Origin of the sequence: Allorhodopirellula solitaria, assembly GCF_007859855.1 — a bacterium.
Lineage (GTDB): Bacteria > Planctomycetota > Planctomycetia > Pirellulales > Pirellulaceae > Rhodopirellula > Rhodopirellula solitaria.
This window is the reverse complement of sequence record NZ_SJPK01000012.1, coordinates 1-57671: the sequence shown is the minus strand read 5'-3', so window position 1 is coordinate 57671 and position 57671 is coordinate 1. Positions and strand designations below refer to the sequence as shown.

The 57671-nt window shown below is 56.8% G+C and carries 54 protein-coding genes, 2 tRNA genes and 1 pseudogene (1 of these 57 running past the window's edge); 25 read left to right on the top strand and 32 right to left on the bottom strand.

Annotated features, from left to right (window positions below; all coding sequences use genetic code 11):
* The 10 genes from CA85_RS18995 to CA85_RS18950 form a co-directional block, all read right to left on the bottom strand.
* A protein-coding gene (locus CA85_RS18995; RefSeq protein ID WP_146392942.1) for a hypothetical protein crosses the window boundary here: on the bottom strand, nucleotides 1–80 show its 5' end (the start). 199 nt of this gene lie to the left of the window's left edge; the window shows 80 of its 279 coding nt (coding positions 1–80); the start codon lies at nucleotides 78–80; its stop codon lies off the left edge, out of view.
* 1232 nt (nucleotides 81–1312) lie between these two features.
* Complete coding sequence (locus tag CA85_RS18990; protein WP_146392941.1) at nucleotides 1313–2362, bottom strand: primase-helicase zinc-binding domain-containing protein; 1050 nt, start codon at nucleotides 2360–2362, stop codon at nucleotides 1313–1315.
* 219 nt (nucleotides 2363–2581) lie between these two features.
* The gene (locus CA85_RS18985) at nucleotides 2582–3352 is read right to left on the bottom strand and encodes a hypothetical protein (RefSeq protein ID WP_146392940.1); all 771 of its coding nucleotides are present in this window, start codon (nucleotides 3350–3352) and stop codon (nucleotides 2582–2584) included.
* A gap of 36 nt (nucleotides 3353–3388) precedes the next feature.
* Nucleotides 3389–4252 carry a hypothetical protein gene (locus tag CA85_RS18980; protein ID WP_146392939.1) on the bottom strand — a complete coding sequence of 288 codons (864 nt, stop codon included), beginning with the start codon at nucleotides 4250–4252 and terminating at the stop codon, nucleotides 3389–3391.
* Nucleotides 4253–4379: 127 nt separating this feature from the next.
* Nucleotides 4380–5378, bottom strand: a complete 999-nt coding sequence (locus CA85_RS18975; protein ID WP_186775051.1) for a ParB N-terminal domain-containing protein — start codon at nucleotides 5376–5378, stop codon at nucleotides 4380–4382.
* 353 nt (nucleotides 5379–5731) lie between these two features.
* Nucleotides 5732–6391 carry a hypothetical protein gene (locus CA85_RS18970; protein ID WP_146392937.1) on the bottom strand — a complete coding sequence of 220 codons (660 nt, stop codon included), beginning with the start codon at nucleotides 6389–6391 and terminating at the stop codon, nucleotides 5732–5734.
* 79 nt (nucleotides 6392–6470) lie between these two features.
* Nucleotides 6471–7316 carry a hypothetical protein gene (locus CA85_RS18965; protein WP_186775050.1) on the bottom strand — a complete coding sequence of 282 codons (846 nt, stop codon included), beginning with the start codon at nucleotides 7314–7316 and terminating at the stop codon, nucleotides 6471–6473.
* 1643 nt (nucleotides 7317–8959) lie between these two features.
* Nucleotides 8960–9154, bottom strand: coding sequence for a DUF1580 domain-containing protein (locus tag CA85_RS18960; RefSeq protein ID WP_246112971.1), 195 nt, complete (start codon nucleotides 9152–9154; stop codon nucleotides 8960–8962).
* 257 nt (nucleotides 9155–9411) lie between these two features.
* Entirely contained in the window at nucleotides 9412–10602 is a 1191-nt protein-coding gene (locus tag CA85_RS18955; RefSeq protein WP_246112970.1) for a tyrosine-type recombinase/integrase, read from the bottom strand.
* A gap of 162 nt (nucleotides 10603–10764) precedes the next feature.
* Nucleotides 10765–10839 (bottom strand) — tRNA-Pro (locus tag CA85_RS18950).
* A gap of 147 nt (nucleotides 10840–10986) precedes the next feature.
* Between CA85_RS18950 and CA85_RS18945 the strand changes: the two genes are divergently transcribed.
* Both CA85_RS18945 and CA85_RS18940 read left to right on the top strand, forming a co-directional pair.
* Nucleotides 10987–12138 (top strand): M28 family peptidase, encoded by a 1152-nt coding sequence (locus CA85_RS18945; protein ID WP_146392933.1) that lies wholly within the window; start codon nucleotides 10987–10989, stop codon nucleotides 12136–12138.
* Nucleotides 12113–12529, top strand: coding sequence for a hypothetical protein (locus CA85_RS18940; RefSeq protein WP_315852720.1), 417 nt, complete (start codon nucleotides 12113–12115; stop codon nucleotides 12527–12529). The genes CA85_RS18945 and CA85_RS18940 overlap by 26 nt, the downstream gene beginning before the upstream one ends.
* Nucleotides 12530–12532: 3 nt before the next feature.
* Here CA85_RS18940 and CA85_RS18935 read toward each other — a convergent pair whose 3' ends face one another.
* Nucleotides 12533–13642, bottom strand: a complete 1110-nt coding sequence (locus CA85_RS18935) for a class I SAM-dependent methyltransferase (protein ID WP_246112969.1) — start codon at nucleotides 13640–13642, stop codon at nucleotides 12533–12535.
* Nucleotides 13643–13737: 95 nt separating this feature from the next.
* On the opposite strand from CA85_RS18935, the gene CA85_RS18930 reads away from it, so the two are divergent.
* From CA85_RS18930 to CA85_RS18865, 13 genes are all read left to right on the top strand, one after another.
* A tRNA-Val gene (locus CA85_RS18930) sits at nucleotides 13738–13811 on the top strand.
* A gap of 120 nt (nucleotides 13812–13931) precedes the next feature.
* A complete protein-coding gene (locus CA85_RS18925) occupies nucleotides 13932–15059 on the top strand; it encodes a tyrosine-type recombinase/integrase (RefSeq protein WP_186775049.1) in 1128 nt (375 codons plus the stop codon).
* Nucleotides 15060–15174: 115 nt separating this feature from the next.
* The gene (locus CA85_RS18920; protein WP_146392929.1) at nucleotides 15175–15849 is read left to right on the top strand and encodes a hypothetical protein; all 675 of its coding nucleotides are present in this window, start codon (nucleotides 15175–15177) and stop codon (nucleotides 15847–15849) included.
* A gap of 119 nt (nucleotides 15850–15968) precedes the next feature.
* Complete coding sequence (locus tag CA85_RS25800) at nucleotides 15969–16259, top strand: DUF1580 domain-containing protein (RefSeq protein WP_246112968.1); 291 nt, start codon at nucleotides 15969–15971, stop codon at nucleotides 16257–16259.
* Between the two features lie 102 nt (nucleotides 16260–16361).
* A complete protein-coding gene (locus CA85_RS18910; RefSeq protein ID WP_246112967.1) occupies nucleotides 16362–16691 on the top strand; it encodes a hypothetical protein in 330 nt (109 codons plus the stop codon).
* Between the two features lie 611 nt (nucleotides 16692–17302).
* Nucleotides 17303–17587: a hypothetical protein gene (locus tag CA85_RS25070; RefSeq protein WP_186775048.1), complete on the top strand. Its 285-nt coding sequence runs from the start codon at nucleotides 17303–17305 to the stop codon at nucleotides 17585–17587.
* Nucleotides 17584–18942: a replicative DNA helicase gene (locus CA85_RS18900; protein ID WP_146392927.1), complete on the top strand. Its 1359-nt coding sequence runs from the start codon at nucleotides 17584–17586 to the stop codon at nucleotides 18940–18942. The genes CA85_RS25070 and CA85_RS18900 overlap by 4 nt, the downstream gene beginning before the upstream one ends.
* Nucleotides 18943–19316: 374 nt before the next feature.
* A complete protein-coding gene (locus tag CA85_RS18895; RefSeq protein WP_146392926.1) occupies nucleotides 19317–19526 on the top strand; it encodes a hypothetical protein in 210 nt (69 codons plus the stop codon).
* 434 nt (nucleotides 19527–19960) lie between these two features.
* The gene (locus CA85_RS18890) at nucleotides 19961–20737 is read left to right on the top strand and encodes a hypothetical protein (protein WP_186775047.1); all 777 of its coding nucleotides are present in this window, start codon (nucleotides 19961–19963) and stop codon (nucleotides 20735–20737) included.
* 57 nt (nucleotides 20738–20794) lie between these two features.
* Nucleotides 20795–21403, top strand: a complete 609-nt coding sequence (locus CA85_RS18885; protein ID WP_146392924.1) for a hypothetical protein — start codon at nucleotides 20795–20797, stop codon at nucleotides 21401–21403.
* A gap of 203 nt (nucleotides 21404–21606) precedes the next feature.
* Nucleotides 21607–22074 carry a hypothetical protein gene (locus CA85_RS18880; RefSeq protein ID WP_146392923.1) on the top strand — a complete coding sequence of 156 codons (468 nt, stop codon included), beginning with the start codon at nucleotides 21607–21609 and terminating at the stop codon, nucleotides 22072–22074.
* A gap of 253 nt (nucleotides 22075–22327) precedes the next feature.
* Nucleotides 22328–22858, top strand: coding sequence for a hypothetical protein (locus tag CA85_RS18870; protein ID WP_146392921.1), 531 nt, complete (start codon nucleotides 22328–22330; stop codon nucleotides 22856–22858).
* An 11-nt stretch (nucleotides 22859–22869) separates the two neighbouring features.
* Nucleotides 22870–25431, top strand: a complete 2562-nt coding sequence (locus CA85_RS18865) for a phage tail tape measure protein (RefSeq protein WP_186775046.1) — start codon at nucleotides 22870–22872, stop codon at nucleotides 25429–25431.
* 4 nt (nucleotides 25432–25435) lie between these two features.
* Here the strand turns inward: CA85_RS18865 and CA85_RS18860 are convergent, their stop codons facing one another.
* Entirely contained in the window at nucleotides 25436–25756 is a 321-nt protein-coding gene (locus CA85_RS18860) for a hypothetical protein (RefSeq protein WP_186775045.1), read from the bottom strand.
* A gap of 860 nt (nucleotides 25757–26616) precedes the next feature.
* Here CA85_RS18860 and CA85_RS18855 point away from each other — a divergent pair.
* Both CA85_RS18855 and CA85_RS18850 read left to right on the top strand, forming a co-directional pair.
* The gene (locus CA85_RS18855) at nucleotides 26617–27096 is read left to right on the top strand and encodes a hypothetical protein (protein WP_146392918.1); all 480 of its coding nucleotides are present in this window, start codon (nucleotides 26617–26619) and stop codon (nucleotides 27094–27096) included.
* Nucleotides 27093–28208: a helix-turn-helix domain-containing protein gene (locus CA85_RS18850; RefSeq protein ID WP_146392917.1), complete on the top strand. Its 1116-nt coding sequence runs from the start codon at nucleotides 27093–27095 to the stop codon at nucleotides 28206–28208. Before CA85_RS18855 ends, CA85_RS18850 begins: the two co-directional genes overlap by 4 nt.
* A gap of 583 nt (nucleotides 28209–28791) precedes the next feature.
* Here the strand turns inward: CA85_RS18850 and CA85_RS18845 are convergent.
* The 9 genes from CA85_RS18845 to CA85_RS18805 form a co-directional block, all read right to left on the bottom strand.
* Nucleotides 28792–29394, bottom strand: a complete 603-nt coding sequence (locus CA85_RS18845) for a type 1 glutamine amidotransferase domain-containing protein (protein WP_391564905.1) — start codon at nucleotides 29392–29394, stop codon at nucleotides 28792–28794.
* 311 nt (nucleotides 29395–29705) lie between these two features.
* Nucleotides 29706–30092 (bottom strand): hypothetical protein, encoded by a 387-nt coding sequence (locus CA85_RS18840; RefSeq protein ID WP_146392915.1) that lies wholly within the window; start codon nucleotides 30090–30092, stop codon nucleotides 29706–29708.
* A 9-nt stretch (nucleotides 30093–30101) separates the two neighbouring features.
* On the bottom strand, nucleotides 30102–30950 hold the full coding sequence (locus tag CA85_RS18835) for a TIGR02587 family membrane protein (RefSeq protein ID WP_146392914.1): 849 nt from the start codon (nucleotides 30948–30950) through the stop codon (nucleotides 30102–30104).
* Nucleotides 30951–30952: 2 nt separating this feature from the next.
* Nucleotides 30953–32377, bottom strand: a complete 1425-nt coding sequence (locus CA85_RS18830) for an FAD-dependent oxidoreductase (protein ID WP_246112966.1) — start codon at nucleotides 32375–32377, stop codon at nucleotides 30953–30955.
* Between the two features lie 113 nt (nucleotides 32378–32490).
* Nucleotides 32491–33000: a YciE/YciF ferroxidase family protein gene (locus CA85_RS18825; protein WP_146392912.1), complete on the bottom strand. Its 510-nt coding sequence runs from the start codon at nucleotides 32998–33000 to the stop codon at nucleotides 32491–32493.
* A gap of 114 nt (nucleotides 33001–33114) precedes the next feature.
* The gene (locus tag CA85_RS18820; RefSeq protein WP_146392911.1) at nucleotides 33115–33420 is read right to left on the bottom strand and encodes a hypothetical protein; all 306 of its coding nucleotides are present in this window, start codon (nucleotides 33418–33420) and stop codon (nucleotides 33115–33117) included.
* A gap of 52 nt (nucleotides 33421–33472) precedes the next feature.
* Complete coding sequence (locus tag CA85_RS18815; protein WP_186775044.1) at nucleotides 33473–33796, bottom strand: MDR/zinc-dependent alcohol dehydrogenase-like family protein; 324 nt, start codon at nucleotides 33794–33796, stop codon at nucleotides 33473–33475.
* A gap of 13 nt (nucleotides 33797–33809) precedes the next feature.
* Nucleotides 33810–35882: a catalase gene (locus CA85_RS18810; protein WP_146392910.1), complete on the bottom strand. Its 2073-nt coding sequence runs from the start codon at nucleotides 35880–35882 to the stop codon at nucleotides 33810–33812.
* Between the two features lie 219 nt (nucleotides 35883–36101).
* On the bottom strand, nucleotides 36102–36704 hold the full coding sequence (locus tag CA85_RS18805; RefSeq protein WP_146392909.1) for a cysteine hydrolase family protein: 603 nt from the start codon (nucleotides 36702–36704) through the stop codon (nucleotides 36102–36104).
* Between the two features lie 392 nt (nucleotides 36705–37096).
* Here CA85_RS18805 and CA85_RS18800 point away from each other — a divergent pair, with 392 nt between their 5' ends.
* Entirely contained in the window at nucleotides 37097–37729 is a 633-nt protein-coding gene (locus tag CA85_RS18800; protein WP_146392908.1) for a Gfo/Idh/MocA family oxidoreductase, read from the top strand.
* Between the two features lie 627 nt (nucleotides 37730–38356).
* Here the strand turns inward: CA85_RS18800 and hisI are convergent.
* The 9 genes from hisI to CA85_RS18750 form a co-directional block, all read right to left on the bottom strand.
* Nucleotides 38357–38776, bottom strand: coding sequence for a phosphoribosyl-AMP cyclohydrolase (gene hisI, locus CA85_RS18790; protein WP_146392906.1), 420 nt, complete (start codon nucleotides 38774–38776; stop codon nucleotides 38357–38359).
* A complete protein-coding gene (locus tag CA85_RS18785; protein ID WP_146392905.1) occupies nucleotides 38773–39783 on the bottom strand; it encodes an NADPH:quinone reductase in 1011 nt (336 codons plus the stop codon). Before CA85_RS18785 ends, hisI begins: the two co-directional genes overlap by 4 nt.
* Nucleotides 39784–39965: 182 nt before the next feature.
* Nucleotides 39966–40379, bottom strand: coding sequence for a 50S ribosomal protein L7/L12 (gene rplL, locus CA85_RS18780; protein WP_146392904.1), 414 nt, complete (start codon nucleotides 40377–40379; stop codon nucleotides 39966–39968).
* Between the two features lie 77 nt (nucleotides 40380–40456).
* Nucleotides 40457–40984, bottom strand: coding sequence for a 50S ribosomal protein L10 (gene rplJ, locus CA85_RS18775; RefSeq protein ID WP_146392903.1), 528 nt, complete (start codon nucleotides 40982–40984; stop codon nucleotides 40457–40459).
* Between the two features lie 92 nt (nucleotides 40985–41076).
* Entirely contained in the window at nucleotides 41077–41754 is a 678-nt protein-coding gene (gene rplA / locus CA85_RS18770) for a 50S ribosomal protein L1 (RefSeq protein WP_146393034.1), read from the bottom strand.
* A 244-nt stretch (nucleotides 41755–41998) separates the two neighbouring features.
* Nucleotides 41999–43234 (bottom strand): cofactor-independent phosphoglycerate mutase, encoded by a 1236-nt coding sequence (locus tag CA85_RS18765; protein ID WP_146392902.1) that lies wholly within the window; start codon nucleotides 43232–43234, stop codon nucleotides 41999–42001.
* Nucleotides 43235–43318: 84 nt separating this feature from the next.
* On the bottom strand, nucleotides 43319–44347 hold the full coding sequence (locus CA85_RS18760) for a molybdopterin-binding domain-containing protein (RefSeq protein ID WP_146392901.1): 1029 nt from the start codon (nucleotides 44345–44347) through the stop codon (nucleotides 43319–43321).
* The gene (gene hemE, locus CA85_RS18755) at nucleotides 44344–46311 is read right to left on the bottom strand and encodes a uroporphyrinogen decarboxylase (RefSeq protein ID WP_146392900.1); all 1968 of its coding nucleotides are present in this window, start codon (nucleotides 46309–46311) and stop codon (nucleotides 44344–44346) included. The genes CA85_RS18760 and hemE overlap by 4 nt, the downstream gene beginning before the upstream one ends.
* Before the next feature lie 165 nt (nucleotides 46312–46476).
* Nucleotides 46477–46923 carry a hypothetical protein gene (locus tag CA85_RS18750; RefSeq protein ID WP_146392899.1) on the bottom strand — a complete coding sequence of 149 codons (447 nt, stop codon included), beginning with the start codon at nucleotides 46921–46923 and terminating at the stop codon, nucleotides 46477–46479.
* A 76-nt stretch (nucleotides 46924–46999) separates the two neighbouring features.
* Between CA85_RS18750 and CA85_RS18745 the strand changes: the two genes are divergently transcribed.
* From CA85_RS18745 to CA85_RS18710, 7 genes and pseudogenes are all read left to right on the top strand, one after another.
* The gene (locus tag CA85_RS18745; protein ID WP_246112965.1) at nucleotides 47000–47740 is read left to right on the top strand and encodes a family 16 glycoside hydrolase; all 741 of its coding nucleotides are present in this window, start codon (nucleotides 47000–47002) and stop codon (nucleotides 47738–47740) included.
* A gap of 19 nt (nucleotides 47741–47759) precedes the next feature.
* A complete protein-coding gene (locus CA85_RS18740) occupies nucleotides 47760–48140 on the top strand; it encodes a type I restriction endonuclease (protein WP_146392898.1) in 381 nt (126 codons plus the stop codon).
* Nucleotides 48141–48249: 109 nt separating this feature from the next.
* Nucleotides 48250–48771 (top strand): annotated as a pseudogene (locus CA85_RS26170) (DEAD/DEAH box helicase family protein); the annotation flags it as partial.
* Nucleotides 48772–48863: 92 nt separating this feature from the next.
* Nucleotides 48864–50633 (top strand): type I restriction-modification system endonuclease, encoded by a 1770-nt coding sequence (hsdR, locus tag CA85_RS18730; protein ID WP_186775043.1) that lies wholly within the window; start codon nucleotides 48864–48866, stop codon nucleotides 50631–50633.
* A 153-nt stretch (nucleotides 50634–50786) separates the two neighbouring features.
* The gene (locus CA85_RS18725; protein ID WP_246112964.1) at nucleotides 50787–52283 is read left to right on the top strand and encodes a class I SAM-dependent DNA methyltransferase; all 1497 of its coding nucleotides are present in this window, start codon (nucleotides 50787–50789) and stop codon (nucleotides 52281–52283) included.
* Between the two features lie 103 nt (nucleotides 52284–52386).
* Nucleotides 52387–53997 (top strand): restriction endonuclease subunit S, encoded by a 1611-nt coding sequence (locus CA85_RS18720; RefSeq protein ID WP_186775042.1) that lies wholly within the window; start codon nucleotides 52387–52389, stop codon nucleotides 53995–53997.
* Nucleotides 53998–55058: 1061 nt separating this feature from the next.
* Nucleotides 55059–56957 (top strand): hypothetical protein, encoded by a 1899-nt coding sequence (locus tag CA85_RS18710; protein ID WP_146392894.1) that lies wholly within the window; start codon nucleotides 55059–55061, stop codon nucleotides 56955–56957.
* Between the two features lie 125 nt (nucleotides 56958–57082).
* Here CA85_RS18710 and CA85_RS25435 read toward each other — a convergent pair whose 3' ends face one another.
* Both CA85_RS25435 and CA85_RS25430 read right to left on the bottom strand, forming a co-directional pair.
* A complete protein-coding gene (locus tag CA85_RS25435; RefSeq protein ID WP_222435482.1) occupies nucleotides 57083–57250 on the bottom strand; it encodes a hypothetical protein in 168 nt (55 codons plus the stop codon).
* Nucleotides 57251–57375: 125 nt separating this feature from the next.
* Nucleotides 57376–57671, bottom strand: a 296-nt coding sequence (locus CA85_RS25430; protein ID WP_222435481.1) for a hypothetical protein, incomplete at its 5' end; no start/stop codon positions are given.

The window sequence follows — 57671 nt, the reverse complement described above, 5'->3', positions numbered from 1 at the left end:
TTGATCGCCTGTTGTTGGCCGGTCCCGATTCTGCTGATCGTGGACTCACTGCACTGGCAGATCTCCGAGAGTTCATTCATGTCGGGAAACCACTGCGTCCCGCATCGAAATGCCTTCCCTCGTTTATTGCATCGCGACACGAACTCACGGAGCCGCTGATGGTTCGACATTGTGGCGTGGCGTAGGATCGGGCCTTGGGGTTCGGCGAGTTGGTCCATTATCAATACCTATGGAAACCGGGAGCACCTGCCGGCGATTGCGGACTCGATTGGCTTGCCCACCGCTTTATCGAGAACCTCGGCACCGATGGTGGGTGGCGTATTCGATTCAGAAGAAGGAACGGTGCAACCCGGGAGTGCGCCCTGGTATACGGACCATCTAAACCGGGCGTTGCCTCCGCTCGCAACATCCGCTGACCGAACTCGCATGTTCGGTACATGGACCTTTATTATACCCGTGGGTGGCTGTGCGCATTTTTCCCGCTTCCCAGCTTTTCAAAAACCCAGCCTTTTACGGGGTCAAACCGCCCTAACCACCCTCGAAAACACGTTTAAAAACTTTTCGCACCCAAAACCACCCTTTAGACAGCCCATCTTCACTCCCAACGGCTCCTCATCCTACCGCACCCTACACCTCCCACTTCTACATCAACGCCTACCACTCCCAGCCTTGGTAGCAACTCCATCTACTCCCGTCTCTCACCTCCGCTACCACACAAGCCTCCCGTACATCCCCATCCCCCTCCAATACCCGGGCCTGCTTCACGGCAACAAGCATCGCTAGCTCCATGTGTTGCTTTCCCCCGTACACGCTCTGGCCTTCCTTACGCCTTCTAGGGTTCTCGTCCCTACCACCCCATTCTCTTCTAGGGCGTAGTTGTCCGGGGCATGCTCCTCGCCATCAACCGCATGTTGACAGAACGTGAAAGACAATCCCATCACGCTACCTCCACCGCATTCGCCACCGCCTGGTTCTGTAACAGCCTAGGCGTCGTCCTGTTCGAAACCCGAAACCACTCGCGGCTAGATCCCACAGTGCTCGACCTATTGCTCGCACTCGCCCGTATCTCGGTCCTCCTCAACCAGAAACAGCCGGGGAGTGCGCCGCGGCTAATTCGTCCGTATGTCGAATCGATTTGCGAGTCGATCTCACAACTGGCAGGTCGAGTCACTGGAGGTGCCAGTCGATCTCCGTACCCGTCACTTGACTTCAATCTCAGCAGTTCGTTTCGGGTGCATGATCAATTGCTTGAGCATGCACTGAATATTGACAGCCAATAGACTCCGCGTTTAGTCTTGCCGCGGAGGCAGACTCATTTCTGCGACGGGCCCCACAGCCTGCGCGGCTGAGCCTGACAGACTGCCGCATCAACATCAGCTGCCGTTATGCCTGATCTCACCCACTCTCGCACGCTGCTGTAACCAGCGGGAAGAACCAGTACCCGCACCGTTCGGCAGTACTCTAAAAGTGCGTCGGCAAGATGATTGGCACGGTCGCGGCCAGCTTTACCTTGGGACGCGACAACCACACAATCAGACGCCATGAGGGCTCGCATTTGATCAATCTCATAGCATGTCTCGTCCCTCTCAAGCGGCCTGCCGATGACCGAGATCCCGAGGGACAGGAGCGCGGCTGTATCGATTCCTCCCTCCGCGATGTACAGTCGATGGACAGGCGCCCTCACTCCAGTGGGCATGATCATACCATCGAACTCGCCCACCAATGACGTCTCCTTCCCATTGCTTAGGTAAAGCAATCCGATCCCGACGACCCGGCCGTATTCGTCTGTCATCGGCCATGTGATCGCACCGTGTCGCTGTGACCACCCGACGCCTATCCGCTCAAGTGTTTCGATCGGTAGGTCGAGGAGCTTCGAGAACTCCCGCCATTTCCCCTCGGTCATCGCCGCCCGGAAGTCGACGGAAATACTGGCGAGCGATCGATCGTCGGGCAGTTCCTCGAGAATCTCATCGACGTGATCCCTGAGGTAGCGGGCCATTTTTCTCGGGGCGACTACTCCACTATCTGGGCGATAGAAACCCAGCCAATCCGCCAACCAACGACAGGCTGAATCTAAATCTGTCCGAATGATCCATTGCAGGGTCGTAATCCCGTCTACGAATGCATTCTCTCCGTCGTGCAAGAAGCATTGCCTGCAGCAGACGACACCCCGGTCCTCCACATTTGGCAGGGCAGAGAACCGATCCCAGCCTCCGCACAGTGGACAGGCGTACGCACCCCCATCGAGTAGAGACTTCGGGATACCGGCATCGTCTAGGATTTCGGCCCAGTGACCATGGGCGGTAGAGATGAGTTCGGCAATGGATGGTTGCGTTGGAGTTGGGTTAGTGTCTTGTTTCATCAGATGTCCTTGTTGGGGTTCGTCTACTAGCAATCACATTGATCTCCTACATGATTGCGGGTATCGACTGTCGTCCAAATATGAGTTCCTTGAGCAGGGACAAGAGAGTGCGTTCGCAAGAAGGCGAGGGCAGATCGCCGAGCAGGTACTTGAAGTGCGACGCGCCAGGACACGTCGTGATGAGAGCGGCCTCACTGGCCACTTGTTCTCTTTCCCTTTTCAGCGTCTCGTGACGCATCGTGTTTTGCGATGCTGCTGAAAAGCTGTGCTGATCTTCGTCCATCGCCGTTGGGATCGTCCTAATTCCGATCCCCAATACGATGACCTCGTCACGTCACCACCCGCTACGTAGGGCATAAGCGAACTTCGCATAACGTCAAGCCACGCCAGCGTGGTGAGCTCAGCGTACATGTCGCTGAGTGGATCGTCGGGCAAGTCGGCACATAGCTGGGCTGATTTTTCATCAATCTGTTTCTGCCACAGCATGGAGTTTTCGGGCGCCGCCGAACTGACAAATTGAACCAAGTATTCACGTGTGAGGCCCATCAGATCGGTTGCGACACTGAGTACCTCGGGCGTCTCTGCGATCCATATATCGAGCTGCCGCTGTGCGTCGGGATCGCCCTCTTGAGCGAGACTGCAAATCCGATTTATCCTATGCAGGCCGGGGAGCTCTCGCTCGGACGCTGTTGCTGACGTTGGCTTACTGCTCATCTCTAACTCGTTAATCTTACTGATGACTTTCCAGCCGGCTGACCACCGACACAGCCAATCGAGCGACTTGCTCGCTGCGATATCATTATCCTGTTCGAGGCTACACGCCTCGCGGTAAGCATGCTCGTTCGCTTTGGCTAGCCGCTCGTACTCCACGAATAGATGAACGACTGAGTCGCTCGCTTTTCCGATGTAGCGTTTTCGTAGCTTGCCATCGCGTCGGAACGTGGAGACGACATACGTATTTGTCGTGCCGGGTCGGTTTTCAATCTGCATCCACCTTGTGTAACAGACCCACAGATATCGCAAAAACTACGCGATGTGTGTTTGATGGTCTACCAATGAGTGCGTTCCGTTCGTAAACGGCAAAGTCTGTGCTCCGTTGTCATCTCGATTCAGTAACAGCCCAAGCTGCTGAGCGGCTCGTCGTCCGATTACATCGCTGGCATTCACAAAGCTCGGAGGCAGCTGCGACGACAGGTCACCAACCCTGATGGCGATCTCTCCTAGTCGATCCGGGGTCGTACGCATCAGGCGATCTTGAAGTAGGGTCAGATGCAGGCGTTTCATCTCGCGACCAGCGATGGTTGTCAAATCACATGGCTCATCGAGATGCGGCACTCGCTCCAGCCAATACTCGCAGACCGCAGGACCGCCCTGATACGATTCACGGCACACGGTTGTGTATAGGTTGTCGATGGCTTCGTCAGCAGGATCAAAGATGTGAATTGCCAGCCAGTCTGTGGCTCGGAGACTATCGAGCACGTCGAAAAAGATTTCGCAGTAGTCTCGCACAGTTTCAGCGTTCAGGCCGCAGCGGGCCGCAGCCTCCTCCGGTGACAGTCCGGCGACGAGCCTGGCGTCGACCTCAAGTCGCTTCACTGGATCGCGATAGATTGCCTCCGCACTCGATATATCGAGCTGGCCGTCGCCACAGAGCTTATCTCGCATATCGGCAGGCAGCCCATCGATATAGTCAACGCACCGCCAGAATACTGAACCTCGCTCGACGCGTCCTGATACTCGCCGACGAGCGGCTACACGCCCTGCCTTAATCCATCGCCACGAAGGGCCAAGTGTCGATCGCCAATACCGGCGAAACTCCTCGGCTGACATCCTTTTCTGGCGGATGTCGTCGAGCGTCAGCGGCTCCGTATCCTCGTAATCGTCCAGCATATCTCAGTCGGCGTTGCGTCGTAGTGGAAAAGTAAACCATTTTTCTAGTCCAGGCGACCGCGAGCAGGCGAGTCATGAGGGTGGACATCTCATCGGTGAAATACTCAGCGGCGCCGAATCTGAGCGATTAGGTGTGCTCGTCTGTAACCGACGACAGCTGCACTCTGATCCGCTTGATGGCTAGCTCCTCAGCACCCGACGATTTTCTGAAACGAACTACCTTCTTTGCACCGACGGTTCGGACACGCCAGCTATTCTTGTTGGCATAGACGAGCACCTGCTTGTCTGCATCCGGGTGGCGCATGATCGTGACGTCGCCACTGCGAACAATTCGTATCCCGTCTTGACGATCGCTGATCGAGGTCATCTCATCCGAGTATTTCAATGTCTTTCCAGAGTCATCTGATTGCTTCGCTGGGCGATTGTCAGAAGACGCTGTTTTTCCGTTTCTGCGTCTGGTGGGTGTCTTCTTGATACCGGCTTCCGAACGTGCCTTGTCGAGTGACACCTGGCCATTGGACACCTTTTCAGCCAAGTCAGGCCGCTCTTTTTTTACCTTCTCTGCATCTCGCAACTGCTGACGAGGCACACCGTGTTCTTTCGCGACCCTGTTGAGCGACGGCTCCCGTCGGCTCTCCTTTGCCTTGCTTGCAACCGCGTCGGTTGCATCCAAGTTCGACTTCGCCATTCGGCTTTGCCTCCCTTTCTGGCTACCCCGCAGTTTCCGGTCCGCAGCCGCAGTTCGTTCTGTCTCGAGGTCAGCAACGGCACGCATCGCCTTCTGGTCGGAGGTCAGGTGTCGGCGAGCGTAGTTCGCTTCCGCGATAGACTCGGCGGGGTGATCGGCCACGATGACTTGGCTGTCTTCCAGCGATTCACCAAGTACGTAAAGCGCGCTGAGGCGACATCGCCCATCAAGCAGCTGCTTCTTATCATTGATCCGGATCGAATCGATCATGCCGTCGGCCCGAATGGCGTCCACCAGCCGATCGAAGTCTTGAGCGTCAATCATGGGTACACTCATACAGGTGGGATGCACCTCACTGATAGACGCCTCATTTTTCGCCAACACAACGTCGAAATCGGGAATCGAATACTTGGAAGTGTACGCCTTGTCTTTAGACATTTTCTTGCTCCGAATGGACGATCGCCCAGTCCCGTGAGTTGCCACAGAGGCACGTCGGCAGATCGATCAGGTAGTTGAAGTGGGTCAGTTGTGGCGAAGACGAATATGTGCCATTTGTCGCTTGACTCCAAATAGTGTTTGCAACCATCGCGGATCGAATCAACTCAGCTAGCGGTCGAACCTGAGTTTTCATTCGCGTAGATGACCGGGGAGTGCTCCCCGGCAAACCTTGCCTGGAGAGATTATCAGGAGCAGAGCACGACCCGCACGGGTGCTACATCAATGCTTGCGTCTCGAGCCTATTGCCCTTACTTGGCCCAAGCCCAGATCACGGCGACGTCTGCGCCAAGCAATCACCAGTTCAGCGATACGTACCGGAGCTTAGGATGCTCCGAGGCTGTTGCTAGCGGAGCCGGGACATCGGGAGAGAATATGTAGGGATGTGACGGCGTTCCGTACCGCCGAGTGTAGTCCCGCATCAAATGCTCCTTTCTGGCGCGTAGCTGGCCGGGAGAGAGCTGATCGTTGGCTACAGCCGCGAAGAGATAGTAAACTCGTTTGCGATTGTCGTTCATCGCCTCGAGAAAGTCGTCCACGAAGAAGGTGAATTCATGTTGAAATGGATTGGTCGGCTTTGGTCCAACCGGGCATACCCGGAGGATACGATCGTGTGTGACCAGCTGATACGTTCCTGGGTATCGGGCGATGTCTGTGCGGCAGGCAGATGCGATCTCGACCCAGTATTGCCACTCGATTTCGAAGTTCTTGCTCCAGAGAGAGAGGATCGAGCCTAAGCCAAATCGCTCTGGTAGATCGTGGAGAGTAAACCCAATCGTTATTATGGCTTCAGCTGTGGTTCGATACTCCCTGACTCCTGCCGCCTTCAGCGTCCTCCCCAGGGCGTCCATTTTGCCGAGGTAGTCGATAATTACGGGCTCGAGGCTGTGCTTCTGATTCAACTCAGCATCGTTGCTGTTGCGGATGTGGCAGCAAATATCGATGGCTGCTGTCAATGCTTTCGCTTGGGAAGACACGGAGCATTCTTGACCAGCGGTTGCGATGACTTCGGAGTAGGGGCGAAGCCAATTGTCGTCATTGTCGTCTGGGGCCCTGGACACGTATCGGTGCAGTTCGTGGCGGGGTGGGCGTGGCATCCTGAGTTCCTTCGAGAAAGATGGTGAGGTTACGGGGTGTCCAGGTTTCAAGCCGGGTTCTGGCTTCTTTCTTCAACTGCTTGAGTTCCGTCCTCCATTGCTCGGCAGCGATCGGACGCGGAGGTTGCTCATCGAAATCGAATACCAAGACGTCTTCTTTGCCTAGTGCGACTGGATCAAATAGATGTGGTTGCGACCTCTTCTTCACGCAATCCGCCGGGTCGGCTAGTTGACCGCGTTTGACCCGCGAGTGGGTCAGAGTCGTAGTCAGGTTTGCATCCCAGAGGAGACGGTTGCGGAGAGCGATCGTCTCGGCGCTGTCACCTGGCTTGTGAAGGTTGAAACCATAGGTCAGCATTTTCTGGAGATCTACGAAAGTCACTGTTTTTCCTCGATGCTGACGCTGTCGCTCGACCTCTGAAAGAGACTTCTTAGCTAGCGTTCCCATCGACTTGAAGGGACACGCGGGCTGCTGGTCGAAATCCACTGCGTGCCAGAATGCCTCATTAAGGTATTTCGCCAGTCCATCAACACCATCAGTGTTCGGTCGGACGGATTGGCCGGTCACCATCGTCAGATGTAGATGTGACCAGGCTGATTCTGGCGTGTCGCAGGGGCGCATGTGCAGACCGAGACCATATTCCAGGACGCGATAGCTTGGCTTACCGATCCGCCTCGCATTCCAAACCGTTATCGCGTGGGCGATCGCCTTGAGTCCTTTTGCGATTCGAATGAGGAAGTCGAGAGATTGCTCGTAGCCATAGGGCTCTGGAGTTGTATACACGCTCGAAAACACTCGCTCGCGACCATGAGAAACGGTTTGACCCGCAATGTTCGCGGACCTAGCCGCATTGCAACAGTGCGCACATCGGCCGCAGACTCGGTTCCTCCGGCAATAGTTCAGTATCTGATAGTCCTCTGCAGGGCTGGCTCGACCGATCGTGCGGGCGCAAACCAGTGCATCAACGCAGTCCTCTAGCCTTGTCGGATCCTTGGCGTAGAGCTGGCTGATTCGCTCCTCTGCATCGTCGATGTAATCAGCATGACTCTCTATGCCCACTGCACCATGGGTTAGCAGAATCTCGCCGCGGGGGCGCACCGGGACGCTACTACTTCTTACGCGTGATACGGCAGCCATCACTTCCATCTCTCTTATTAGTATTAAGCTATGGCGGATAAGTACATGCGGGATGCACTTGCCATGGCTATATCGTGTCCCATTAGCGATAGATTACCAACATGAGTTCTCCAATTACTGCCGATTGTTGCTTTTGGCTCGTTCGATTGCTTGGGTGGAAACCCTCTTTTCGCCACCGTTTCTGTTGGGTTTCTTACTCTGGTCAACACGCCGTCCACATTTCCCGAGTCGATGTGTTGGGGCACCCTGTGCGACTACCGTAATGTCCATTCACTCCAGTCCCTGTCCTGCGCTCCGCGTCGTTCATGTGCGACTTCTGCTTCTTCAAGTCGTTCGGTGCCTGGGCGGAGTATTCCTTGGTATCTTTCAGTCCACATCGCCGCTCGCGTGATCGCTGTCCTGGGCGGGTTGACCTGGTGCGGTAGGGTATGCTGCGGCAGCTTCGCCCATACACCTGTCTTATCGGATCCGCTGCCGTACAGCGAATCCGCCAACTGCAAGACGTTGTCACACGCGTGGAATAAATTCGCGCACCAGGTTCATTCCAGTCGCGAGCCGGTCAGCGGGTGTTTCATCTTGCCCAGGACGCCGCTGTTATGGGCAAGGACACTACTCGCCCCACCGCGATGACGAGCGATCGCTACTGGGTCGGAACGAACCCGGCAGTACCGAAACGCGGATAGATCCGTTTTCTGACGTTTGAGATGAGGTCGAGCAGTCGCCCTACGCTGAACCTCTTCTCAAAACGATCGCCCTGTTCGGCGAACGGTGACGCAAATCACAGTACGCGATCGCATTGCCGAGCTCTGGAAGTTCTCAATCTCGTGGCCTGTCAGGGGACCGATGAAAGCCAACAGCCCGTCGAGGATGGCTTACGAGCCTGCATCGCCGTCGACCTGCCGAAGCTGACCAAACAGTTCTCGTCTTTCGAGGGGCTGATCTCCGACAGCCTGGGCTATGCGCAGCTGTTTCGCGATGAGAGAGAGGTGCTGGTCACGCTGTTGACAGTACTACACGAGCTCGGCAGGGTATATTCTCTGGCCATTCCACTACCGACGAGGCACTCGTCAAGACTCCTTGGCGGGAGACTCTAGCCTCTGCAGAACACGAGAACTCTTTGATTGACGGTGAAGGGCGGACCTATGTCGCTGGCTCCAGTATTGGGCATCTCGCAAACCAACACATCGGCACCCGTGTAAGATTTGCTCGAGATGGCTGACCGTGGTGTCCTGCGAACGACCTGAGTGGTGTGTCGAGCGTTGGCAGGCACCGGGACCATGGATCGCGTCTCACGCAGTCGTCTCGATGAATCGAGTCAACGCCTGCTGGCTGGTCAATGTCTTGCCACCGAGCTTGATCGTCTCCAGCTTGTTGCCCTTGATTCCCCGGTTCGCCCACCGCCAGACCGTCGATACGTTAACGCGTTTCTGAAGGAGTGGCGGGACCTCGCTCATACCGAGCAGATCTTCGGTGAGCAGGTGCATCGGAGTACTGCGGGGCGGCTTCGTGTTTGAGTTTATGTTGGGTCGTGGCATTATGTAGCTCCCGTGCAAGTGTGTTAATCAAGATGCAGCAGAGCCGATAGTCTCAGGATCTCCAAAATGTGTCGGCCATTCGCAGGCGAATTCACTCAGCGTGGCTGTGATCTGGTTCAAGATTTCTGGCCGCTGCCGGCGAACAGGGACCTAGCGGCGACCGGGCATCTCCCGATCATCGTTTTCATGGCCATGATGGGACTGGCTTAACCGTCGAGAAATCCAGCACCCAGGGTGGGGCCGACCTTGGCCGCTTCGATTGCCTTCGCCTCCGTGCTCTTGGCGTAGTGCTCGGTCATCGCGGCTTTCGTATGTCCAAGGATCGCCTGGGCGGCTTCGATCCCCAGAGCTTCGCGAATGGCCGCTGCCGCCGTGTAACGGAGCTGATAAGGCGTCCAGTGTTCGACCTCCGCTTTTTTGGCCGCGTTCACGACGGCTCGACGATAGCTGTCCTTCGTAAACATCTCACCCGGTTTTCGCTTTGGATCTTTCTTGAGGTTGGATCCCACGCGGTTGCCACAGCTCTTGTGCGTCTTCCGAGCGAGGCTGCGTTGCTCACGATGCCACGCGGCACTCTCGATGGGCGAAAAGAGATATTGATCAGATGGCCGGTCAAGAAATCTCGCTACCACTAGCCGGGCATCGCCGACGATCGGCACTGCTTTGGTGACTCCGTGGTGTGCTGTCTTGTGGCTATCGGGACGGTAGATCCATTCATCGCCTCGTTGGTCGATATCCCTTGGGCGCATTGCGAACACCTCTGACGGACGCATGCCAGTCGCCAATTGGACCATGACCATCGCCTTGATCGTTGGGGATAGATAGCGTGCCGTTGCACGCACGACTTCCAGCGATATCGGCTGGCGCGGTTTGGTCTCTTTGGCGGTTGTTTGACCTTGCCGCAGTGGTTCGAGCGTCTCCAGTCGTTGCAGCACCGATACTTCGATCAGCTCGCGAGCGACGCCGTACTTGAAGATTTGACAGATACTGCGGGTCTGGGAGTTTGCGTAGTTTCGATTATTGCCGGAGGCGACAAAGGTATCCCGGAGAGCCGCCAGCTTTCGGGGGCCGAACTCGGCAGCTGGTTCATCACCGTACTCGTCTTCAAGTAGCTTGCAGAGGTTAGTGAGCCTGCCATTGTGGGAGGGGGACCTCGCGTACTTGATTTTGACGTGCTCACGGAACTCAGCCGTCACGCATCGGACGCTGACCGGCACGTCTTGTTGGTGAACGATGCTGAGGTCGTCTGGAATCGACAGACCGTTCCCATTGTAGATCTGAAGCAGAGCAAAATACTTGGCCCGGCTTTCTGGTGAGTCGTAGGTCCCTAGGTAGAAAGTCTTACCCGATAACTCTACGACGCCCTGACCCGACACGTGGTATCGGTAGTCAGGCATTGATTTCTTGGGACGTCCCATGTGTGAAACCCTGTCAAAATGGGTTTTCCGGTATGGATTACCGGAAAACTAGATTGAGAGAGGACCGCACAGCGACATCGCTGGTTACGCTTTGAAGCGTATCGACCCGGAAAACACTGAGTTTACCACATCTTCAAGAAATCGGGATGACAAGATTCGAACTTGCGACCTCTGCACCCCCAGTGCAGCGCTCTAACCAGGCTGAGCCACATCCCGCGACCCGAAAGAGAGGGGCCGAAAAATCGGGCTTCCCTTTCGAACGACAAACTCTACCGAAACTGTCAGACTTTCGCTAGGGTGATACCAGACCGCCGAGCTTGTTTTGGTATGTCGTTTAACTCACGGAAATAACGGAATTTCTTGATGTCGGTTTCGGATCAGACACATCGCTATTCAGAAAAATCAGCCGAAAAGCGGCTCTCCCGCCCAGCCGGGTTGTCTCCGCAGGCGGCGGGAACGGCGTCCCGGCAGCAGGATGCCAGCCCTCGGCGTGGTGCTTTTTCGGGTCGGCTGCGACGATACTGGCCCCTGTTCGTGCTGGGGCTCGCCATCGGTGCTGGCCTGGCCGCCTATTACTGGGGGGCGCGGCGACAGGGTCCGGGTCAGGCCACGCAGCTGGCCAGCGCCCCGATCCCGCCAGCCTACTCGCCTGACCGGGCGATCGGATACTTGCGCGAGATCGTCGATATCGGGCCGCGACCGACAGGCAGCGAAGGGATGCTGCAGCAGCAGGCGTACCTGACAGAGTTCTTTACCAAACAAGGTGCCAAGGTCTCGCTGCAGAAGGAGAATATCCGCCATCCGCTTACCGGTGAGAGCGTCGAGATGGCGAACCTGATCGCGGCTTGGTACCCCGAGCGTCCGATCCGGTTTCTACTGTGCGCCCATTATGACACCCGGCCGTTTCCCGACCGCGACCGAAAGGATCCCAAGGGCGTGTTCGTCGGTGCCAATGATGGGGCCAGCGGTGTGGCGGCGTGGATGGAAATGAGCCACCATTTTACCGACCTGCCTGAAGACGTCGGTGTCGACGTGGTGCTCTTTGATGCCGAGGAGTTTGTCTTCGAAGAGGGGCGTGACGACTATTTCCTGGGCTCGATCTTCTTTGCTCAGCAGTACCGGATGTCGCCACCGGAGGTTCCTTACCGCGCCGGCGTGTTGCTGGATATGGTCGGTGACCGCGAACTGCAACTGATCTATGACCGCGCCAGCTTGCGGTACGCCAGGGATGTGACCAAGTCGATTTGGCGGACTGCGGCTAAATTGGGCGTCAGTGCGTTTGTGCCCCGCACGCGAATGCAGGAGCTTCGCGACGACCACTTACCGCTCAACCAGATTGCCAAAATCCCGACCACCGACCTGATCGATTTCGACTACCCTCGACCCGGTTTTCGGGCCCCCCAGTACTGGCACACGACCGAGGATACGGCTGATAAGTGTAGCGGTTCGAGCCTGGCTGCAGTAACTTGGGTGGTGCACCAGTGGATCGTTGAGCAGTCTGAAATCGCCGACTGATGCCTCGATCCCCTTTCCCTCTTTGGACAACCAACCCATGTTTGCCGGCGGCTTGATCCTTGCAGCCACGTTGATTTTCTTCTCGATCTGGTTGTTTCGATCTGAGCAGCTCGGGTGGCCGAATGACGTCTACGACGATCCCGCCGACGAGCTGTACCTGCGCCGTCGCTCGCGTTCTCGCAAACGGGTCAACGCTCTGTTTTTCGTCTGTGGATTGCTGGTTCTCGCAGCGACGCTGGCGACCCCCGAACACCGCGTCTTCTGGATCGGTTGCTGGATGAGCGCCATGGTCGTGCTCTGTACCATCGTTGCTCTGGCGGCGCTCGACATCGTTCGCACGATGCTCCATCATCGCCACCGTCTCGATCGAATGCGGAAGGAAAGAAGCTAGTGGCTAGTGGCTAGTGGCTAGCAAACAGCGGACGTAGAAACCCGCATCGAGCTTGCGGCCGGCCTGATCGCTGAGCGTCATCCGGCCCGCTTCGACCTGGGGCTGGAGTCGACCGATGCGGCGGTGACTGAGATTTCGCTCAACGAGATCGACCACATCGGCTTGGTCCATCTCCGCGGAGTGGCCGGTCACCAGGATGCGGAAGGATCGGCCCGATACCAGTTGAAAACAGTTTTTGAGGAGTTCAGGAAGATCGCGAGCAATCCGCCAGGCCTGAGCCTGCTTGGCGGGGCGTTTATCCGCTGAGTTGGCGTTGGCTTTACTCTTGCTTTTGCTCTTGGGGCCATGCCCATAAGCGGGCGGGTCAAGAACGATCGTGTGATAGCGGTTACCGCGGCGAATTTCTCGCTGCACAAAGGCGGCAGCGTCATCGACGAGGTAACGCACCGGAGCGTCCCGCAGTCCACTGGCGACGGCCACTCGCTTGGCCGCTTCCACGTTCGGCTTGGCCGCATCGACGTGGGCGACCGACATCCCGCTGCCGGCCATCGCCATCGTCGAAGCCCCCGTGTAGGCAAATAGATTGAGCGCATGACGCTGGCGACTACGCGGCGAACCGGAGAGTTCCTCCACTGGGGCCGTGCGCATCAACCACCGCCAGTTGTCCATCTGTTCGGGAAAGACACCAATATGACCAAACGGCGTCGGCTGGACCGGCAGCCGCAGCGCTGGCGTTTCAGGATCCGCGAGGTCAGGCACCTCGATAGCGAGCTGATCGGGCCACGCGGTCCTGTGGTTCCAGGTTCGCGAGTTCAAGTCATAGCGACTGTCAACGTCCGCCCACGCAGCCGGGTCGCGGGGCGATACGTTCTCGGCCGCAGGGCTGGGCCGATCGATGATCCGACCGGCCAGCGACTCGAGTTTCCGCCCGTTGCCAAAGTCGATCAGTTGGTAGTGGCGGGACAAAGCAAAACCTGGAAATCGGAAAGCGGGGTAGGGCACCAGGATAGTCAAATCGCCACCAGCCTCCAGCCTACCGGCGTCCGAATCCCATCGCCCGCCTGATCCGGACAGCGACCGGATCTTGCAGCCGCGCCGCCAGAGCACTATCATGCCCGCATCAGTTCCAAGAACGTCCGTCCCAGCCGCGATTTTCGAGCCGCCCCAGACGACGTCGCACCATGGGACCACCGTATTTTCGCAAATACGGGCGATTAGCTCAGTTGGTTAGAGCGCTGCTTTCACACGGCAGAGGTCACAGATTCGAGTTCTGTATCGCCCACTTCTCATTTTATCCCTGCTGGAACGCATCAAACGCGTTACCGCCATCATGGCGAGCGGCTCCCAATCGGATCATTCCGGGACAAAGGACTGTCCTGAATCGATCGAAGGAGATTCGCCGATGCCACGTAAACGAAGCGAGCAACCTGCCTATTCGTATCACACGAGCGGCCAAGCCAGGGTGCGGTTGGGGCACGAGGTTTTCTACCTCGGCAAGCACGGTTCACCTGAGAGCTATGCGAGGTATTACTCCTTGTTGGCTGAGTACAACGCCAATGGGAAGCAGGCACCTGAGAAAGCTGAGGACGAGGGCGAAGCGGAGGCGGTACGGCTTGCCGATTCGGTCGTTCGAGTCAAACACATCACTGCCGACTTCCGGGCGCGGGTGCTGCCGCTGCATGAGAGCAACCCAGCGAACCAGTCTAAGTACGCGAACCTTTGCGACTTCCTGGACGAGCGGCACGGGGATGAACCTGCCGAGGAGTTTGGCCCGAGAAAGCTGGAGGCGATGCGAGACGTGCTGATTGCCCGAGGTATCGGTAAGAAGCACCGGCCCAACTCGAGGCCCTACGCCAATGATCAAGCCCGCAAGATCATCAAGATCATCGAGCACGGGGTTTCCCGTGAACTGGTCTCGCCGGAGCGGATTGTCGCTCTGCGATCACTGCCGCCGCTGCGCCGTGGACAGGCCCGAGAGAATCCGAAACGCAAAGGCGTATCGCTCGAGACGGTCCAGGCGACGCTACCACACCTGACGTCAACTGCCGCCGCTATGGTCCGCTTGCAGCTGGCGACCGCGATGCGTCCTAGCGAAATGTTCTCGATGACGCCATCGATGATCGACAGGAGTGGTGAGGTCTGGTTCTATCGACCAGCTCGGCACAAGACCGAGCACCACGGAAAAGAGAAGGCCGTGCCGATCCTGGGCGATGCCCTGGAGGCCCTGACGCCGTTTCTATTCGGTGATGCCGACCAACCCTGTTTCATGACCGAGAAGGGGACCGCATGGAACAAAGACGCGTTTCGGATTGCGATCCGCCGCGCTGCCAAAGCGGCCAAGGCCGAACACTGGACGCCGTACCAGATTCGGCACACATCGCTTCAAGCTGTCCGAGATGTCCAGGGCCCCGAGGGAGCCCAGGCATTGGCGGGGCACAGCCGCCTAAGCACCACGGAGATTTATGCCAAGGTGTCGGAGCTCAAAGCCATCGAAGCCGCCAAGGTTGCACCACGGTTAACGAACGGCTAAAAACGAAATCACTGTCGCCAGCGGATTGATCCCCGCGCCGCCGGTCCGTCGTCATCGTCCCTTAGCGATGCTCGATGGATCGGCAGCGACTTCTATCACTAAGGGATTCTGAACGATGGCTGTCGAAGACTACTGGTTCCAAAAGAAATTAAGGCTGTTCGTTCCTGTAAACCAACAGCCTCTTTCGCTTCCTGGAGGCGGAAAGGCCGACCCAGACGATCCGGCTGCAATGTATCGTTGGCTGGAATCTGGAGAGAGGAAGGCATCCGTTGCCAATGAACGCGCAATTGCCCAGGCGCGAGCTGATGCGTTCTTTAACGCAATCAGGGCCGAACTGAGAGACCTGGGATTGCCATACAAGGATTTAACCGAAGTCCTCTATTGGCTGGAGGAGGAAGGCTACTGTATCAACAATATCTCATTCAAGGAGGCCGTTTCGGTCGTGACGGAAGCACGGAAAAAGGTACTGGAGGCACGATTGCTGGAGAGAATGGAATCGATTGACGGCGTCGCCAAGAAGAAAGCAATATCAGGCGACGACGGGACGGCATCACCCGAGGAGATCACAGGTGACGATAAAGTCAGATCCACGATACCCGAGGAGCATCGAACCCAAGCGATGAGCCAAGCAAAAGCGGCGCTGCGGTATTTCCGCAACGTCGAATACTCCCCAGATCACAAGAAGCGAGAGTTCCGAAGGATGGTCGTTGCAAACGAAGTCGCTGCGATCCAACTAGTCCCGCCGAAAGGACGGCTGTTCTATTTCGATAAGCGGCAAATCGAAACGTGAACAAGCGGCAAACATACGGCATAAGCGGCAAATAAGCGGCACATCCGGCTGAGCGTCCACAGCCCCCTGATACTCCCCCGTGTTGCAATTCCGCCGCACCGCACACAGGAGTATCCACAGTGCCTATCACCCCATCCACCGCCGAAACGGTGGTATCTCAGATCCTGAGCGAGGACGTCCTCACACTAGCCGACGCCCGCGCCGAGCTACGCCACATCACGGGCAAACGGCCAGACAAAGCCACCATGACGAGGTGGATTCATCGAGGTGTAGGAGGCGTCCGATTGGAGGCCGTTCGTATTGGGGGATCGCACCTGCTGACCAGTCGGCAGGCACTCACTCGGTTCATCGCCGCCCGCACGGCCAAGACGATCGGCCCCCAGCCGATTCGCCGCACCGCCAAGAAATAAAAAAACCATCGAGCTGAGCTGACAGTTCGATGGCTTTCGTTTTCTATTCATGCCGTCGCAAGCGGCAATCAAACAATGGGTTGGAGGCCCGAGGCATCACATATGATACGCGATTCAGCATACCGGTCAATTGATAAATGGGCGATTGGCCATCACTACCCCATGATCCCACGCCCCCATACGTGGCGGGACCTGGTCGAGCTCGAGCCCCGCTTGGGCGTTCTCGCCAAGCGGGTCGAACAGGCAGGCTGCGGGTGCCGTCGACGCCGTACGCTCGACTGGTGGCGGAAATGGGAGTCAATCAAGAGGTCTGCGGCGAAGTTGGTCGGCTGGCACGTGCGCGACGAGCTGCTCGGCACATCGATCGCGTACGAGATCGCGATCGCGGAATTGTTCGGACGATTCGCGGGGAGCCGGAGGGCTGGACGATGACCCCATACCCAACCCGTCAATCACATCATGCACACAGGATCACCCGCCTACTGTTCAAGGGCTGCGCAGCTCAATCGATTGGGCATCACGCCGTTTGCCTGGTGATCCATATCGCCCACACAGAGGACGCGGCACGATACCAGGGACCAGTTCGGTTCTGGAATTCGCAGCTGATGGAGGTCCTAGGGTTCAAGAGTCCAAAGCAACTCAACAATGCTCGAGAGGCTGCCGTCGACGCCGGTTGGTTGGTCTACCACCGGACCAACGACCGATCTGTTGGCCACTATTGGACCGAGATTCCAACGTCGGTGTCGGGCTTCGACGATACGCCAATTGAGCCTACCCATTCCGATAACGGAAAGCATTCCGAATACGGAACACGAAGCGGAAAGCATTCCGAATACGGAACACGAAGCGGAACACGAAGCGGAACACGAAGCGGAACACGTTGCGGAACACGTTGCGGAACACGAAGCGGAAAGCCTTCTAACCCTATCCCTAACCCTATACCTAAAGAAGAGGGCGCGGCTGCCGCCGCCGTTTCTCCTTCAGGAAAAAAGCGAAAGCCAAAGAAACCGAAGTTCTCGCCCGAGGGCATCGACCTGCCGCCCGTGCTGCGTACCGATCGCTTCCGTGATGCGTGGTCGTCGTGGTGCTCGGATCGAAAAGCCCGCCGCAAGCCGATCACCGAGAACGCGGCTTCGCTCCAGATCAAGGATCTCGCAGCGATGGGAGAGGCGAAGGCAATCGCAGCGATCGAGAAGTCAATAAAGAGCGGATGGGCCGGGTTATTTGAGCCTGACACGCCTATTTCCACGGCGCAGCAGTCCGCCGACGATCCGCCCCAAATGGAACGTAAGTTCAAGCGGCCCACGTCAGCAGGGAGATCCAAATGAGAGACCCTCACCCAGAGCAGACCGAAGACATCGAGACGGCATTGCTTTATTCGATCCTGATTGATCGGCAGCAGATCCACGCCGCTCGAGAGATCATCAGTGCCGACGATATGACAGGGACTCGCCGTCGCCTATTCGCTGAAATCAGTGACATGGTCGACGGCGGAGGCGATCACGCCGACCTCACACAATTGGTCAGTCATCTGCGTTCCGTTGACGCACTCGGAGCTGTCGGCGGCATGGCCAGGATAGCCAAACTGATGGACAGTTCCGGTTATCCTCCAAACGCGCCGACCTACGCACGCCAGATCAAGAACCTGGCCAATCGCAGGAGAGTTGCCGCTTTGCTCAGAAAGGCGTCTGCCGAGATCCAAGATCCGATGACGTCGCTGGATAGCTTGCTCGATTCGCTGATTCGCGATGCGACGGCGACGCGAGCAACTGAGTCAGCACGAGGTGAAGTCTCGGCATATGAGGCTGGCCTGCTTGCGATAGAGCATTTAGAGCAGGAGTCTGATTCCGAGGGCGGGGTTTATTCGGGGATTCCCGCCGTCGACGAATGCTTCGGGACGTTCACCAATGGCAGCTTGACAACGATCGCCGCGAGAACGTCAGTAGGGAAGTCGGGCGTCTGCGTTCAGTCAGCCGTTAACATCGCAATGGACGGAAAGAAGGTCCTTTACTTTTCTCTGGAGATGCCCTCCATAGAAATCGCACGGCGATTCCTTGGGAACGACGCGGGCGTGTGTAGCCAGCAAATGGCGAATCGCTCTGTTGATGCGAGCGAAATAGCCAAGCTCCGCAACACGTTGGATCGCTACAGGGAGTTGGGGCTGTTTATCAACGACTCGTCGCAACAGAGCGCCAGCACCGTCGCAGCGTCCGCAAGAAACAAGAAGGCGACAACCGGCCTCGATGCTTTGTTCATCGATCACATTGGCTTGGTCGAGTACCCAGAACGGTTCCGGTCTGACGGGATTGCCAATTTCTCGCGATCAATGAAGCGACTTGCTCGAGAGCTTGAAATTCCGGTGTTCATGGCGAGCCAGATCAATCGCGAAGGCGACAAGGCCGAAGGCTGCCCGAAGCTATCTCACATCGCAGACTCCACGTCGGTCGAAGCCGACAGCGACAACGTGATCATTCTTTACCGACCGAAGCCGCTCGACCCTGAAACGATATTCTCGTTCGCAAAGGTCAGGAACGGGCGAATTGGTCGCCATGCGATGCGAATGGACTTGCCGTCGACCTGGTTCGTCGACGCTGACGCGCCAACCCGAGAGCAGACGACGCCGCATGATGAGTTCCTGGGCTACGACACAGGCTTTGGGGGTGGGTCCAATGGTAGTTTCTGAGCGAATTGCCCTCATGGAAGGTCGCGGAGTTGTTTTGAAGATCCGCGACAATCGCATTGTCTATTCAATTCCGCACGGGGAGTTGTCCCATGACGAAGCGGAATTCCTGACCAGGAGTCGCGAAGAAGTGACCTCGATTGTGAGTGTGAGATGTCGCCCGCACCTCGCTTGCATTGCCCCCGTTGTCGATAAGCCCGCCCCCGGCCGGCAGGGATGGATTCGCTCGGAGTGCGAGGCTTGCGGGAGCTTCCTTGGATATAGGCCGGTGAAGCCATGAAACCGATCACCACCACGTCACCGCTATCGCGATCGCTCAGCCCCGCCAACGGCACCGAATCACGACGTTTTTTGCCAACCACCAACGAGAACCCAAAATGCCCAAGCCCGACGACGAATCCATTCAGGAAATCGGCGAATCCATCAATGAACAAATTGGCCAGATGGCGGATCTGCTCCGCCAATTCGGACACGTCCTCGAGAGGAATTTCCCAGGGGATCCTGGGGTTCCTAGAGTATTCGACGACACCGATAGAGCAATGGATCGTGTGCAGGCGGTCATTCAATCGAAATTTGACTCGATCTAGCAAATCCCAAAAAAAAGTAGGTACTTCCCCCCTCCCCCGCACCCTCGATGCCAAAGGGAACAGCCGCACTCAATCAGACATTGGACAGACATTCCCGAGCCGATACCGCCCACCCACATTTCTAACAAGGTTAGTCCTCGACAAGGAACACTCTATGAACGAAACCAAAGGTTCATCGCCTAATATTGCGAGTAGCAGCCGAGCACCGGTTACCACTCAAACCTTCGGTGAGAGTCGCCAGTGTCCACAATGCGGATGCACAGAACGCGACCCCTACAACCGAGGCCGAAGTGTGGTCTTGACGCCTACAGAATCATCGCCGTGGACACACAGGTCGTCCAAGCGATGCAAATGCAAGGCTTGCGGCACAAGGCGAATCGACCACTACTACGAGGTTCGGATAATTCCCGAGGAATCCAACGATGCCAAAATCCATGACGAACAGAACGCGTGAGACCCCTGGAACCGAGTACACGCCTCCAGCGGGAATCCTCTCCATCGACCAAGCCGCTGAGATGTTCCGATGCGAGCCGCATTCCGTCAAACGGGCTATCGCATTTGGAAACCTCCCTGATACCCGAGATTCCAAAGGTTCAGTCGTGTTTCTTGCCGATGCCGAGCGATTCATCGGGCAAGGCACTCCCAACATCAAAACGTCCCTCTTCGCTTCCGGATGGTTCGCGACCTCTCGCGGTGAAGTCGACCGTATCACATTCCAGAGCAAGATTCGTGAAGCCGGGACCACGCTGGCGAAGGTGACCGATCAGCAATTGGTTGCCGCATTCCAAGCCAACCGCCGCGAGACCAGTTTCAAGTTTGAAGCCCGACCGACAGAAGCGATGCGGAACGCGTTCAACAAAAAACAGACCGCGAGTTTCGGAGCGTCGGAAACAACGCTGAGCTTTGGACAGGCCGCGCTGGTTACCCAAATCCGCAACGCAGCCCAGCGGAAGGTTCGCCAACTGAAAGTTTCGGGCGCGGAAGGGATGACTTCGGACATCGCGAAGCTTTACGCAAGCCCAGAGCGGTTTAAGAGTCTTTTCAGCCTGGCATTGGCCAACGCACTCACAGAGCTGGCGGTCTCGTTCACGGAATCTCGCAGCATCGAAGGCCGATCCAATCCCGTCCGCGTCACCCAGTCGATTCCATTTTCCGCGTTTTCCAGCGGGCTCGAATTGAACGACGCTCGCCTGACGCAGCTGGCGTTCTAACCACTGACCAACCGCAACCGAAGCGACTCTTTAACCTCCTCCAAAAAGGAACCAACCATGACGACAAGCGTGTTAGACCGAATCGCCGAGATCCGTAGCGAAGACAAACAATTGCTGACGGACGCACTGGCGGAGGAGCGGAAGACTTATTTCGCGATCGCCAAGCGTGACTACCTGGGTAAGGCCACTGCCGAAGATGCCGACCAGTTGATTGGCGTGATGCAGGCTCTCGACCTGACCGAGGCGGATTTCGCGAAGACGCGGCAAGCGATCGAGGAGGTTTGCGAAGCGGTCGCGCAGTCGCAAATCAATAAAATCAACGCGAACGGCAGTCACGAGCGCGTATTGTCCGCCCAGCGTGATTTCCTGGTGTTCGCCGCGAAGTCAAAACGTGCTCAGCGAATCGGTAACGTCGAGCGCCGAAAGCACGCGGCGATGACCGAAGCCCAGGCCCGGGTTCAAAGGCTTGCAGATGAGAACCCCGAACTCTTTGACGGCACCGAGGTGAACGCCGTTTTCTCGACCGTGATCACGGGCATTCGCAAACGTCTTGACGCATCCGAAAAGGAGTCAGAGGCAAGAGTCGACGCGATGCACGTTGACCAGGTGAACACGATCTTGAGGCAACAGGGCTTGGATTCGGTCACGACGCTCGAAACGAAATAACGGACGTCTAACGCTTTGCAGCCGTGGGAAAATGGCCAGCTTACTCCTTTCGTGGCTACCACAGGATGTGATCGGCGGGCGTGATTCCCGCTGAGGCTTAGCACGCTCCCCACCATGGCGACCGGTCGGACTCGTCGGTTTGTCATGGTGGTTTTTCAATCAACCACCAGGCGTTCTCGCCTTTACACCGGAGATCATGATAGATGCAGACGTTCAAGGACAACCAGGGGCAGACGTGGACGATCGCGTTGACGCTGGGGAAGGTGAGGAAGATCCGTGAGAAGCTGGGTCTCGATCTGCTCAAGCCACTCCATCACGCCCAGATCCTGGACAGTCTGACGGATCAGCTCGCGTTCGTGTTTCTGTTGTGTGAGGAGCAGGCGAAAGAGCACTCCATATCGATTGACGATTTTGAAGACCGATTGGCTGGCGACTCCGTAGCACAGGACGCGAGTATCGCATTCTTGGAGGAGTGTGCTTTTTTTTTCCACCGCTACGGGCGGATCGAGGAGTACCAGACGACAAGGCGAGTAATACGACTGACGACGGACCTGCGAGCGCGGCAAGTCGAACTCGCGACGAATGGGCGGCTCGATTCACTCATGGATGCGATGGAGACGCAATGGCGGAAAGAGCTGGGTCTAACGGATGGACAATCGTCGTCGAGCTAGCCGCGACATCCGGCGTGGATCCGTGGCCGCTGACGATGCGTGAGCTGATCGCGGCGGCAACCGCGCATTGCACGGAGCAGTGGAACCACACGGCCGAGACGATGGCGTTGCTTGCGTCGATGCATTCGGGCAATCCCTGCACGCGAGCTGATTTTCATCCCCATATGGAACGACCGGACAAGGGCGAATCGGTGAACGCGACTGACGAGTACGAACGAATCAAACGACGCGAGCGAAGGCGCGAGAGGCGGAAATGATGGCGATTCAAATCACGATGAACATGAAGCAAGCGTTCTTTGACCGCCAGGCGGTCATTGATGCGGTGGATCGTGCCGAACTTCGTGCGATGAGCAAATCGCTCGCCTACATTCGGCGGACGGCCCAGCGAGATGTACTGCGCAGACGCGTAGGAGTCAGTCGGCCTGGTAGTCCGCCTTCGGTACGCTCGACGAGCCGGGTTACATCATTAAAAAACATCTGGTTTGCCTACGACGCAGCCACGTCTAGCGGTGTCGTCGGGCCCGTGAAGACGAATGGTAGTTGGGTGGGTCCAACGCCTGTGCCGGGAGTGCTCGAGCACGGTGGATCGGTGATCCAACGCAGAGGCACCTTGATCTCTGCAGGAAAAGGCAAACGCAACAAACGGGGAAAGCAAAAACTACAAAAGCTCGACCGTTCGCGAGTCGTACACATTAGGGCACGGCCCTTCATGTCAGTGGCACTCGATCGTGAGATCGCAAAAGGCACCGTCGCCGGTGCATGGTCCAACGTGGTGAGAGGATAAGGCAACAAATCATGGGACGTTCGAGTATCAAGGCCGGAAAGGCCGAAGTTGAGATCGGCCTTCGCAACCGCATTGCGCAGGGTGCCAAGGGCGTCGAGCGAGATCTCAACAGGCTAGGCAAGAGAGCAACTTCGATCGGAAGAATGATCGGCGGGGTTGGCTTAGCGATCGGAACCCCGTTCGCTTACGCTGCGGTGAAGTTTGCAGCGTTCGACGACGCGATGCGGGCAGTCGGTGCAGTCAGTCAAGCATCTGCGATAGACCTGGCAATGTTGACAGACACCGCCAAGGAACTGGGCCGAACCACTAGCTACACCGCAGTCGACGTCGCAAGCCTTATGGGTGAACTGGGCCGTGCGGGATTCAAACCCGATCAGATCAACGAGATGACCGGGGCCGTATTGAACCTCGCAAAAGCCACCGGCACCGATGCGACACTCGCAGCGGGGATCATGTCCGCAACAATTCGACAATACGGATTAGCCGCGACAGACGCCGCACGTGTATCGGATGTTCTGACGGCGGCGGCCAACGGATCGTTTAACACAGTCGAGGCGTTGGGCGAAGCGATGAAGTATGCAGGTCCGGTTGCGGCCGATCTCGGGATGAGTCTAGAGGAAACCGCAGCGATTCTCGGCACTCTTGGGAACGTCGGCATTCAAGGATCGATGGCCGGTACGACGCTTAAGCGGTTGAGCGTTATCAGCGCGGCAGAACTCGGTAACCTGGAGAAGATCTTCGGGCGAAGTTTCCGCGATGCCGCAGGGTCAGGATTGCCACTGATTGACATGCTGGAGCAGATCTCAGTTGCCACCAATGGGCTCGATCAAAACTCGCGTGTTGAGAAAATGAACGCCGCGTTCGGTCTGCTAGGAATCACCGGTGCATCGGCAATCGGAAAATCTACCACCGCAACGAGAGAGTTACTGGAAACTCTAGAAAATGCCGCTGGCGTTGCCGCAGAGACCGCCGACAAAATGGATGGGGGCCTAGGCGGTTCATTCCGCAAGATCCAGTCAGCGATCGAGGGTGCCACAATCGCGGTCGGCGAAAGCTTTTCGCCCGCACTGCAGTCCATGGTGGATCAACTAACCAGCTCCATTGGCGCAGTCACTCAGTGGATCGACGAAAACCAGGGTCTTGTGCTCGCGTTAGCTGGCACCTCGATTGGGCTGATCGGCACAGGTGCAGCATTAGTCGGGGTCGGTATTTCCGCTCAGATTGCAGCCGCCGGTATTGGATTGCTTCTGTCACCGATTGTGTTGGCCACGGCGGGCGTGGCGGCGATGGGGTACGCATTCGTTAAATACACGTCGATCGGTGCGGACGCCGTTGACTGGTTGTCCACTCGATTCAGTCCACTCGTTGAGACCGCACAGAACGCAGTGTCCGCCATCGGAGACGCAATCAAAGCTGGTGACCTGGAAACGGCGTGGGAACTCACCACGCAATTAATGGAACTCGTATGGCTCGATCTGACCGGCGGCCTACAAGATGCCTGGGCGGAAGCGATGGGGTATGTGCTCGATGCCGGATCGACCACCACTGAGCAAATGGGGAAGCTATTTCAATCGCTTGCGGGAACACTGAAAACGCTTTTTGATTCGTACAAAGACATCTACGATTCCATCTACAATTCAGCTGAATCTGAATTTTCGAAATCTGTCGACAGTTATATGGGTGTCGAGACGATTGGAGCCCCCGTCGAGCCCACGGGATCAGCATTCGAACAGCAGTTTGGCACCGCGAATGATTCCCTCAATAGCACCATTGCTGGCATTCGTGAGTTTGGATCAGCTCTCGAAGCTGAATCCGCTGGCATGATCGGAGAGCGGATGGCCGAGCGTCAGGCATCACGAAAGGAACGTCAAGCACGCATTGACGCACTGCGTAACCAACTGCAAACGGCAACGTCTGACGCGAACGCCAGAGCCAAGCAGCCGAAAAAATCGGAACCCGAGAAACCAAGCGCCGACGAAAAGCCGGATTTTGCGGCGATGTTGAAAGCGAATGGATACGAGCAACCAACGACGATTGACACGCCAAAATCAAATTCCGGAGCCACCGGCACATCGAGTGGGTTCGCGGCGTTGGCCATGAGAGGCGGACCGTCGATGCCTCAGAAGATGCTCACGCTCACCGAGCGCATCGCTAAGGCAGTGGAGAGAAGAGATTTCCTGCGTCAAGGCAAAGCGGATCGAGAACTAGCTCGCGATCAAAAATTGCAAGTCAAAGCCGAGGAGAACAAGAAGAAGTTTGGGACCGAAGAAGTATCTCCAAATGATGCGTTGGAGGCGCTCTGGGCGGAGTCGGAACCAGGTAACGCAGTCGATACCCCGATGGACGACATCAGGAAACAGACAGTGGCGAGGCAGTCAGTCGCGATCGACACTCGCGATGCGATCGCCAACGCGAGCACGTACAAGGGACGAAACGCCGATCCAACCAAACCTGCCGTAACCAGTGGAGCTGCCACCGAATCAATTGAATCCAAGCAACTCATCTGCCTTAAACATTTGGTCAGTAACTCAGACAAGCAAGTAAGAAAAGACAACATGGCGAGGTGGGGATAGTATGCTAGTCAACAATCCAAAGTTTCCGCTGGCGTATGAGACCGCTGGGGATTCCTTTCGCATCCAAGCCGAGCACTTGCAAGATTGGATTGATCAAGCGGAAGACGATAATCCTGCGATGCTCACAGAGGCCGAGCGTGCGTTCCTGGAAACCTGCAGGGAAGCGATACCAGTAATAATCGTGAACAGTCGTCTTTACATGAAACTCGCTGCCTTGTGCCAACAAATGATTGATGAGGGTCAGGGTCAGGGTCAGAGAGAGCAGGGCTCTTGCGATTGCGATTGAGCAAAACTTAAAGGATGCTGACCCTTGCACCATGGACACCGACGCGAAAAGCCACGACAGTACAACCCAGGCGTGCTGCTGGAAAAGTCAATCGAGGTTCAATCACTGATGCGATACCATCAAATGAGCGTCAGGATTCTGACCTTTGGCTTACACGTGATGCACCAACCAACGAGGCCCACGGTCACTTCCACACCCGATGCCTCAACCGATGACCCGAGGGCCGTCGGATGCACCAACCAACGAGGCCCACGGTCACTTCCACAGTACCCCAATTCCACCCCGCAAATCCCGCCACTTCCGCCCCACTTTGCGAGCGACCCCGAAACAAAATCCTGATCGAGCTTGACAGCGCGGCCAGGATCGGACAAATTCGTTGCATCGTTGGCAGCGAGATCAGGACTAGAAAACTTGATCACGCTTGACCGCTGGAGTTTCTTTTCCCAGCGGTGACCATGCCAAGACTTACATCTAAACGAGCGAGAATGAATCGGCCCGGCATTTCTGGACACATCGAAGCATTGATCCGCGCAGGCGGGGAGCAACGAGAATGTCGACACGGAGTAAGTCCCGTGTTTTCTACAGGGATGCCGGGCCGATTCATGCGCAACCAAAAAAATGTGGTTGCGGAAGTCGACATTTCCAATGTCAAGACCGTCAGAAGCCAAACTGTGTGAATGCTGCGGCGCGTCCGGGGCAACGCTCTGTTGCCGGTGGCCCGCGTTTCTCTGCGCAACATGTTCAAGACGATTGTCCGCCCAAGGGGCGGACGTTGCCGCGCGTAAATTGGACAACGCCCGCAATGCCAGGAGGCGACGTGCCGGAAAGCTGCGAGTTGATGAGGCCAGCCGCCGTGCCGATGCCAATCAGGAAGCGACATCGAAAGGTGAGGTGACGAAATGAGCGTCAAACCTAACCACATCGCTGCCGACAATCTCAACCAGTCAGACTCCGCCCATGCGGTCGATTGCCGTGTTTCCGGAGGACAGGCCCACTACCGGTTCAATCGCGGGTGCGTTACGACCCACTACGAATTTATCGGGGTGCGACCAGGCGTATCCGGAGTGGGCGAGCTGATCGAGATCACCGATCATGTCGACAGTATCCGCGACTCGTTTCCTGGGAATACGTTCGAGGGATACGCCCGGTTGGTTGTGTTGGAACCAGGCCAGGTGCGACCGCTCGATGTTGTGACCACAGAATGCACGTTGTGGTCGCACTTCCAATTCGACGTCGACGAGTGGGCTGATGATTGGTGCAGGCTGCACGACATCGAGCACATGAGTGACGACGCTTTCACGCACCTCTATGAAATGACCAAGGCCGAGGCGAGATCGATGCAAAACGCCAGCCAAGGTGAAAGCGAGGTGGGCCGATGAATCACCAACAGGATCTATTCACCGACTTGCCTCGCGGCGAGCAGCTCGCCGCGCTCAGGCGGCTGAAACTCTCGACGCACACCTGTCCATCGGGCCGGGTGTCTGGCGCGGTTCAGAAAGCAGTGCTCAAAGCGATCGATGATCACGAAGGAAGCCGGGCATCGTTTGCGAGTCAAAAGACAATCGCAGAGGAAACCGGGTACGCCGTTTCCACTGTTCGCCGGGGCATCGCCGCCCTGGTCGACCGCGACTTGATCACTCGTGAACGTCCGAATCACTGGAGCCCAAACCATCACCGAATCAATTGGACTGAGATGCAGAGGATCACGAGCGACCATGATGAGCTCTCGGCCGCTCATGGGAGCACCTTAGATAGTTCACTGAGGCACCTCCCAGAGCTCACTGAGGCATCCCCGAGAGTTCACCATGAACCCCGAAACGCCCATTTAATCGCCCAAGAATCGCCCACCACCAACCGCCCAGACGAATGGGGGGCGGTGGTGGCGGAAATGTTTCGATGGGGTTTGAAAACAGCCGCCCAAGCCGTGGACTCGGCTCGTGAGCGTGGTTGGTCGATCGAGTACGTTCGGGAGCTCTTCTTGGAAGCTGGAGGGGACCGTGACCCGAATCGCTGGGAGCCGGGACAGCTATCGAACTGGTTGACCGGCAAGACCCCGCCGCCGTTCGACGTGTTCGAGGTACTCCGCCGCGATGATCAGCGACGGAGGATCCAAAGCGACGAAGCTGAATCGATTCGCGCATCGGTCACCCAGTCCGGCCAAGCAGAAGGTGCCGCGACGTGGATCACCGCCGGGATCACGTTTCGGAAACTCACCGCCGCCGGGCTGGAACGGTTCGCAACTGCCGATGAGGTGGCCGGAGGCGAGCGAATGGAGCAAATCGACCGACAGCGAGGTGCCAAGTCGGACGGAGGCGAAAAACGGGTTCCTGACGTCGACTCTCAGAGCGTTCAAAGTGCAATCGCGACATCCGAGCCGAGTGAGCCGACCAAGCCGCTAGGCGTCAATTTCCGGCCCCGCCGGGTTCCCGGTAGTGGGATCAGTCAACGAAGGCGTGAGATCGACCGGGCGATCGCTGGGATGATGCCATGATTGGGCATCGGCGGTTCAGCACAGTTTCGGTGATGGAATACATCCTCGAACGGGCTGAAAAATGACAGGCAAAATCAAGCTGCGGACTCCCGGCAGAGGTCAAGACTGTCCCGTTTGGATGCAACTATTGCAACATTGGGCGTGCTTCGCTAACGTCCTATGTGACACCGATTGCGAGTTTTTTCACGTAAATAACGGGCTAAAACGAGACCGGGCTTTCCGTGCAACGCATGGTTTATTCGTTTTCACACGGCAGAGGTCACAGATTCGAGTTCTGTATCGCCCATCGTTGGTCACTGTCACCAACCGTCACAAGACCGCTGGCACCGTCATTTACGATGGTTCCAGCGGTTTTTTTGTGGACGGTGTTTGGAGGGATGGTCCCCGAAACGGCTTCGCGCTGATACTCGGTGCGAGACGTCGCATCGCTCTCTGGAACGCTTCATCAGTTGTTCTGGTCACAGGCCCCATCCTTGCCGGGATACTTGGCAAGATGCTGCGATTCTCGGTTCGCTCGTAACTTTTGGAGTCGTTTCGGCCAAGGCAGCAGGGGGCAACGTTGCCGGGAGAGGACCGGCGGCCACTACGCTGTTTGCTGAGCGTGCTTGCCTTCAGCGAACTCCTCGATGGCCTTGGCGCAGAATGCGTCGAGGTCATCCGGCTTGCGGCTGGTAACCAAGCCTTCGTCGACGACACACTCTTGATCAACCCACTCCGCACCCGCGTTGGTTAGGTCTGTCTTCAGACTCGGCCAAGACGTGACTTTCCGGCCGCGGACGACGTCCGCTTCGATAAGTGTCCAAGGTCCATGACAAATCGCGGCAACGGGTTTGTGCTGTTTAAAAAAGTCGCGCACAAAGCTAACTGAGTCGTCGCACATCCGGAGCGCGTCGGGGTTGGCAACGCCACCCGGCAGCACCAAGCCGTCAAAGTTTTCGGCAGATACCGAACCGGCATTTTCATCGACCTTGAATTTATCTGCTTTCTCATCGTGGTTCATTCCCTGGATCGTGCCAGACTCTGGAGACACCAGCACGACGTCCGCCCCTGCATTTTTAATCGCATCCCACGGCTGCGTCAGTTCGACTTGCTCGAAGCCGTCGGTTGCCAAGAACGCGATACGTTTTCCATCGAGAGTTTTACTCATGTTAAAATCTCCAGTGATTCGACAAGGTTGAAGCAGCATTGTCGCACAATGCTTTCGTTGCATTGATGGGTTGGTGCAAGGCCCGTGCCGGACTACCAGCCCGATCGCTGCAGTTGCAGTCGGCCTCAGGTTTTCGCCCCTCGGTACTTCTCACTGGCTGCATCGTCTCACGCTACTTTGCGATGTTTCGGCTCGGTTGCATCGACCAATTGTAGGGTCTTTTCTCTGGATCCCAGGCGGCGTCGCGACGCAAACATGCGGTAAGCGGGATCGGTACGTTCGCGAAGACTTCGCTTTCATCCTCGTCGTCACCCGTCACCCGTCACCCGTCACCCGCAACTAGCAAGCGTTCAAGGTTCGGTGTAAGAGACAAACTGAAACGTAGGCTCCGGTTCGCTGGGCATCCGTTTGAGGACGAAGCCCACACGGCGATCCGAACGGGAAGGTAAGTAGTCGATAACGACTTCTTTGGGAGGTTCGTCTTCTCCGAAGTCGGCGATCACTCGTAAATCGGCGACGGGTGTTCCTCCGATATTTTGCACGACAACCTTCGCCACGAACTGGTCACCCAATGCGATAATCTTTTCGGTGCGAGCGACGAACGAAGGCGGAGATTGCTCGCGCATCGCCCGCTGGCCCAAGTATCCAAAGGTAGCGAGGACGAGCAGCAGACCCACGCCAGCAACTATACATTCGGCGAGCGGTATGGTGGCAGCAGATTGATTACCGTTTTTCATGTGTTTGTCTCACAGAATCAGTCTCGCAGAGGAGGCACCCACCGCCGCTGGCAACCCTAACACTGTCGTCGCCATGACCACTTCGTCGATGGCGGTATTGGCGGTGCTGCCGAACGACCAGAGGCAAAATAAACTGACGAGCAAAGCGATGGCGTAGCCTGGGATGGTAAAACGGAGGAAAACACTCCACGCCGATTGCTCTTGGGGTATCGGTTTTTGTCCGTGGAATTTAACTTTGAATACAAACCCATGCATAATCATCAATGACAGCAGCATTACCAGGCAGCCGTGCCAAGCGGTCATTTTGAACGCGACGAGTACCATTTCCTCGGTTGGGGCAACGTTGAAGGCGAGAAAGAGGGCACCGATTGCCATAACAAAGAGTTCTCGAAAGTATTCCCGCGTCGTGTGAGCCCCATCGTCATCATTCGTTTGTATTTCGTCATCACTATCGGTGTGGCCCCCAAGTTGGCTGGCGGCAAGTACCGCGCCAATACTTGCCGGAATCGTTTGAATCGAAATCACCCCGATGAGTTCGCTGAGCGGCATTGTCGCCACATTCAAGACCGCGAAGACGCTTAGGATCATAAAGGTAGTCAACCAACCGACCGCGTACGCGACGAAGGCGTCGACGGCAGTCCCGGCCCACCCCTCCGGCTCCTCAAAGCCGCTTAGCTTGGCCAGTCCGAACAGGATTGGAAACGTCATCGATAACAAAGCACCCATCTGCAGCGGGCTAGACGTTGGCCCGATAGACCACATCTCCATCGTCAGCATCATTGGAAGCGAGAACAACAGTGCTCCGGCGACCGCTCTGGCAAGTCCGATCCAAAATCGCTTCGTCTGATTGTCTATCATTGCTATTCCTGCGCATTCTCTAATCCCGATTCAGGAGGTCCGTAGATACGGCTTCCGTCGGCAGCGAATCGGCCACCGTGAACGGGACAGTCCCAGGTCTGCTCAACTGGGTTCCAACGTACGACGCCGCCCATGTGGGTGCAAACAGGATTGAGCCGATGCACGCAACCGCTGCGGTCACGACAAATCGCGACCTGCGCACCATCACAGGATCCCACGGCACCTTCGCCGGGCTCCAGTGAATCCGCATCGACGGCGGACTGTGGAACGACACGCTCGACATAATCCAATGCCGTCGTCGTGCCTTCACTGACGAGCTGTCCCAATGAGGACAGACCTAACCGACCCGGGGAGAACGCATCGGCAAGACCTACCTTTTTACGGTCGATCAAGTCAGCGATGATCCATCCCGCCGCTGTGCCCAGTGTCAGGCCCATCCCACTGAAGCCTGTTGCAATCCAAGCGTTCTCCAAGCCCGGCAGTTCGCCAATGAAGGGCAATCCATCGGTCGGTTCAAAGAATTCAGCACTCCACTGTGACACAATCTCCTCAACGTGGAACCGCTCCTGCACCCAGTTCTGAAGGGCCGCCATCGACGCCTCTTCGTCGCCAGCGCCCGTTCGATGATCGCAGCCGCCAGCAAGAATGGTCAGTCCATCGTTCGTTGCTCGCCGGGTATAATAGTACGGGTCACTGTCGTCCCAGAACAATGCGTCCGGGATTGGCTCTCTCACACGAGCGGCGATCATATAGGACTGGTACGCAGGCGTTTGAAGATAGAGTCTTTGCACGCTCGAGTAGTTGCAGTGAACCGCACAAACGACATGTTCAAACTTTACCTGTCCGTTGATTCGATCCGACTCGACCGTACAGGTACTGGTGGTTTCCAGTTCGGTCGGATGCTTCTCCACCGGTCCGCTGACCAGGGTGTTTTCAAAAATGACGCCACCGGCGGCCTCAACCGCCTCAGCGAGTTCATGGAGATACTGCAGAACATCAATTCGCCCCATGTTGGAGATTTCGTAGCCGCAAGCCGCCGACGCGATCGGTACGGCATCGCACCACGAGACGTCCAGGCCGAGTTCCTTCGCAGCATGAAAAGCATCCCGCATATCCTTCTCGTGGGCGGGATCTTCGGTGTAGAAATATGCAGGAACCCGCTGGAAGCCGCAGCTACTTGAGACGCGACGCTCAATCACATCAATCGCCTGCATGCGAAGTTTTGTGTACGCGGCGGCTTGTTCAACACCGAGTTTTGAGATCACTTCGACCGTCCCAGCTTCGGGATGAGCATCCAGATGGGCGCTGCTGCCACCGGTCGTGCCCGCCCCGATCGTGGTCGCCTCACAAACAATGACACGCTTGCCACGCTGCAGTAATTCCAGCGCTGTGCTCAGACCGGCGATACCCGCCCCGATGACCAGCACCTCGGTAGAGTGTTTTCCACCGAGCGTCGGCCGCGACGGGCTCAGTGGACGTCGTTCTAGCCAGTAGGAGTTGTGAGTCGACAGCTTTGCGAGTTCACTGACGTCGGCTTTCGCTACTTTTTTTTGGCGTTCCCCGATGTCATTGCCTCGGAGTTAACCGCCTCGGCAATCTTCGATAGGTTTTGATCGGCGGCTTCTTCCTCGGCCATGTTGAGTTTGAGCTGCTCTGTCGCCGTCTTGTATCCGAGTAGCTCCGCCCACGTGCAAAGCGTTCCGTAAGTCGCGATTTCGTAGTGCTCCACTTTCTGACCGCACGCGATGATGACCGCATCCTTCACCGCGGGCTCCGCGTCCATTTTGAGCATCTCTTCCGCTTCCTCGATCAGCCCCTTCATTGCTGCGCAAGATTTCGCGCGAGCAGCTTTCCCTGTGTCTTCAAATGCTTTCTCTACGCGTTCGACCTGTTGTTCCGTCTCAGCCAAATGCTCCTTCAGGGCTTTCTTTAGATCAGCATAAGTCGCATTTTTGACCAGTTTAGGGAGTGCTTTGGTCAATTGCTTTTCGGCGCTGTAGACATCACGCAGTTCATCGTAAAACGCATCGGCAAGTGAATCGAGAGACATCGTAGGGATCCAGGTGAAAAGAAATGAAGGCTCAGTGGCTGCGGACCTTCGCGACCGATTCTGGTTTAGCAAAACCTGTGCCAGGAAGCGGCTCGCGATTTCTCAAGTCACTTCCTAATTCTTATCATTGATAATAACTTCAAAGCCCACGCGACGAGATTTTTCGATGATCTGTTGGATCTGGTCAGTTGTATGGGAGACCATTACCTGAGTTCCTGGTGGCAAATCAGCCGCTTGATAGACCCGGCCTGTCTCGTCTTCAACCAATACCGGTCGCCCGTCGCTGACTTCCTGGTGCTCATCGCTCAGAGTACCGGTATGAACGCTGTCGGCTTCCGAGCCAGCGATATCGTCACGATTGCGTTGGCCGGCGTCATGCGAAAAGGGAGCGTGCCGCCAGTATGCGTTGATAGTTGCCATGGTCATCTCTTCCTACGGCAATTGAAGTTGCGATATACGAGTGCGACTTTGCTTAAGGAGTCAGCACAACCTTGATGCACCCGTCTGATTTCTCCGCGAATGTTTCGTAGAGTTTGGGGGCATCATCGAGAGAGCCCCGGTGTGTGATTACGAACGAAGGGTCGATCTTGCCTTCGGTCACCTTGGCCAGTAGATCGTCGAGGTAGTGCTGCACATGAGTCTGCCCCATTTTCAGCGTCAAGCCTTTGTTCATCGCCGCGTTCATTGGAAAGTTGTCCACGACGTTGGTGTAGACGCCTGGGATCGACACCGTGCCTCCTTTGCGACAACACATCACCGCCTCAGCAAGCACATAGCGGCAGATCGTTTGATTCAAAGAGCATTCATGGTCAGCGAACCTCCGTCTCTCGCGCCCAAATGCGATGCTCTTTGGCTTGTTCGATAAAATCAGCGACCTTGGCATTGGTAAGGTCAATAACGCCGACTTCGCCTTCCGTGGGCACGGCGGCCTTCTCCATCAGCGGCATCGCAGCGGCCGTGTAGCCGATGACCTTCAGGTGCCCGAAAGCGTCACGTATCCAGTCGATTGCGGCGCTTTGATTGAGCAACGCATCGACGTGTGATTTCTCGGGCGCAACCACCACGTTGTCAAATAGCGACGATGGTGCTCCCGATAAGAAGTGATCCGGATGAACCGTTTTGCCGCTGCTGTCCTTCATCGGACCAATTTTTGGAGCGATGAGTTCAACCACTGCCTGCTCCGCCTTCGCAGCCTTTCGGATGGCAGCGATCAGTTTGCTGTCCGAGCCTTCCGTCACCAGCACGCCGATTTTTTTGCCAGCAATCGATTTGGGGGCCTTGGCGTACTGCGACAAAGCGGGCGAGGCATCAACGTCCTGAACGGGGACCCGAGGCGAAATGTCGTCAGCCTGTCCTTTCATGCCCAACGACTCAGCGACCACGTCAGCCAAGGATGCATCTACGTTCTGCAGATGGCCGAGCATGCGTGTGCGGATTTTTGCTTCCTCGCACTTGCCTAGCTCGAATGCAAATCCAGCCGCGATGTGTCTCTGCTCCGGCTCGGTCATCGAACGATAGAAGAGCCGGGCCTGGGAGTAGTAATCTGCAAAGCTCTCGGGGCGGACCCGCAGTTTCGATCCGGCTTCGTCGGACGGATGGGAATGGAACCCCCGCTTCGGGTCTTCACGCAGCAGGCCATCGTCGAGGCTGTTGGGCTCGTTCGCGACACGGCCCGTAGGCACTTCGGTCTGCATATGGCCATCCCGCTGAAAGTTTGCAAATGGGCACTTTGGCTTGTTAACGGGAATCTGGTGAAAATTGGGGCTGCCCAGTCGCGACAACTGAGTGTCGAGATACGAGAACAGTCGCCCCTGCAGCAGCGGGTCATTGGAGAAATCGATGCCCGGCACAACATGGGACGGACAAAAAGCGACCTGTTCGGTTTCGGCGAAGAAGTTGTCGACGTTGCGGTCGAGGACCATCTTCCCCAAAGGTGTCAGCGGCACGATTTCCTCGGGTATCAATTTGGTGGCGTCGAGGACGTCGAAATCAAACTCGTTGGCTTGCTCCTCAGTGAATGCCTGCACTGAAAGCTCCCACTCGGGGTAGTCGCCTCTCTCGATTGCATTAAACAAATCGCGACGGTTGAAATCGGGGTCGGCACCCCCAATTTTCACCGCCTCATCCCAAATCAGCGAAAAGGTGCCTAGCTTCGGTCGCCAGTGAAATTTGACGAACTTGGATTCTCCCTTTTGATTGATCATCCGGAAGGTATGTACGCCGAAACCCTCCATCATCCGAAATGATCTCGGGATGGCGCGGTCCGACATGATCCACATCAGCATGTGCATGGCTTCGGCATTGAGCGACACGAAATCCCAAAACGTATCGTGGGCTGACTGAGCTTGTGGAAACGCGCGATCGGGAGCGGGCTTCACGGAGTGGATCAGATCGGGAAACTTGATTCCATCCTGAATGAAGAACACAGGCATATTGTTTCCGACCAGGTCATAATTGCCCTGCTCGGTGTAGAACTTGACGGCGAAACCACGCACGTCTCGCGCGGTGTCGTGAGAGCCTTGGCTGCCAGCGACGGTAGAAAAGCGACAAAAGACAGGAGTCTTCTTTTTAGGATCGCTCAAGAAGTCAGCCGCGGTCAGATCGGCGTGAGATTCGTACGCCTGGAAGCAACCGTGAGCGGCGTATCCACGAGCGTGCACGACTCGCTCGGGAATCCGCTCGTGGTCGAAGTGCGTGATTTTTTCACGCATCATAAAGTCTTCGAGAAGCTGTGGCCCACGCGGGCCCACCGTGAGCGTATTTTGATCATCTGCGACGGGCAGACCCTGGTTGGTCGTCAGTACCGGTTTGCCTGTTGCCGTTTGGTGGGGCTCGCCACCTTTGCCTGCGTTCAGAGGAGACGTCGAAGATTTCTTAGCCATTGTGCTTCACTTGTCCTGTGGCGGTTTCATTGGTGAGAGTGCATGCGACGCCCTCCCGAGTGTGCGATTGCGAGTATCGCCGTAGCATTTATCATGCCGATTAGAGTTGCTGACTTTTCCGGTAGTGTTCGCTGCTTTCAAACCGTCGGGTTACTAAATCGACAGCCCGTATCGCCGTCGACTCAAAAGAGTTACGTGGAATGATTTCTTCCGACGTTCCTACTGGACCACCGAGACATCCAGCTCGCTCGCTGAACGCACATCTGCTTTGAGCACCCGCTGCATCAGCGAGACAGCTTCATCGGAGCGTTCTTGAGTGTTAGCTGCAACGCAATCTGGCGGTACACACACCTTGTAATCCCGCATGTACGCGTCATTCGCTGAAAACAACACACAAATATCGGTCGCGAACCCGGTGACGACGAGCGTTTTGACTTCCAGGGCCTGCAGTAACAATTCGAGCGTGGTGCCATAGAAGGCGGAATGCTTCGGCTTTAGCACGAAGTAATCTGCTGGTTCGGGGGCCAACAGCTCAGCGATGGGTTTGCCCCGCGTATCATCTCCGACGCAGTGCTCAAACTGCGCCCTAAAGTCGGACTTCCATTTGCCAAAGTTGTCGTTTGCGTAAATCACTGGCAAATCATGGGAGCGAAAACGCTGCTTCAGATTCCGGAGATTGATCGCCGCTGGAACACCGAGCTTCAACAATTCCTCCCCATCGTCAAACTCGAGGTCGTTGATTACGTCGACGAGTAGAAGCGCAGTCGCCCCAGTTGCCGCCGCACTCGCGCCGAGCCCCTTCGTTTTATCGGCTGTTTTCATGGATAGCACCTCATACTACTGAAACTCTGGGGGAGGGATCCGACGGCTTAGCAACACACGATGAATAAGTGTCGGTTTTAGTAGTGGGCGAGGCGACGAGTCCTGCGGCTTTGGACTCGTCGCCTCGTCCACTACGACAGAAATTGATCGTGCGTTGCTTAACAAGTCGCTGCAAGGTGGACCAGCAGGTACCGTTGGGACGGCTCGGGGGAGCACTTCTTCCCAGCATCCGGTGTGCCTAACGAGCCTAGCAGGTCATTTTCCTTTAATACCTGACTGCCGTGACTGACTGCCAGAGGCTTATTTGGCTTCGATTTGAGGAACGTCATTTGCGAGCTGGACATAGGGTCTGACAACTGTTTCGCCCCTCCAGAGAAGCTGAGTTCACTTCCATGGCTGAGTCCCAAACATCATCCCGTCGCTCATTTCTGACCCGTTCATGCACGATTGCGACGACCGGTTCGGTCGTTGCTGGTGCGACCGCCGCTGCGTCCCGTGCTGCGGAAGCGGGTGGGGCGTCTGGTGGCTCGGTAACGACACCTGTCCAAGACCGTTCATCGACCAGTAGTGATGTCGCCTTGGCACCGCCGGACAAGCAACCACCAAACTTGTCGCTGCCCGAGGTGGTCGATCGGAAGGTAGGTTTCGCGATTGTGGGGCTCGGAGTGCTCTCGCTCGAAGAGATACTGCCAGCGTTTGCTGAAACCCAGCACTCGAAATGCGTTGCTTTGGTCAGCGGGCATCCTAAGAAAGCCGCCCAGGTGGCCAAGTACTATGGCGTGAAGCAGAACGCCATTTACGACAATGATAACTACGATCGACTGTCTGAAAATAGTGAAGTCGAAGCCGTTTACATCGTGCTCCCCAACAACATGCACGCGGAATACACAATCCGAGGGTCTCAAGCAGGCGGTTCTTCTCGGAATTTAGTGGCACGTATTTTCCGGCATCAGATCGAGTTTGCCGCAGTAAAACAGAATCCTGAGTCGGTAGTTGGCGAAGGAACGAAAGCCTCTTGCGGCTGACTTGATGGATTGAACTTGGATCTGCGTTTGGCGCAGTCGACCGAAACGACACCAAAGTGAGAGGGACCGACCGCCTCGACTCGCTGCTGAATCACCCCAGCTGGCTTGCCGATGTAACGGGCCTGATTGGATTTTGACGATTTTGACGAACGTTTCTTGGTGGCGATTGCCATATCGGAGTTCCTTGATTGAAGGGAAAGTGAATTCCTTCAATGAAAGCACTCAGAATGCGCCCCTGGTAGTTTTTTAGGCTAACTTGGGGACATACCAGGCATGGCTCTCGTATCCAATGATCGTTCAAAAATGCGTCCCTGACGAACAAACGCTCGCCAGGGACCGACAACACCATTGGCGTACCGCTTTTGCAGGGAAACGCTGGCGACCGAGATATCCCTTGCCAAGCCAGCACCTCTGCAGAGCTCGGCTCCGTTTCTCCCGCCACTGCCAGTCTAACATTGATAATCACATCCCACAAATAGATCCTTGGATACGGGAGCCATGCCTTGAAAACCTCGGGCGCACGCTTCCGTCGGATGAGCCAGGATTGACTCAGCGCAGTCGAGGCTGCGGCCGAGGGGTTCGCTTGTCCGGCACGACGTCAGGAATCTGCCTGAATCCGTCGCCGCTCTACTGCTTGGAGCCGTAGACATCCTCAGGATTGACGAGCCGCCGCTCGCGGATTTCAACCGCAGCGTCCGCGTTGACGCTGCGAAAGAAGCAGCTCGCGTATCCCTCGTGGCAGGCGGCGCCGGTTTGTTCGACATGCAGCAAGATTGTGTCCGCGTCGCAGTCGATCTGGATCTCGCGGATGACTTGTTGGTGTCCGCTTGTTTCACCTTTGCGCCAAAGCTTGCCGCGTGATCGGCTGAAGTAAACGGCGCGGCCGGTGCGGAGCGTCTCGTCCCAAGCCTCCTGGTTCATCCACGCCAACATCAGCACGCGGCCGGACGTTGCATCTTGGGCGATGGCGGGCAGCAAGGGATCGCCGCTCGCCGCGCAGCGGACGCCAGCAGTAAAATTCGGGATCGTGACGGGTGACTCGCTCATGTGCTGCTGCTCATGCGGTGGTTCACCACGATCTTGCCGCACAATTGATCGCTATCGCCGAGTGTCGCTGATTCTTGCAAGCGATGTGCCTCGGCGGCTTGGTCGAGCGGGAAGCGGGCACCAATGTTGGCTCGGATCTTTCCGTCGAGCATGAGTTGAGATAGCTCTTCGGCAGCAGAACGCATCTCGGTGGGCGTCGCCTTGAACATCACGAAGCCGTGCAGCGAGCATTCTTTGACGTAGAACGGGCCCACCGGCAGAGGCGGCTGGGCATCGCGTCCGGCCATCAAAACCATCCGCCCACGCTCGGATAGCATCTCGATCGAAGTGGCGAAATCGGGTTCACGGCGGGTTTCCCAGAGCACGTTGACGCCCTCGGGGGCAAACCGCTGAACCTGCTCGGCGATGGACTGGGTTTTATACAGGATGACTTCTTCGGCACCGAAGCTGCGGACCTTCTCTGCTTTCTCCTCGCTCCCGGCTGTCGCGATCACACGGGCCCCGTGCGCGGCCGCCATCTGCACGACGATCGATCCCACGCCTCCGCTGCCGCCGATCACCAGGACGCTCTCGCCGCGTTTCAGCTGGGCTTCGCGAAACAATCCGAGGTGAGCGGTCACGCCGACGAGGGCACAGGCAGCGGCGTCTTCGAAGGAGACCGAATCGGGCAGGGCATAGACCCAGTCCTCGTCAACCGCTATCCGTTCGGCGAACGTTCCCTGGCGTCCGAGCAGTCCTTGGTTGGTCGTCCAGACCCGATCGCCGACAGCAAAACGCTGGACACCCTCGCCGACCGCAGCAACGACCCCGGCGGCATCGCAGCCAGGGAAATAGGGTGTGGGCAGTTCCATGGCGATCACGCCACCGCGAACATAGGTATCGATCGGATTGACACTGCTGGCTTCGACACGGATCAAGACTTGGTCCGCACCCGGCACTGGATCGGCAGCATCACCGAACTGGATCGCATCGGGCGACCCGGTCGCAGAGATGTAAGCAGCTTTCATAGGGAGATCTCCGGGGCTTGCGTGTTGGTCTGATGATGGGGCCGTCGTCCTAGACGCTCGCCTGGCCGAGCTGTCCGGCAAGTCAGCTGAGGTCAACTTCTGGTCTGGCGCAGCAAAAAACGCTCACCGAATACAGACGACTCGGTGAACGTTCGATTGGGTTTCCGAAACCACCTGGCGAACTACTTGAGTTCGATGGATCCACCAGCTTCTTCGACTTCGCCCTTGATCTTCTCGGCGTCTTCTTTCGAGACAGCTTCTTTGAGGGTCGCAGGGGCACCTTCGACCAACTTCTTGGCTTCCATCAGGGAAGCGCCGGTGATGTTCTTGACGACCTTGACAACGTTCAGCTTCTTATCGCCGAAGCTGGTCAGGACGACATCGAATTCGGTCTTCTCAACGGCTTCGGCGCCGCCACCGTCGCCTGCAGCTGCCATCACGACGGCACCGCCACCGGAGGCTGGCTCGATGCCATGCTCATCCTTGAGGTAGTCGCTCAATTCTTTGGCTTGCTTCAGGGTCATGTTGGCGATCTTGTCGCCGAGTTCTTTGGATTCGGCGCTGTATTCGGCGACCGCAGTTGCTTCATCGGACATGTCAAACTACCTCAAAAACGAAAAAGGTGATTCGGAAAAGTTGAATGGGGAAAGGCTCGGGTGCAATGAAGGTGACGTTACGACTCGTCGCCTTCGCCCTTGCTCTTGATTTGGCTGTTGAGCGTGCGCCCGGGACCGAGCAATGCACCGCTGAGGTTGGCACCTGGCGAGAGGATTTGACCGACCAACATCGAGACTTGCTCTTCGCGGCTCGGCCACTTGCTGATCGCCTTGACACCTTCGGAGTCGAGACGCTCGCCATCCATGACGCCGCCGGTGGCGGTGAATTCTTCGTATTTTTCGCTGTCCTTGTCTAGCCGCACGACTTCTTTGACGAGCGAGACAAAGTCATCGGCTCCCCACATCACGGCAACTTGACCGCGAGTGTCATCAAAGGCGGGGGAAAGCGAGGAGCCTTCGGTTGCCCGGCGTGCCAGCGAATTCTTGACAACCATCATCTGGATGTTCTTTTCGCTGAGCTCGCCACGCAGTTCGTTGGTGGTGTTCGCATCCATGCCGGTGTAGCTCACCAGCACGGCGTCGGACACGCCATCGAAGCGGCGTTTGAGGTCACGGGTGACCAGCTCTTTTACGTATTTACTCATTTGATTTTTTCGCTGACGAAACTCACTACCGCGACAACGCGTGGCTGGGCAGAAACTTGAATTCGCCGATCCTTCTCGATCGCAATCGACGCTTAGGTAAGGACTCGGACGCTGGGGGTCATCGTTGCACAGATGGCAACGCCTTTGATGTACGTGCCCTTGATGGACTGGGGCTTCATTCCAGAGATGTAGTCGACGAATGCCGAGATGTTCTCTTCGAGCTTTTGTGAGTCGAAACTCATCTTGCCCACCATCGCGTGGACGTTGCCACCCTTGTCATTGCGGAACTCGACTTTACCCGCTTTGTATTCGCCGACGACCTTGCCGACGTCAGCGGTTACAGTTCCCGCACGGGGGCTAGGCATCAATCCACGGGGGCCGAGGACTCGGCCGAGTGGACCAACCAAACCCATCATGTCTGGGGCGGCGATGCAAACGTCAAAGTCGGTGTACCCGTCTTTGATCTTCTTAGCCAAATCGTCTTGGCCAACTTCATCCGCACCGGCTTCTTCAGCCGCCTTGGCTTGGTCACCCTTGGCGAACACGACGACGCGTTGCGTCTTGCCGATACCATGGGGAAGGACGAGCGAACCGCGGATGATCTGATCCGCCTGGTTGGGATCGACTCCTAAACGCATGTGAACTTCAACCGTTTGGTCGAATTTCGTTGCATCGTAAGTCTTGAGCGTTTCAACCGCTTTGTTCAGCGGCTGAAGCTCTTTGGGTTGTTTTGCGAGCGCGGAGCGATACCGCTTGGATTGTTTTGCCATATTGGTCACGACTCAAGGTGTCGGGTGGTTCGGCGAAATGACCCGCGTTGGTTATCCAGTCGCTCAGGTTGGCGATTGGATAGTGAGCGATCACTTCTCCCACTTGGGGTCTCACGAGATTCCGGCCGGCTCAATAAGAAGGTCGACTCGTGAGAAGTGGCGAAGTTTGGCGAACGGTCCGCCGATCGTCAACCTCAACTCACCCGTGCGGTGCGAATTTTCCGGAAGTTCCTCAATGAGCGGGTCAAGCGAGGAACTTTGCCATCATCGTCCAGCCCGGATCGTAGGTGAGCCCCGATGCGCCGGCGGAGATTTCGTCGTAGGTTTTCGCGCTGTCTGCTTCGACGCCGCAGCCGGCCATCACCAGCGGCACGGGGCCGTGGGCGTGCTTCTTCGTCCGGCAAAAGGTTGGGTGATCGGGCAGAATCAGGATCCGCGCGTCCTCGCGTGCGGAGACCGCTGTCCACAACGGCCCAGCGATCAGGCGATCGATCTGCTCGAGCGCCTCGACCTTGGCGTCGGCCCGTCCTTCATGCGAAGCCTCGTCGGGAGCCTCCACATGCACGCACACGATGTCGTACTGTTCCAAGGCATCGACGGCGGCTTGACCCTTGCCAGCATAATTCGTGTCGAGATATCCCGTCGCTCCCTCGACTTCGATGCGGTCCCAACCCGCCAACGCCGCCAGCCCTCGCAGCAGGTCGACCGCGGTGATCATGACGCCTTTTAAACCGAATCGTTCGTCAAAAGTCGGCAGCCCCGGTGCCCCGCCACTGCTCCATAGCCACACGTTGGTGGCCGTTGACTTGCCCGCCGCCGCGCGAGCCCGATTGACCGGGTGGTCGGCGAGAATCTCCGCCGAGGCGCTCATCAACGCCACCAATAGATCGCTGCCCGGACCGCGGGGGAAATCATCGGCAATCGATAGGTCTGTCAGATCGTGAGGCGCCGTCGATCGAGTTGTGGGGGTGAACGGCGAGGGGTGATCGGCGTCACCGCGATAGATCAGCAGATTGCGGTAGCTGACGCCGCGAACGAACTCCAACCGCTCGGCCAGCTCGGCGGGTACCGCCGGATGCTCCCCGCTGAGCAGTGTCTGGTTCAGCTCGGCGAGCAGCTCGCCGGATTCCTCCGTGCTGATATGCCCAGCGGTGAAATCCACCATGATCTGATCGTCGACAGTGACGAGATTGCAGCGAACGGCGCAGTCGTAGGGCCCCAGTTCGATGCCGGTCGCGGCCGCCTCGATCGGTGCCCGGCCGGTGAAAAATTCGTTCGGGTCATAGCCCAGTAAGCACAGATTGGCGACTTCGCTACCAGCCGGAAAGTCAACGGGTGTGTTGTTGGTCACGCCCACGCATCCCGCCGCCGCGATGGCGTCCATGGTCGGCAAACGCGCCGCCTGCAGCGGTGTTTTCCCGCCGAGGGAATCGAGCGGTTCGTCGGCACAGCCATCGGGAATAATGATTACATACTTCATGGCGATTCCTCCGCCGGTTCATTCATGGGGACTTTAACACTGAACGCCAAGTGTCGTGGAAGCGTGGAAATTGCGAAAGGGGCACTAAAATCCATCACTCAGTATCTCGTTGAGCAACTCGGCGGAACTCGGCAAATCGGCTTCCACTGGAGCCGCCAGCGGCAGTGAAACCGAGCCGTCGCCTCGGATCACCATCCCCGGGCGATGCAGCCCAGCGACCGAACAGGCTCGGTAGGCGGCTGCGAATTCCGCTCCAGGATCGATGCCGCCGATCTGCACGCTTGCTGCTCGCGAATCGCGGCCGAGCGGCGAGCCGATTCGGATGTCGAAACCCACGCTCTGGTCGCCCTCAGTCGTTGCGGAGGGGCTGGTGTTGTTGGTCCACAAGCAGACACTGCGCAGTGTCGCCGCGGCGTCGAGCGTCAACAGCACGCAGCGAAACTTTGTATTGCGTTGTCGCACCAATCTCGCCAGCATGGTCGCACAGAGTGATTCTTCGCCGTCCGCGAATGCCCCCGGACCAACCAATACAGCGGCATACTCGGACGACGTCCAGGTGTCCGTGTGATCGGCCAATTCCCCGGTGGCCGGCGACGAGGAGCCCGCCCCGCTTTCGATAGCGGCGGCAAAGCGAGAAAGATCGTCGGCCGTGCAGCGCTCGAACCGTTGCGACTTCGTTTCATCGGCACCGTTGCCCCCCAGCCGTAGTTTCTCCGCCAGCCTTGGCCAAGCCTGATCGGCGCGGCCGAGCAGCCAGACGAGGTCGGCGTGAGTGGCAGCGTCGGCGAGCGTGGCCGAGACGATCCCATCACGGCTGGCCGCCTGCAGCAGCGCCTCGATGCTCGGGTCAGACTCGAACGTTAAATCAATCCGCCCTGCCGCTTGCCAGCGAGCCAACTGTCTCGCGGTCGTCAAATCAACTCCTGTCGTGACCACGCGAAGGGGTTTCGCCGCATCGCTCGCGATTAAGATTTCACCCCGGCAGGGAGGCCGGTTTTTTTCCGGTGGTGCTGCCGCCGCGATCGGGCAGCCGTTTGCTTCCAGTCCACCCTGCTCATCGATGCCTACGTCGTCACAGTGCAGCGGACAGAGCGGGCAAACGATGCTCGTCATGCGTCCGGTCCGCCCGCATAATCGTCCCGCACCGAGAGCTCCTGAACCGCTTTGACCAATTCGATGGCGTTCTCGACGGGGGTCATCTGCATGACACCATGGCCCAAGTTAAAGATATGCCCGGGCCGGCCGCCGACCTGGTCGAGCAGCTCCTTGGCGGCTGCGCGAATGGTGGTGGGGTCGGTTAGCAACACCGTGGGGTCCATGTTGCCTTGGACAGAGATGTCATGGCCAATGCGTTTCCATGCCGTTTCCATGTCAATCCGCCAATCCACGCCGACGACCGTGCGGCGATCGCCCCGCAGCAGCGGCAGTAATTCGGGGTTTCCCGTGGCAAAATTAATCAGCGGCACGCCGGGGGTGACCCCAGCGATGATTCGCTGCATCCACGGCAAGACAAAGCGGCTGTAGTCGGCGGCCGAGAGGCAGCCCGCCCAGCTATCGAAGAGCTGCACGCACTGCGCACCGGCGGCGATCTGCTCGTTCAGGTAGACGATGATCGCATCGGTGAAGCGATCCATCAGCGCCGACCAACCCCCGTCGTCAGCCCGCATCAACTGCTTGGTCGCCGCGTATTGCTTGCTGCCGCCGCCTTCGATCGCGTAGCTAGCGAGCGTGAACGGAGCGCCGGCAAATCCGATCAACGGAATCGCCTCGGGCAAGTCCTTGCGAGTTTGCCGCACCGTTTCGTAAACAAACCCAAGGTCTTGAGGGTTATCGAGTCCCTTGACGCGGTCGATGTCTGCTGCCGTTCGCACTGGGTTGTGGATAACCGGCCCATCGCCTTTGACGAACTCGAGGTCGAAACCCATTGGCACGAGGATCGGCAGCAGGTCGGAGAAGATGATCGCGGCATCGACCCCCAGTCGATCGACTGCCGTGCACATCACCTCGCTGCACAGGGTCGGATTGGCGCAGAGTTCGAGGAAAGACTGCTGCGAACGAACGGAACGATACTCCTGCATATAGCGTCCGGCTTGGCGCATCAGCCAAACCGGTGTCCGCGACGTCGGTTCACCCCGGCACGCTTTCATGAACAAGCTGGACTGGGCCGGATGGTCGTCGATCGCCGTCAAAGGCTCACGATCCTCTTCATCGATGGCGTTGACGCGAATCGGGGAATTCGACGCCGCCAAAGTCCGTCGTTTCTCCACGAGCATCGCCGAATCCCGGGCGGCTTCATTGACGAGATGCCCCATTTTCGGGTGCGAGGGTTCCATGTCGACATGAATATCGCTCTCGCGGAGCATGTCGCTCGTCGTCGGTCCAATCGATGCGACGGCGGTATGGCTCAGTCCTTTTCGCAGTGCATCGGTCAGGTTCAGCGAATCCGCCATGCGGAGCATATTGACGACCTGATGGGCACTCGTCAGCAGCAGCATGTCACGTTCGCCCGCGGCGATGGCGCGAATGTTGGACTCCAGCGGCCCGGTGTCTTCAGGGTATTCCCAGCCATAGACCCGAACCGTTTCGGGGATCGCGCCCCGCGTTTCCAAGCCAGCGATTAACGAGGTATTGGTGACACCATACTCTTGGACGCCAACGACCTGGTTGGCGATCGGGATGCCCCCGTCGATCATCTTGAGCAGGTCCCGCCACGTGTTCGGTTCCGGCACCCGGTAGGTGGGGGTCACCCCGACGTCCCGCATCGCGGCAGCCGGTTTGGGGCCCCGGCAAATCGTCGTGATGTCGCTCAACGCATCGAGGAACCGCTGCGGCTGAACGTGCTTTTCGATGCTCTTGAGCAGGTACCGGAAACCGCCGCCGGTCATGAAAATCATGATCGGGATCTCGCCCGTGATCACGCGGTAAGCAAAGTCGATCGCAGGCCGGTTCGGCTCGATCGGCACCTCCCGCATCGATGGGCTCACGCAGGCATCGCCGCCAAACTTGGTGATCAGCCGGGCCATGTCTTCCGCCCGACGACTTTCGAGCGAGGCAATGCGAAGTCCAGAGAAAGTCATAGCGGCAGCAGGGTAGGAAGGGAAAGAGAGTGGGAGCCAGGACTGCGCTGATTGTAGGGCAATCTGCGGCGTTGGGGATGCGGGGCAATTATTGTCGCTCGGCTCTCCGAGCCGACAGCGTAGTTCCCCGCGACGTCAACGGCTCGGAGAGCCGAGCGACAAAGCTTACTCAGCCAGCCTTCGCCCGACGACGCTGAAGGAAAACGAAAAGAATCGCGAGGGCGAGGGCGAAAAGCACCGCCCCGAGTAACCTGCGTGAATCAAAAACGTCGCCAGATTCGCTTCGGACTGATACCGCCCTGTCACCGGCCAGCGCTCAATCTTCTCGTTGGTAATTCGAATGGCTGTGTCGTGATCGCCTAGCTTCTCATGCGCCACCGCGATGTCGTCTTCCACCTCAGGAGTGCGTTGTTCGAACGGCATCGCCGATCGATCGGCGATCCGCCAGCGGTAGTAGGCGGGCGAATGCCGCGCAAACTGACCCACGATCATTTCGTGGATCCCAGGGAACTCAGTCCGCTCGACCGCCAGCGTGTCGTAATCCCATAGGCACGCCAAAGGCAATGGTAGAATGACCGCGCCAGCGAACAGGCAATGGGATAGAATCTGCACCGGACGATCTCCTCGACCAAGACCCTCGAAACAACAGCATCCTATCCCGGCAGTCTCTCTACAGCAAACAAAATTCATGTTCAAAACACTCTTGGCTCTGACGCTCTTGATTCCATTGGTTCTCACCAATGCCGCACGCTCGGACGACAGCGAGACGCTGATTTTCAGTGACGACTTTGAGCGAACCGAATCGCAAGAAAACAAGGATGAAGTCGGCAATGGCTGGAGAACCAACAGCAAGGCTCGGGCGGGAGGAAACAAGCAAGTCGATCTCCAAGATGGCGCGATGCATATCCAGATGCACCCGGCCGCGGACCACGCGGTATCGGTGGTCCACCCCGCTGAATTCCGCGACGGCATCGTGAAGCTGCGGTTCATGCTCGAGAACAACAACGACCGACTCGGCCTCGACTTCGCCGACCTGAAGTTCAAAGACGTACACGCGGGCCACTTATTCAAAGTCGATGTGACGCCCAGATTTGTACAGATCAATGACATGAAGAGCGGCAACATGAACATGAAGTTCTACGATGCCAAGAAGGCAAAGCAGTTGACGAAGCAGCAAAAGGCGTTCATCAAGACAACGACCAAAAAATTTCCCGCCAAGATCGAAACAGGCCAATGGCATCAGCTCGTCGTACGGATCGAAGGCGACAAGGTGACCGCAACGGTCGATGACACCGAGGCCGGAAGCTTCATCGCCCCAGGCTTCGCCCATCCGACCAAGAGAACGCTGCGTCTATCGGTACCCCACAGCGCAGTCGTTGACGACGTCAAGATCTTCGCGCTCAAGGTCGAAGCAACGCACGATGAATAACAGTCAGTTTTAATCGCTCATGAAAACGCCCCAACGGGGCAGTCCTATGACAACCCCAGGCAACGCCTGGGGTTTCAGACTTGTGGAAGAAGAATCCACGACAACACAAACGCGAATCGCGGAACTGGAGGGCCGGCTGGCCGAAGCGTCCCAGGCTGCCAAGCCAACCGAATCCGAAGCCGAGCAGATGATCGAAACCGGCCAACAAGTCGCTGACGAAGTGCTCTCGGAAGCCGACACCCGTGAACTGATCGACATCCAGTTGCGAGAAGCCGGGTGGATCGTGGATTCCAAGAACCTCCGCTACAGCAAAGGCTCACGCCCGCAAAAGAACAAGAACACCGCCATCGCGGAGTGGCCCACGTCCAGCGGCCCAGCGGACTATGTGCTGTTCATTTGATTGACGCCTGTCGCCACGGTGGGAAGCGAAACGAAAGAACATCGACGTTGCCGGGGCCATCGAACAAGCCCGCCGGTACAGCAACGACTTTGTTATCACCGATGACATCGTGTCAGCGGGCGGGCCTCGGGGAGACTGCAAAGTCCCCTTTCTGTTCTCGACGAACGGACGTGGCTACCTGAAACAACTCAAAACCAAGAGCGGTGTCTGGTTCCAGGACTCTCGACGCAGCACCAATCTCCCACGCCCGCTGGTCAGTTGGTACACCCCAAAGGGATTGAAACAACTGCTCTCACAGGACATCGACGAAGCCGAGAAACGGCTGTGCGCGGAATCCACCGAGTATCTGCCGCTTCGCTACTACCAACACGACGCCGTCAATGCGGTTGAGAATGCCATCCGCGACGGCGAACGAGAAATGCTGCTGGCGATGGCGACTGGTACCGGCAAAACGCGGACATGCATCGGTATCTGCTATCGGCTGATCAAAGCCAAGCGTTTTCGACGAATCCTGTTTCTGGTTGATCGAACCAGCCTGGGCGAGCAAACCTCCGACTCGCTTCATGACTTGCGCATCGAAAACGACCAGACATTCGCGGATATCTACGATGTGAAAGAACTCGGTGACCTCAATCCCGATCAAGACACCAAATTCCACATCGCCACCATCCAAGCCATGGTCAAACGGGTCCTGGGATCCGATGACACGGTGTCACTCTGCCCGTGGACCAATACGACTGCATCGTCGTCGACGAATGCCACCGCGGTTACAGCCTCGACCAGGAACTCACCGACAGTGAACTCAGTTTCCGTGACGAGACAGACTACATCTCAAAATACTCCCGCGTTCTGGAGTACTTCGACGCCGTCAAAATTGGGCTGACAGCGACCCCCGCCGTTCATACCACCGAGATCTTTGGCGGCACCAGCGGATTGCCGATCTACCAATACAGCTATCGCCAAGCCGTCTTGGACGGCTACCTGGTGGATCACGAACCACCGCTGCAAATCAAGACCAGACTGGCGCAGGATGGCATTCAGTTCCAGGTCAACGAAGATGTCGCCGTCTACGACACCCAGAAACAGCAACTCGAACTCTTCAACACCCCCGACGAAATCACGTTGGAAATCGACAGCTTCAACCGCAAGGTCGTCAACGAGAACTTCAATCGCGCCATTTGCAGTGAATTGGCAAGGCACATCGATCCGAGTTTGCCAGGCAAAACACTGATCTTCTGCGTCAATGACATGCACGCCGACATGGTCGTCTCGGACCTGAATGATGCGTTCCAGGAACGATACGGCGAAATCGAGAACCAAGCCGTGAGGAAAATCACCGGCAAAGCTCACAAGCCGCTCGGGCTGATCCGCGAGTTCAAGAACGAACAATACCCCAGTGTCGTCGTGACAGTCGATTCGCTGACCTCGGGAATCGACGTCCCTGAGATCTGCAACCTTGTTTTCCTGCGACGCGTCCGCAGCCGCATTCTCTACGATCAGATGCTCGGCCGAGGCACAAGGCTTTGCCCTAGCCTTCACGGGCCCAACGATGATAAATCCTGCTTTCGTATCTTCGACTGTGTCGAGCTGTATTCGTCGCTGAAATCGTACACCGACATGAAGGCGGTGGTCACCAATCCCAACCTGTCCTTCGGCCAACTGATCGACGAACTCGCAAGCGTCACCGGTGACGAACAACGTCAAACCATCAAAGAACAATTGATTGCCAAACTCCAGCGAAAAAAACGCTCCCTGAAAGGCCCGAGAGCGAAGACGCTGGAAGAAAAATCGGGCCAGAATCCGGAGTCGCTGGTCGAGCAGATTCAACGGGCGACGCCTGACGAAATTGTCGAGTGGTTTGCCGACAAAACCAACGTGATCGAATTTCTGGATCAAAAAGGTGGCGGCAATGGTGTCCGGTTCTTCGTCTCTGAGCACGACGATGAAGTCGTGTCAGTCGAATCAGGATTCGGCAAAGGCAACAAAAGGCCGAAAGACTATCTGGAAGAGTTTCGCGAGTTTGTCACCGGACACCAAGATGAGATCGCGGCAATCAAGCTGTGTGCGACCCGGCCTCGAGACCTAACACGGCAAGCCCTCAAAGATCTGCAGATCGAACTCGACAAGGAGGGATTCAGCGAAACTCGGCTGCGGGTCGCCTGGCGCGAGACCAAGAACGTCGAGATTGCCGCCACGATCATCGGCTACATCCGAAACGCGATCCTGCAAACGCCTCTGGAACCGTTCGAAGATCGCGTCAACAAAGCCATGACCACGATACTGACATCGCGTCAGTGGACCGGCACTCAGCGCCAATGGCTCAATCGGATCGGAAAACAGTTCAAAGAAAACACACTCGTCGACCGAGAAGCCATCGAGCGGGGACAATTCCGCGAACAAGGCGGCTTCGATCGCTTGAACAAGGTTTTCGACGGGAACCTCTCCGAACTACTAGCCCAAATCACCGACGAAATCTGGGGCGTCGCCGCCTGAGGACTCTCGGAACAATCAATGTCGCTCGGTTCTCCGAACCGAATGCGCTAGTCCCTCCGCCTTCGGCTCGGAGAGCCGAGCGACAATTCCAACACCGCCACATAATCAATCCAGCTTGTTCGGCAGACTCCCTGCACCGAACAAGATGACATCATGCCACCCCATCAAGCCTTAATGAACACCCAAGATATTGTCGCCAAGCTTTGGAGCATGTGCCACGTCCTGCGTGACGATGGCATCACGTACCAGGCCTACGTCACCGAGCTGACGTACCTGCTGTTTTTGAAAATGATGAAGGAGACCGGTCAGGAAAGCCAGCTGCCCGAAGGCTATCGCTGGGACGACCTCCACGGTCGCGAAGGCGTCGAGCAACTGAACTTCTACCGTGAACTGTTGGTTCACCTGGGCACCCAGCCCACCGGACGTGTTCAGGCCATTTTTAACAATGCCAACTCGTCATTGAAGAAACCCAAGAACCTGCTGAAACTTGTCACCGACATCGATGCGCTGGATTGGTATAGCGCTCGCACCGAGGGGCTGGGCGATCTGTACGAAGGCTTGCTGGAGAAGAACGCCAGCGAGAAGAAATCGGGCGCCGGCCAGTACTTCACGCCCCGTCCGCTGATCGAGTGCATGGTCAACTGCATCAAACCGCAACCGGGCGAGATCATTCAGGATCCGGCAGCCGGCACCGGTGGTTTCTTGACGCACGCCGACCGCTACATCAAAGCGAACACCGACGACCTGTTCGACCTGGATGAGCAGCAGCAGCATTTTCAGAAGCACGACGCCTATCACGCGGTCGAACTGGTCGACGACACCCAGCGTCTTCTTCTGATGAACGTCATGCTGCATGGCATGGATGGGAACTACGTCTCCGGCGACACCATGGGCTCGGCCGGTCAGGAACTGCCCGCCGCCGACCTGATCCTCTCCAATCCGCCCTTCGGCACCAAGAAAGGAGGCGGGATCACGCGAGATGACTTCACCTACCTCAGCAGCAACAAACAACTCTGTTTCTTGCAGCACATCTATCGTGGGTTGAAACCGGGCGGCCGCGCGGCAGTCGTCTTGCCGGACAACGTGCTGTTCGAGGAAGGCGTGGGCACCAGGATCCGCGTTGACCTGATGGACAAGTGCAACCTGCACACGATCCTCAGGCTCCCCACCGGCATTTTCTACGCCCAGGGCGTGAAGACGAACGTACTGTTCTTCACCCGAGGCCAGAGCGACACTGGCAACACGAAGAAGACCTGGGTCTATGACCTGCGGACCAACGTCCCCGTCTTCGGCAAGCGGACACCACTGACACTGGGTCACTTCGCCGAGTTCGAGAAATGCTACGGCAAGAAAGCGGACGGCAGCAGCAAACGAGCCGAGAAGACGGGCGGCAAGAAAGTTTGTCCTGCCATCAATCAAGGCGACACGATCCATGAAGGCGAAAACAGCCGCTTTCGAGTCTTCACGCGAGACTTCGTGCGAGAGCGCGGCGACAACCTGGACATTAGTTGGCTGAAGGACGACAGCGGCGGCGGTTCGGGTGACGAGCTTGCCGAGCCAGCTGAGATTGCAGCGATGATCCGCGAACGCCTGAGCGGCGCGCTCGCCGAGATGGACGCCCTGACCGAACTGCTGGAGCCAACCAAATGAGCCAACCACAACCTCTTCGCCCAACCCCTGAGCGGCAAGACGCTAGCCGCCGGTACAAGTCTGTTCGCCAGCCTTCAAGCCTACCGACAAAATGGGGGCGAGAATGAACCGCCCGCAAATTGACGAATTGTCACAAAGCGATTCGAACGAGGGCGCACGAAACGCAAGCGAGAGTGGCAATGAAGAAGCGTTGCCGGATGGCTGGGCGTTTGGTTCGATCAAAGATACCACGACAAAAGTTGGAAGTGGCGCGACACCGAAAGGGGGCAAGGCTGCTTACAAGGCATCAGGCACTCCGCTTATTCGTTCTATGAATGTTCACTTCGAGGAGTTTAATCGCGATGGATTGGCATTCATCGATGATGATCAAGCTGCGGCGCTCGATGGGGTGACAGTAAACGCGAACGATACGCTATTGAACATCACGGGAGCTTCTATCGGTCGAGTCTCGTATGTGCCCGACGATCTAGCGAAAGCCAGAGTCAATCAGCATGTATGCATCCTTAGATTAGTGGAATCATTTTCACAAGATTATCTCCGGTTCTACCTGTCATCCCCAGCGATTCAGAACCAGATTTCCGGCGAAGAATACGGTGTAACACGCCCCGCCTTAACAAAGGGCCAAGTGCTTTCGTTTCAGATACCTTGGGCTCCCCTCGCCGAGCAATCCCGTATCGTATCGGCGATCGAGTCGCTTCAAACGCGTAGTTCGCGAGCACGGGAATTGCTTTCGGAAGTCGGTCCGCTGATCGGTCAGCTTCGTCAGAGTGTGCTGCGAGATGCTTTCAGCGGCAAGCTGACTGCCGACTGGCGGCGGCAGAATCCCGCCGCTGACGGTGAAACGGCCCGCGAGCTTCTCCTCCGCATCCGCACCGAGCGAAGAGAACGCTGGCAATCCGAGCAGCTAGCCAAGTACGAAGCCAAAGGCAAAAAGCCGCCGAAGAACTGGCAGGATAAGTACAAAGAACCTGACGGCATTCTCGATGCAGACGCTCTAGTAACAGAGTTCAATGTAGAGAAAACTTGCAATTGGGAGGTCGCGCCGCTTGAACTTTTGGTCGATCCTGAAAAGAGCATCCCTTACGGCATCGTTAAAACCGGCGACCCATATCGAAACGGAGTCCCTACAGTCAGATGTGGAGATATAAAACGTTTCTCAATTGCGATCACTGATCTGAAACTCGTAAATCCCGACGTTCACAGGCAGTACCGACGCACGTACCTGCAAGGTGGAGAAGTGATCATTGCTATTCGGGGGACCGTTGGGGAAACGGCCGTTGTTCCCGCCGAAATGAAAGGCATGAACATCAGCCGAGAAGTAGCTTTGATACCGGTGCTTTCGGGGGTTGATGCCACGTTCTTGATGTACCTTCTCGCGTGTCCTGCGGCGAAGCGTCTCATTACCGGGCAGGTCAAGGGCGTCGCACAGTCCGGCATAAATCTCTCTGATCTGAGAATGTTGCCGATCCCACTTCCATCACTCGAGGAACAGCACGAGATTGCAAGAAGAATCACGCAAGCATTGGAGATGTTGGACAACATTTCAGCAGTCGAATCCTCAATAGAAAACTCCCTAACCCATCTCGACCAGTCCATCCTCTCGAAAGCGTTTCGAGGCGAGTTGGTCCCGCAGGACCCGCGTGACGAACCGGCCTCCGAACTCCTCGCCCGCATCCGCCAACAACGCCAAACCACCAAGACCAAACGCAACTGACATCGTGTCAGCTGCGATCCGGTGGAGCGAATGCTTCCCATGGGGGCAGGCTCGCGTTTCGGGTTTCACGCCTGGCGTCTTCTGGATTCGTTTCATCCGGCGGGCATCCGCCTGATTCTCATTGACGAGCCGTTTGGCTCGCTTGACCATGTCGGAGGATCGATCGGGATGTTTCAAATCGAACCGCTCGGACAGTCCAGCCAGCGTCGCGGTGGCGTGGCGACGACAAAGATAAGCCGACAAATCGCGTTCTCAACAGGGAAAGGTCTTGTACCGTCCCTGGTAAAGGTGCCCGGTGTGGCGGTGTCGTTTTGCGTGCCAATTGGCGTACCCGCTTGGCCAGTGTTGCATTCCTGGGCATAGATTGGGCTGTGGGAGTCTTGACCAACACATGCACATGATTGCGCATCCAACAATAAGCGACGACGATCCATCCACTTGGATCGACCTCGTCGATGAGCCCCTCGGTGAATCGTTCATAGTGGCGGTCATCGTGTAAACAGCAGGCGACGTCCGTCACCCCGTGTGACGATGTGGTAGATCGCGTTCTCGTATTTCAACCTTGGTTGGCGTGGCATCGTAAAACCTCAAGGTCGCGGGCGGGTGCTGGACCGGATTCGCAGCTTGCCAACCCCGAAACCCGTGCCTGCCCCCACGCGAAGCGTTTCTTGCAAATGTAGTGGTTTGGCATCGAAGGCACGACGACCCGGGATTTGAAAGACTCCAGTTACTGCGACAGTCAGGGTGATGCTGGTTGGCCCTGTCTTGCCACGCAACTTAATCATGGCTCAAGGTCGCTCACTGTGATTGCTTTCTTCTCCGGCTTCTCAGCCAGGTCTCATCGTTGCCAAGGGCCGAGGAAAAGTGGATGGGTTGACGCCCCCTCTGCAGGGCCCTATGCTGGTGGGTAATACTGTGCCGCTTTGACTGCTTCATCCTGGAATGGCTTACCGCAGGTCTTCGAAAATAAACCTGCTACGGCTTGTCACAGATTTATAGGTGGAACTTGGTCTGAGATAAGGCAGAAGGCATTTTCTATCCCCTAGGCAAACGGTAATTCGATGACTTCTACAACGCATCTGGCCTCAATTGTGACGCTAACGCTCCTAAGTAGCGTTTTGTGTCGGGGTAACACGGCGATGGGGCAGACCGATCTCAAAGCGTCCTCTGCGGGCGATACCGAACCATTGCGGCCAACTTATATAGACGATGTTGACTGGCAAGGGGGTTCCGTGAAGGTCTACCAGGGGCAACCGGGTAAACTGCTTGTTTCTCCAGCGGTAGTCATGAATCTAGAGGACATTGAGGTCCGTCCGTCTTTAGATTCATTGGAAGCATATGTCGACGCAACGGTGGATTGTTGTCCGTATGAACTACGAAGGAAAGTTGCGGAAAGGCTGTCGACGTCACGTGATGCATTTGAAGCGACTGATGTCAATCCGCTGGAATTGGACTTCATGATGCTGCAGCCTCAACGGGGATTCGAGGATGTGCAGCCTTGGGTATCTGCCATTGACTCGGCGACTGGAACGATTTCACCTGACTACGAAGGTACTGCCGTCGAGTGGAAGTGCCCAGATGTGCGGACCGCCGAGTTGCTTGCTGCAAAAATGAAGGATGGACTGCCGTTTTCTTTCAAATGGCAGTTTACTGGCACCGCGGACAAAGAGCAGCATGCCCTTGAAGTGAAAGGGTTTGTCAAGCTTGTGGAAGACTGGTCGAATGAATTCGGACCGCCGTCCCAAGTCAAGAATGACAACGAGTATTTTACAGTACGTGCGAAATCTAGGCTTTTCAGCGACGTCGAGAAACGTGTCTCAGCTGTGTATCGCAGTAGCGCAAATGCTCCGTACCCACTGCAAGATTCGAAGATTAAAGATTTGCGAGGACTACTAAACGATCATTTTGAGCTAGCCACCAAATCGGGAGAGGAGATTCGAGCTAGCGAATTTGAAAATGCGTACGTAGATGGCGAACAGTTTAAACCCGACCACTACACCGAATTATATGAGCGACAAATAGAAAAAGTGAAGGAAAGTGCAGAAACGCTATCTGATCACTTAATCGACAAGTATAGCGACCAAGAAAGCCTGAAGCATTTTAGCTCGCTTAAAGATGAATGGAGTAAGATGCAACGAAAGGGAGAAACCAAGGGTAGCGGCTCGTATGGGATAGGCTGGGGGAGCGGCGAGGCTAAAGCACGGGTCAATGAAGAAGTTCGAAAGATCCTTGGTAACGAGAAACTTGAGGTGGAAAACAAGAAGTCAAAACTGACAGAGCACCTGAAGGATACTGCACGAAGCGCTGAGTCAAGCGAAGTTGAATGGATCCGTAAGGGGGCGGGTGATATCTGGGAGCTTAAGGAATACAGGTTGTTCCGGAAACGCGATTGGGATTTGCTTTCAGAAGACTTAGTATACACGGCGGATGTTGTTCGGTATGTTCAGTCGGCCGCTCGAAAGCAAGTTCGGTGGTCCCGTCGTGAAGGCGCGTCCGACGTGTTTTCAGAGTTGCGTGCGGAAATCGCGGCTTTGAGGTCGGATCTAGAAAAACATCGGATGAGCACTGCTAGCAGGTCCGATGATGTGGCTAAGGCTCTTGAGGATCAACGTGATGGCTTACAGCAACTAAAAATAAACGCAAGCAACCTGAGCAAGACCGTTCAGTCAGAGAAGCGATTTCGGGAGAGTCATTTCAGCAGAAGCGGCGGTGTTGATATCCTGAACATTGACCGGATAGACGGCGTAGAGGAAATAAACACGGCGGGGAGAAACTGGAAGTGGACAATTAAGCGACATGTAACCGACGAGAACGCTAGGCTGCGGATTATTAGCCCGGGACAAAAGTTTGAACTGTGGCCAAGTCCGAAGGGCAAAATATTGTTTCGCGATCGCACGAACAACGACACTGTTACAGGGCGCATAGACTTTTCAAAGAAGGGCATTATTAGTCATGAATGAATGACTGGGGTGTCATTCATTGGCAGTTCGCGCTGTTAAAATGCCGTGGCGAAATGTACGAATACTTCGCATGGAGTCTTGCTCGCGAGAATACGTCCTACGGGGGCAGGCTCGCGTTTCGGGTTTCATCGCCTGGCTTCTTCTGGATTCGTTTCATCCACCTGATTCTCATTGACGAGCCGTTTGGCTCGCTTGACCATGTCGGAGGATCGATCGGGATGTTTCAAATCGAACCGCTCGGACAGTCCAGCCAGCGTCGCGGTGGCGTGGCGACGACAAAGATAAGCCGACAAATCGCGTTCTCAACAGGGAAAGGTCTTGTACCGTCCCTGGTAAAGGTGCCCGGTGCGGCGGTGTCGTTTTGCGTGCCAACGCGATGGATTAATGATCAACCCATAAGCGGATGTGTTGGCCTTTTTCAAGGGAGGTTCATCCGCAGAATCAGTGGTGAGATCGACTCGCTGACCGTGCCGGCACGCCGCGCTCTGCAAATCCCATCCAGGATGTTGGATTTTGAGAGGTCTGGGCTCCTGCGTCCAATGATTTTGGTTTTCACATGACATTGCGTTCCAATCGTATTGCCGGGAGAATGGCGTGGACTTAGGGCGAATCTGGCGTGAAACAATTTTGAGCTAGCGAAGAACGGCATCCTTGTTGCATCGTGGTTTTTCTTCACAAAAATCTCAACACAAGCAAGGATGCCGTCGATGATTC

What these genes read in the sequence shown, in the direction of transcription:
- CA85_RS18990 (WP_146392941.1), bottom strand. Translation starts at nt 2,362, where the DNA reads ATGAAACAAGACACTAACCCAACTCCAACGCAACCATCCATTGCCGAA.
- CA85_RS18985 (WP_146392940.1), bottom strand. Translation starts at nt 3,352, where the DNA reads ATGCAGATTGAAAACCGACCCGGCACGACAAATACGTATGTCGTCTCC.
- CA85_RS18980 (WP_146392939.1), bottom strand. Translation starts at nt 4,252, where the DNA reads ATGCTGGACGATTACGAGGATACGGAGCCGCTGACGCTCGACGACATC.
- CA85_RS18975 (WP_186775051.1), bottom strand. Translation starts at nt 5,378, where the DNA reads ATGTCTAAAGACAAGGCGTACACTTCCAAGTATTCGATTCCCGATTTC.
- CA85_RS18960 (WP_246112971.1), bottom strand. Translation starts at nt 9,154, where the DNA reads ATGCACCTGCTCACCGAAGATCTGCTCGGTATGAGCGAGGTCCCGCCA.
- CA85_RS18955 (WP_246112970.1), bottom strand. Translation starts at nt 10,602, where the DNA reads ATGCCTGACTACCGATACCACGTGTCGGGTCAGGGCGTCGTAGAGTTA.
- CA85_RS18945 (WP_146392933.1), top strand. Translation starts at nt 10,987, where the DNA reads ATGTCGGTTTCGGATCAGACACATCGCTATTCAGAAAAATCAGCCGAA.
- CA85_RS18935 (WP_246112969.1), bottom strand. Translation starts at nt 13,642, where the DNA reads ATGATAGTGCTCTGGCGGCGCGGCTGCAAGATCCGGTCGCTGTCCGGA.
- CA85_RS18925 (WP_186775049.1), top strand. Translation starts at nt 13,932, where the DNA reads ATGCCACGTAAACGAAGCGAGCAACCTGCCTATTCGTATCACACGAGC.
- CA85_RS18920 (WP_146392929.1), top strand. Translation starts at nt 15,175, where the DNA reads ATGGCTGTCGAAGACTACTGGTTCCAAAAGAAATTAAGGCTGTTCGTT.
- CA85_RS18910 (WP_246112967.1), top strand. Translation starts at nt 16,362, where the DNA reads ATGATACGCGATTCAGCATACCGGTCAATTGATAAATGGGCGATTGGC.
- CA85_RS18900 (WP_146392927.1), top strand. Translation starts at nt 17,584, where the DNA reads ATGAGAGACCCTCACCCAGAGCAGACCGAAGACATCGAGACGGCATTG.
- CA85_RS18895 (WP_146392926.1), top strand. Translation starts at nt 19,317, where the DNA reads ATGCCCAAGCCCGACGACGAATCCATTCAGGAAATCGGCGAATCCATC.
- CA85_RS18890 (WP_186775047.1), top strand. Translation starts at nt 19,961, where the DNA reads ATGACGAACAGAACGCGTGAGACCCCTGGAACCGAGTACACGCCTCCA.
- CA85_RS18885 (WP_146392924.1), top strand. Translation starts at nt 20,795, where the DNA reads ATGACGACAAGCGTGTTAGACCGAATCGCCGAGATCCGTAGCGAAGAC.
- CA85_RS18880 (WP_146392923.1), top strand. Translation starts at nt 21,607, where the DNA reads ATGCAGACGTTCAAGGACAACCAGGGGCAGACGTGGACGATCGCGTTG.
- CA85_RS18870 (WP_146392921.1), top strand. Translation starts at nt 22,328, where the DNA reads ATGATGGCGATTCAAATCACGATGAACATGAAGCAAGCGTTCTTTGAC.
- CA85_RS18865 (WP_186775046.1), top strand. Translation starts at nt 22,870, where the DNA reads ATGGGACGTTCGAGTATCAAGGCCGGAAAGGCCGAAGTTGAGATCGGC.
- CA85_RS18855 (WP_146392918.1), top strand. Translation starts at nt 26,617, where the DNA reads ATGAGCGTCAAACCTAACCACATCGCTGCCGACAATCTCAACCAGTCA.
- CA85_RS18850 (WP_146392917.1), top strand. Translation starts at nt 27,093, where the DNA reads ATGAATCACCAACAGGATCTATTCACCGACTTGCCTCGCGGCGAGCAG.
- CA85_RS18845 (WP_391564905.1), bottom strand. Translation starts at nt 29,394, where the DNA reads ATGCTGCTTCAACCTTGTCGAATCACTGGAGATTTTAACATGAGTAAA.
- CA85_RS18840 (WP_146392915.1), bottom strand. Translation starts at nt 30,092, where the DNA reads ATGAAAAACGGTAATCAATCTGCTGCCACCATACCGCTCGCCGAATGT.
- CA85_RS18835 (WP_146392914.1), bottom strand. Translation starts at nt 30,950, where the DNA reads ATGATAGACAATCAGACGAAGCGATTTTGGATCGGACTTGCCAGAGCG.
- CA85_RS18825 (WP_146392912.1), bottom strand. Translation starts at nt 33,000, where the DNA reads ATGTCTCTCGATTCACTTGCCGATGCGTTTTACGATGAACTGCGTGAT.
- CA85_RS18820 (WP_146392911.1), bottom strand. Translation starts at nt 33,420, where the DNA reads ATGGCAACTATCAACGCATACTGGCGGCACGCTCCCTTTTCGCATGAC.
- CA85_RS18810 (WP_146392910.1), bottom strand. Translation starts at nt 35,882, where the DNA reads ATGGCTAAGAAATCTTCGACGTCTCCTCTGAACGCAGGCAAAGGTGGC.
- CA85_RS18805 (WP_146392909.1), bottom strand. Translation starts at nt 36,704, where the DNA reads ATGAAAACAGCCGATAAAACGAAGGGGCTCGGCGCGAGTGCGGCGGCA.
- CA85_RS18800 (WP_146392908.1), top strand. Translation starts at nt 37,097, where the DNA reads ATGGCTGAGTCCCAAACATCATCCCGTCGCTCATTTCTGACCCGTTCA.
- hisI (WP_146392906.1), bottom strand. Translation starts at nt 38,776, where the DNA reads ATGAGCGAGTCACCCGTCACGATCCCGAATTTTACTGCTGGCGTCCGC.
- CA85_RS18785 (WP_146392905.1), bottom strand. Translation starts at nt 39,783, where the DNA reads ATGAAAGCTGCTTACATCTCTGCGACCGGGTCGCCCGATGCGATCCAG.
- rplL (WP_146392904.1), bottom strand. Translation starts at nt 40,379, where the DNA reads ATGTCCGATGAAGCAACTGCGGTCGCCGAATACAGCGCCGAATCCAAA.
- rplJ (WP_146392903.1), bottom strand. Translation starts at nt 40,984, where the DNA reads ATGAGTAAATACGTAAAAGAGCTGGTCACCCGTGACCTCAAACGCCGC.
- rplA (WP_146393034.1), bottom strand. Translation starts at nt 41,754, where the DNA reads ATGGCAAAACAATCCAAGCGGTATCGCTCCGCGCTCGCAAAACAACCC.
- CA85_RS18765 (WP_146392902.1), bottom strand. Translation starts at nt 43,234, where the DNA reads ATGAAGTATGTAATCATTATTCCCGATGGCTGTGCCGACGAACCGCTC.
- CA85_RS18760 (WP_146392901.1), bottom strand. Translation starts at nt 44,347, where the DNA reads ATGACGAGCATCGTTTGCCCGCTCTGTCCGCTGCACTGTGACGACGTA.
- hemE (WP_146392900.1), bottom strand. Translation starts at nt 46,311, where the DNA reads ATGACTTTCTCTGGACTTCGCATTGCCTCGCTCGAAAGTCGTCGGGCG.
- CA85_RS18745 (WP_246112965.1), top strand. Translation starts at nt 47,000, where the DNA reads ATGTTCAAAACACTCTTGGCTCTGACGCTCTTGATTCCATTGGTTCTC.
- CA85_RS18740 (WP_146392898.1), top strand. Translation starts at nt 47,760, where the DNA reads ATGAAAACGCCCCAACGGGGCAGTCCTATGACAACCCCAGGCAACGCC.
- CA85_RS18725 (WP_246112964.1), top strand. Translation starts at nt 50,787, where the DNA reads ATGCCACCCCATCAAGCCTTAATGAACACCCAAGATATTGTCGCCAAG.
- CA85_RS18720 (WP_186775042.1), top strand. Translation starts at nt 52,387, where the DNA reads ATGAACCGCCCGCAAATTGACGAATTGTCACAAAGCGATTCGAACGAG.
- CA85_RS18710 (WP_146392894.1), top strand. Translation starts at nt 55,059, where the DNA reads ATGACTTCTACAACGCATCTGGCCTCAATTGTGACGCTAACGCTCCTA.